This window comes from Sulfitobacter sp. F26204, from assembly GCF_026410305.1.
In the GTDB taxonomy this organism is placed as follows: Bacteria; Pseudomonadota; Alphaproteobacteria; order Rhodobacterales; family Rhodobacteraceae; genus Sulfitobacter.
In genome coordinates this window covers 1-57337 of the sequence record NZ_JAPMLQ010000010.1, presented here as the reverse complement: position 1 = coordinate 57337, position 57337 = coordinate 1, and the positions used below count along the sequence as shown (strand labels likewise).

Annotated in this window: 59 protein-coding genes and 2 pseudogenes (1 of these 61 cut by a window edge); 29 read left to right on the top strand and 32 right to left on the bottom strand. The window is 53.6% G+C overall.

What is annotated here, in order from left to right; translation table 11 throughout:
- The 10 genes in view from lnt to OS190_RS18265 are tightly spaced (at most 23 nt apart) and all read right to left on the bottom strand, a layout consistent with a single transcriptional unit that may run on beyond the window.
- Positions 1 to 1171: the 5' portion of an apolipoprotein N-acyltransferase gene (gene lnt / locus OS190_RS18310; protein WP_267160157.1), read on the bottom strand. Its footprint begins 368 nt before the window's first position; the window shows 1171 of its 1539 coding nt (coding positions 1-1171); it begins with the start codon at positions 1169 to 1171; the stop codon falls past the left edge of the window.
- Positions 1172 to 1174: 3 nt separating this feature from the next.
- Positions 1175 to 1651 carry a signal peptidase II gene (lspA, locus tag OS190_RS18305; protein ID WP_267160156.1) on the bottom strand — a complete coding sequence of 159 codons (477 nt, stop codon included), beginning with the start codon at positions 1649 to 1651 and terminating at the stop codon, positions 1175 to 1177.
- Positions 1652 to 1654: 3 nt separating this feature from the next.
- Positions 1655 to 2446, bottom strand: a complete 792-nt coding sequence (locus OS190_RS18300) for a ZIP family metal transporter (RefSeq protein ID WP_267160155.1) — start codon at positions 2444 to 2446, stop codon at positions 1655 to 1657.
- A 2-nt stretch (positions 2447 to 2448) separates the two neighbouring features.
- Positions 2449 to 2901, bottom strand: a complete 453-nt coding sequence (locus tag OS190_RS18295) for a DUF411 domain-containing protein (protein ID WP_267160154.1) — start codon at positions 2899 to 2901, stop codon at positions 2449 to 2451.
- Between the two features lie 20 nt (positions 2902 to 2921).
- A complete protein-coding gene (locus OS190_RS18290) occupies positions 2922 to 4268 on the bottom strand; it encodes a M23 family metallopeptidase (protein WP_267160153.1) in 1347 nt (448 codons plus the stop codon).
- Positions 4265 to 4888 carry an SCO family protein gene (locus OS190_RS18285; protein WP_267160152.1) on the bottom strand — a complete coding sequence of 208 codons (624 nt, stop codon included), beginning with the start codon at positions 4886 to 4888 and terminating at the stop codon, positions 4265 to 4267. Before OS190_RS18285 ends, OS190_RS18290 begins: the two co-directional genes overlap by 4 nt.
- Before the next feature lie 7 nt (positions 4889 to 4895).
- Positions 4896 to 5375 carry a copper chaperone PCu(A)C gene (locus OS190_RS18280; protein ID WP_267160151.1) on the bottom strand — a complete coding sequence of 160 codons (480 nt, stop codon included), beginning with the start codon at positions 5373 to 5375 and terminating at the stop codon, positions 4896 to 4898.
- A gap of 23 nt (positions 5376 to 5398) precedes the next feature.
- Entirely contained in the window at positions 5399 to 6061 is a 663-nt protein-coding gene (locus OS190_RS18275) for a DsbA family protein (RefSeq protein WP_267160150.1), read from the bottom strand.
- A complete protein-coding gene (locus OS190_RS18270; RefSeq protein WP_267160149.1) occupies positions 6058 to 6501 on the bottom strand; it encodes a disulfide bond formation protein B in 444 nt (147 codons plus the stop codon). The genes OS190_RS18275 and OS190_RS18270 overlap by 4 nt, the downstream gene beginning before the upstream one ends.
- Positions 6498 to 7106 carry an SCO family protein gene (locus OS190_RS18265; RefSeq protein WP_267160148.1) on the bottom strand — a complete coding sequence of 203 codons (609 nt, stop codon included), beginning with the start codon at positions 7104 to 7106 and terminating at the stop codon, positions 6498 to 6500. Before OS190_RS18265 ends, OS190_RS18270 begins: the two co-directional genes overlap by 4 nt.
- A 177-nt stretch (positions 7107 to 7283) precedes the next feature.
- Here OS190_RS18265 and OS190_RS18260 point away from each other — a divergent pair, with 177 nt between their 5' ends.
- The 11 genes from OS190_RS18260 (at position 7284) to OS190_RS18210 (ending at position 18835) form a co-directional block, all read left to right on the top strand.
- On the top strand, positions 7284 to 7712 hold the full coding sequence (locus OS190_RS18260) for a MerR family transcriptional regulator (RefSeq protein WP_267160147.1): 429 nt from the start codon (positions 7284 to 7286) through the stop codon (positions 7710 to 7712).
- A gap of 83 nt (positions 7713 to 7795) precedes the next feature.
- Positions 7796 to 8581: a transglutaminase-like domain-containing protein gene (locus OS190_RS18255; protein WP_267160146.1), complete on the top strand. Its 786-nt coding sequence runs from the start codon at positions 7796 to 7798 to the stop codon at positions 8579 to 8581.
- A 208-nt stretch (positions 8582 to 8789) separates the two neighbouring features.
- A complete protein-coding gene (locus tag OS190_RS18250) occupies positions 8790 to 9695 on the top strand; it encodes a cation diffusion facilitator family transporter (RefSeq protein ID WP_267160145.1) in 906 nt (301 codons plus the stop codon).
- On the top strand, positions 9682 to 10245 hold the full coding sequence (locus tag OS190_RS18245; protein WP_267160144.1) for a methyltransferase family protein: 564 nt from the start codon (positions 9682 to 9684) through the stop codon (positions 10243 to 10245). The genes OS190_RS18250 and OS190_RS18245 overlap by 14 nt, the downstream gene beginning before the upstream one ends.
- A gap of 122 nt (positions 10246 to 10367) precedes the next feature.
- Positions 10368 to 11582 (top strand): IS256 family transposase, encoded by a 1215-nt coding sequence (locus tag OS190_RS18240; protein ID WP_267160203.1) that lies wholly within the window; start codon positions 10368 to 10370, stop codon positions 11580 to 11582.
- A gap of 190 nt (positions 11583 to 11772) precedes the next feature.
- On the top strand, positions 11773 to 12438 hold the full coding sequence (locus tag OS190_RS18235) for a L,D-transpeptidase (protein ID WP_267160143.1): 666 nt from the start codon (positions 11773 to 11775) through the stop codon (positions 12436 to 12438).
- A gap of 516 nt (positions 12439 to 12954) precedes the next feature.
- The gene (locus OS190_RS18230) at positions 12955 to 15444 is read left to right on the top strand and encodes a penicillin acylase family protein (protein WP_267160142.1); all 2490 of its coding nucleotides are present in this window, start codon (positions 12955 to 12957) and stop codon (positions 15442 to 15444) included.
- 69 nt (positions 15445 to 15513) lie between these two features.
- Positions 15514 to 15954: a MerR family transcriptional regulator gene (locus OS190_RS18225; protein ID WP_267160141.1), complete on the top strand. Its 441-nt coding sequence runs from the start codon at positions 15514 to 15516 to the stop codon at positions 15952 to 15954.
- Positions 15955 to 16059: 105 nt separating this feature from the next.
- Complete coding sequence (locus OS190_RS18220; protein ID WP_267160140.1) at positions 16060 to 16902, top strand: cation diffusion facilitator family transporter; 843 nt, start codon at positions 16060 to 16062, stop codon at positions 16900 to 16902.
- Positions 16903 to 16907: 5 nt separating this feature from the next.
- Positions 16908 to 17480, top strand: coding sequence for a TRAP transporter small permease subunit (locus OS190_RS18215; protein ID WP_267160139.1), 573 nt, complete (start codon positions 16908 to 16910; stop codon positions 17478 to 17480).
- Positions 17480 to 18835 carry a TRAP transporter large permease subunit gene (locus OS190_RS18210; protein ID WP_267160202.1) on the top strand — a complete coding sequence of 452 codons (1356 nt, stop codon included), beginning with the start codon at positions 17480 to 17482 and terminating at the stop codon, positions 18833 to 18835. Before OS190_RS18215 ends, OS190_RS18210 begins: the two co-directional genes overlap by 1 nt.
- 118 nt (positions 18836 to 18953) lie before the next feature.
- Here OS190_RS18210 and OS190_RS18205 read toward each other — a convergent pair whose 3' ends face one another.
- Positions 18954 to 19238 (bottom strand): hypothetical protein, encoded by a 285-nt coding sequence (locus OS190_RS18205; protein WP_267160138.1) that lies wholly within the window; start codon positions 19236 to 19238, stop codon positions 18954 to 18956.
- Between the two features lie 365 nt (positions 19239 to 19603).
- Here OS190_RS18205 and OS190_RS18200 point away from each other — a divergent pair, with 365 nt between their 5' ends.
- The 12 genes and pseudogenes from OS190_RS18200 to OS190_RS18145 all read left to right on the top strand — a co-directional run bounded on the left by OS190_RS18200 (position 19604) and on the right by OS190_RS18145 (position 31530).
- Positions 19604 to 20194, top strand: a complete 591-nt coding sequence (locus tag OS190_RS18200) for a L,D-transpeptidase (protein ID WP_267160137.1) — start codon at positions 19604 to 19606, stop codon at positions 20192 to 20194.
- A 76-nt stretch (positions 20195 to 20270) separates the two neighbouring features.
- Positions 20271 to 20846 (top strand): L,D-transpeptidase, encoded by a 576-nt coding sequence (locus OS190_RS18195; protein WP_267160136.1) that lies wholly within the window; start codon positions 20271 to 20273, stop codon positions 20844 to 20846.
- 112 nt (positions 20847 to 20958) lie between these two features.
- On the top strand, positions 20959 to 21693 hold the full coding sequence (locus OS190_RS18190) for a DsbA family protein (RefSeq protein ID WP_267160135.1): 735 nt from the start codon (positions 20959 to 20961) through the stop codon (positions 21691 to 21693).
- A gap of 96 nt (positions 21694 to 21789) precedes the next feature.
- A pseudogene (locus OS190_RS18185) lies at positions 21790 to 24292 on the top strand (heavy metal translocating P-type ATPase).
- A gap of 10 nt (positions 24293 to 24302) precedes the next feature.
- Entirely contained in the window at positions 24303 to 24698 is a 396-nt protein-coding gene (gene cueR / locus OS190_RS18180; RefSeq protein ID WP_267160134.1) for a Cu(I)-responsive transcriptional regulator, read from the top strand.
- Complete coding sequence (locus OS190_RS18175) at positions 24643 to 25263, top strand: hypothetical protein (protein WP_267160133.1); 621 nt, start codon at positions 24643 to 24645, stop codon at positions 25261 to 25263. The genes cueR and OS190_RS18175 overlap by 56 nt, the downstream gene beginning before the upstream one ends.
- Positions 25264 to 25560: 297 nt before the next feature.
- The gene (locus OS190_RS18170; protein ID WP_267160132.1) at positions 25561 to 27024 is read left to right on the top strand and encodes a TolC family protein; all 1464 of its coding nucleotides are present in this window, start codon (positions 25561 to 25563) and stop codon (positions 27022 to 27024) included.
- Positions 27025 to 27036: 12 nt separating this feature from the next.
- Positions 27037 to 28395 carry a multicopper oxidase family protein gene (locus OS190_RS18165; RefSeq protein ID WP_267160131.1) on the top strand — a complete coding sequence of 453 codons (1359 nt, stop codon included), beginning with the start codon at positions 27037 to 27039 and terminating at the stop codon, positions 28393 to 28395.
- Positions 28396 to 28442: 47 nt separating this feature from the next.
- Positions 28443 to 29156 (top strand): copper-binding protein, encoded by a 714-nt coding sequence (locus tag OS190_RS18160; protein WP_267160130.1) that lies wholly within the window; start codon positions 28443 to 28445, stop codon positions 29154 to 29156.
- A gap of 87 nt (positions 29157 to 29243) precedes the next feature.
- Positions 29244 to 29807: a cupredoxin domain-containing protein gene (locus tag OS190_RS18155; RefSeq protein WP_267160129.1), complete on the top strand. Its 564-nt coding sequence runs from the start codon at positions 29244 to 29246 to the stop codon at positions 29805 to 29807.
- Positions 29808 to 29945: 138 nt separating this feature from the next.
- Positions 29946 to 31055, top strand: coding sequence for an ABC transporter ATP-binding protein (locus tag OS190_RS18150; protein ID WP_267160128.1), 1110 nt, complete (start codon positions 29946 to 29948; stop codon positions 31053 to 31055).
- Between the two features lie 34 nt (positions 31056 to 31089).
- The gene (locus OS190_RS18145) at positions 31090 to 31530 is read left to right on the top strand and encodes a c-type cytochrome (protein WP_267160127.1); all 441 of its coding nucleotides are present in this window, start codon (positions 31090 to 31092) and stop codon (positions 31528 to 31530) included.
- Positions 31531 to 31604: 74 nt separating this feature from the next.
- Here the strand turns inward: OS190_RS18145 and OS190_RS18140 are convergent, their stop codons facing one another.
- On the bottom strand, positions 31605 to 31805 hold the full coding sequence (locus tag OS190_RS18140) for a heavy-metal-associated domain-containing protein (protein ID WP_267160126.1): 201 nt from the start codon (positions 31803 to 31805) through the stop codon (positions 31605 to 31607).
- A gap of 154 nt (positions 31806 to 31959) precedes the next feature.
- On the opposite strand from OS190_RS18140, the gene OS190_RS18135 reads away from it, so the two are divergent.
- Together OS190_RS18135 and OS190_RS18130 are read left to right on the top strand one after the other, a co-directional pair.
- Positions 31960 to 33240, top strand: coding sequence for a sialidase family protein (locus OS190_RS18135; RefSeq protein ID WP_267160125.1), 1281 nt, complete (start codon positions 31960 to 31962; stop codon positions 33238 to 33240).
- A complete protein-coding gene (locus OS190_RS18130) occupies positions 33237 to 33776 on the top strand; it encodes a TlpA family protein disulfide reductase (protein ID WP_267160124.1) in 540 nt (179 codons plus the stop codon). The genes OS190_RS18135 and OS190_RS18130 overlap by 4 nt, the downstream gene beginning before the upstream one ends.
- A gap of 114 nt (positions 33777 to 33890) precedes the next feature.
- On the opposite strand, the pseudogene OS190_RS18125 reads toward OS190_RS18130, so the two are convergent.
- From OS190_RS18125 to OS190_RS18105, 5 genes and pseudogenes are all read right to left on the bottom strand, one after another.
- Positions 33891 to 34004 (bottom strand): annotated as a pseudogene (locus tag OS190_RS18125) (ubiquinol-cytochrome c reductase iron-sulfur subunit); the annotation flags it as partial.
- Positions 34005 to 34049: 45 nt separating this feature from the next.
- On the bottom strand, positions 34050 to 34709 hold the full coding sequence (locus OS190_RS18120) for an ankyrin repeat domain-containing protein (RefSeq protein WP_267160123.1): 660 nt from the start codon (positions 34707 to 34709) through the stop codon (positions 34050 to 34052).
- 57 nt (positions 34710 to 34766) lie between these two features.
- Positions 34767 to 35249 (bottom strand): GlcG/HbpS family heme-binding protein, encoded by a 483-nt coding sequence (locus OS190_RS18115; RefSeq protein ID WP_267160122.1) that lies wholly within the window; start codon positions 35247 to 35249, stop codon positions 34767 to 34769.
- Positions 35250 to 35341: 92 nt separating this feature from the next.
- Entirely contained in the window at positions 35342 to 35950 is a 609-nt protein-coding gene (locus OS190_RS18110; protein ID WP_267160121.1) for a response regulator transcription factor, read from the bottom strand.
- Positions 35947 to 37422, bottom strand: coding sequence for a sensor histidine kinase (locus OS190_RS18105; RefSeq protein WP_267160120.1), 1476 nt, complete (start codon positions 37420 to 37422; stop codon positions 35947 to 35949). The genes OS190_RS18110 and OS190_RS18105 overlap by 4 nt, the downstream gene beginning before the upstream one ends.
- Before the next feature lie 260 nt (positions 37423 to 37682).
- Here OS190_RS18105 and OS190_RS18100 point away from each other — a divergent pair, with 260 nt between their 5' ends.
- Entirely contained in the window at positions 37683 to 38570 is an 888-nt protein-coding gene (locus OS190_RS18100) for a cation diffusion facilitator family transporter (protein WP_267160201.1), read from the top strand.
- 10 nt (positions 38571 to 38580) lie between these two features.
- On the opposite strand, the gene OS190_RS18095 is transcribed toward OS190_RS18100, so the two are convergent.
- Both OS190_RS18095 and OS190_RS18090 read right to left on the bottom strand, forming a co-directional pair.
- Positions 38581 to 39765 (bottom strand): ZIP family metal transporter, encoded by a 1185-nt coding sequence (locus OS190_RS18095; protein ID WP_267160119.1) that lies wholly within the window; start codon positions 39763 to 39765, stop codon positions 38581 to 38583.
- Between the two features lie 2 nt (positions 39766 to 39767).
- Positions 39768 to 40700, bottom strand: a complete 933-nt coding sequence (locus tag OS190_RS18090; RefSeq protein WP_267160118.1) for a multicopper oxidase domain-containing protein — start codon at positions 40698 to 40700, stop codon at positions 39768 to 39770.
- Between the two features lie 321 nt (positions 40701 to 41021).
- On the opposite strand from OS190_RS18090, the gene OS190_RS18085 reads away from it, so the two are divergent.
- The gene (locus OS190_RS18085; protein ID WP_267160117.1) at positions 41022 to 41459 is read left to right on the top strand and encodes a Fur family transcriptional regulator; all 438 of its coding nucleotides are present in this window, start codon (positions 41022 to 41024) and stop codon (positions 41457 to 41459) included.
- 334 nt (positions 41460 to 41793) lie between these two features.
- Here OS190_RS18085 and OS190_RS18080 read toward each other — a convergent pair whose 3' ends face one another.
- The 9 genes from OS190_RS18080 to OS190_RS18040 form a co-directional block, all read right to left on the bottom strand.
- Entirely contained in the window at positions 41794 to 42645 is an 852-nt protein-coding gene (locus tag OS190_RS18080) for a sterol desaturase family protein (RefSeq protein WP_267160116.1), read from the bottom strand.
- 158 nt (positions 42646 to 42803) lie between these two features.
- Positions 42804 to 44072, bottom strand: coding sequence for an MFS transporter (locus tag OS190_RS18075; protein ID WP_267160115.1), 1269 nt, complete (start codon positions 44070 to 44072; stop codon positions 42804 to 42806).
- Positions 44059 to 45087, bottom strand: a complete 1029-nt coding sequence (locus OS190_RS18070) for a lysylphosphatidylglycerol synthase transmembrane domain-containing protein (RefSeq protein ID WP_267160114.1) — start codon at positions 45085 to 45087, stop codon at positions 44059 to 44061. Before OS190_RS18070 ends, OS190_RS18075 begins: the two co-directional genes overlap by 14 nt.
- Before the next feature lie 35 nt (positions 45088 to 45122).
- Positions 45123 to 45485, bottom strand: coding sequence for a hypothetical protein (locus OS190_RS18065; RefSeq protein WP_267160113.1), 363 nt, complete (start codon positions 45483 to 45485; stop codon positions 45123 to 45125).
- A gap of 4 nt (positions 45486 to 45489) precedes the next feature.
- Entirely contained in the window at positions 45490 to 46923 is a 1434-nt protein-coding gene (gene merA / locus OS190_RS18060; RefSeq protein ID WP_267160112.1) for a mercury(II) reductase, read from the bottom strand.
- Positions 46924 to 46941: 18 nt separating this feature from the next.
- Positions 46942 to 47145, bottom strand: coding sequence for a mercury resistance system transport protein MerF (gene merF / locus OS190_RS18055; RefSeq protein ID WP_502212290.1), 204 nt, complete (start codon positions 47143 to 47145; stop codon positions 46942 to 46944).
- Positions 47126 to 47389 carry a mercuric ion transporter MerT gene (gene merT / locus OS190_RS18050; protein WP_267160111.1) on the bottom strand — a complete coding sequence of 88 codons (264 nt, stop codon included), beginning with the start codon at positions 47387 to 47389 and terminating at the stop codon, positions 47126 to 47128. Before merT ends, merF begins: the two co-directional genes overlap by 20 nt.
- Before the next feature lie 7 nt (positions 47390 to 47396).
- A complete protein-coding gene (locus OS190_RS18045; RefSeq protein ID WP_267160110.1) occupies positions 47397 to 47690 on the bottom strand; it encodes a cation transporter in 294 nt (97 codons plus the stop codon).
- An 11-nt stretch (positions 47691 to 47701) separates the two neighbouring features.
- On the bottom strand, positions 47702 to 48106 hold the full coding sequence (locus tag OS190_RS18040) for a mercuric transporter MerT family protein (RefSeq protein WP_267160109.1): 405 nt from the start codon (positions 48104 to 48106) through the stop codon (positions 47702 to 47704).
- A 74-nt stretch (positions 48107 to 48180) separates the two neighbouring features.
- Between OS190_RS18040 and OS190_RS18035 the strand changes: the two genes are divergently transcribed.
- Both OS190_RS18035 and OS190_RS18030 read left to right on the top strand, forming a co-directional pair.
- Complete coding sequence (locus OS190_RS18035) at positions 48181 to 48627, top strand: MerR family transcriptional regulator (protein ID WP_267160108.1); 447 nt, start codon at positions 48181 to 48183, stop codon at positions 48625 to 48627.
- Between the two features lie 171 nt (positions 48628 to 48798).
- Positions 48799 to 49806, top strand: a complete 1008-nt coding sequence (locus OS190_RS18030; RefSeq protein WP_267160107.1) for an IS30 family transposase — start codon at positions 48799 to 48801, stop codon at positions 49804 to 49806.
- Between the two features lie 73 nt (positions 49807 to 49879).
- On the opposite strand, the gene OS190_RS18025 is transcribed toward OS190_RS18030, so the two are convergent.
- The 4 genes from OS190_RS18025 to OS190_RS18010 form a co-directional block, all read right to left on the bottom strand.
- Positions 49880 to 50473: a DUF6880 family protein gene (locus tag OS190_RS18025; protein ID WP_323370739.1), complete on the bottom strand. Its 594-nt coding sequence runs from the start codon at positions 50471 to 50473 to the stop codon at positions 49880 to 49882.
- Positions 50419 to 51075, bottom strand: a complete 657-nt coding sequence (locus OS190_RS18020; RefSeq protein WP_267160105.1) for a DUF6880 family protein — start codon at positions 51073 to 51075, stop codon at positions 50419 to 50421. The genes OS190_RS18025 and OS190_RS18020 overlap by 55 nt, the downstream gene beginning before the upstream one ends.
- A gap of 371 nt (positions 51076 to 51446) precedes the next feature.
- Positions 51447 to 55259, bottom strand: a complete 3813-nt coding sequence (locus tag OS190_RS18015; protein ID WP_267160104.1) for a Hint domain-containing protein — start codon at positions 55257 to 55259, stop codon at positions 51447 to 51449.
- A 543-nt stretch (positions 55260 to 55802) separates the two neighbouring features.
- Positions 55803 to 57337, bottom strand: a 1535-nt coding sequence (locus OS190_RS18010) for an Ig-like domain-containing protein (RefSeq protein WP_267160103.1), incomplete at its 5' end; no start/stop codon positions are given.

The following is a 57337-nucleotide window of genomic DNA, read 5'->3' as shown; positions in this document are numbered from 1 at the left end:
TTGCTTCATAACAGATTGATAGACCGACGCCGGGCAGTTGCGGCATGCGAAACGTCTCCGGCCCGGACCCTGGTGTGAAGTCACCCAATCCAGCAGTTAGCCGCCTTAGCGGCAGGAGGTCTCGAAGGGGCACGTATTCGCCGAACGGGACGAGGTGATGTTTTGCGTAGCGGTTTATGATTTGAGCTGTTGAATCGATTGCGAGAACCGCATTTTTGTATTGCTGTTCACCGTCAACGGTTTCGCGCGTTTGCGCCCCCGTTAGCAGGACGGCCTTATCAGTTAAAAGCTTCGCGATCTCTCCCAACATCCACTGATCTTCATGGAGGTATCCAGGAAAGGCACTCTCGGGCCAAAGCAGGATATCAAACTGGCCCGGCTGAGCAGACAAATCCAGATATCGGGCGATATTGCGGTCGCGAAACCCTGGATTCCACTTTTCCCGCTGTGGGATGTTACCCTGAACAATTCTGACATTGACTGCGGTTTTCTGATCTTCACCGGTCAGACGGGCTTCACCATTTATCCATATACCCGCGACCAAAATGACAAACATCGTGGCTGCAAGCCCACTCTGTCGACGATTTCGCGTGAAAATCACGGTGGGCAGGGTAGAGAGCAACACTGTGAGCAACCCTAGACCATAGCTGCCGAATAGTGCCGCCATCTGACGCGGGACATCGTAATCGACCCATGCGTAAGCAATCAGGTTCCAGGGAAAGCCAGTAAGAATGGTGCCGCGCAGCCATTCGGACCCAGACCAGCAGGCAGCAAAGACAAGCGCGCCTGATACCCCTGTCGTCTTGGTCGCGGCGAAAACCGCCATCGCCGCCGCTGGAAAGAGCGCAAGCGCCCCTGCCAGCCCGATCACGGCAGGGGCGGCCATCCAACCGAAACGTTCAGCATCAACAAAAAAGCTTTCCGCAATCCATGACAGTCCGAACAGGAAAAAGCCGAAGCCGAAAGCCCATCCGGTAAGAAACGCTCTTGTTCGACCCTTGTTGGCGGTGAGGTAAAGCAGCCCACCAAAACCGATGGGCAATACAAACGGAGTTGAGAACGGCGGTAGTGCAAAAACAACACTGACTCCGAGAACGACAGCAACGATAAACGGGACTATGTCCGTCCTAAACCTTGGACCAAGACTGGAAATGCTAATTGAGGGTCTCACTCTCTACTCAGGCGCTTTTTTTATGGCGGCATGTTCCCGACCAGCAGTGATCAGCAGAAGACCAACGCCACAAACCACAAACACGTCTGCCAAATTGAATGCAGGCCAGTGTGTCGTCCCAATATAGAAATCCAGAAAATCAGTTACGCCGCCGAAGCGGATGCGATCCAGAATATTTCCAAGAGCACCGCCTATGACCATACCATAGGCAACAGCTTCACTTATTGCAGTCGACCGTACCAGCGAAATGGCCAGAAACAGAACAACAGCGGTCGCAACGATAGCTAGCGCCCACCATGGCGTGCCCTGTAGAAGACCAAAGGTAACGCCGGTGTTACGGTGAAAAACCAAGTTGAAACCGGGCGCGACATTGACGCCAGCGGCTAACGTTTCTGCATTTACAAGCACGAATGCTTTTGACGCTTGGTCGGCAGCAAATGCAATGACGGCTGCACAAATTCCCAGAGAACGGATTGCCATGTTTCAGCCTAACCAAACGTCGAGGAACAGCATGACAACCAGACCGATTGCTAACCCGGTCGTTGCTTGTTTCTGATGTCCACTGCGGTGGGTTTCGGGGATGATCTCGTGACTGATGACGTAGAGCATAGCGCCCGCCGCGAAGGCGAGACCCCAAGGCAAAAGGGGTTGAGCAACCACGATAACTGCAGCACCAAGAAAGCCGGTGACAGGCTCAACCAAGCCAGTGAGAGCTGCGATGCTAAAGGCCCGTTTTGCAGAGTATCGCTCACCGAGCAATGCAACCGCGACCGCCAGTCCTTCTGGCGCGTTCTGCAGTCCGATACCCAATGCAACTGGAAATCCCCCCGCAAACCCGTCCGCGCCGAACGCGACCCCAACGGCCAGACCCTCTGGGGCGTTGTGAATGGTGATTGCTATGATAAATAACCAAACTCGGCGCAGAGATGCGGCCTCAGGACCTTCGCGCCCTGAACTGAAGTGCTCATGCGGGATCACTTCGTTCATAATGGCAACTGCCCCCATCCCAAGCAGGATCGCAACGCAGACGATCAATGCCGGGATCGCCCCATCCCCGTATCGAATTTCAGCAACATCGAGCGCTGGAATGATCAACGAGAAGAACGAAGCCGCCAGCATCACCCCTGCGGCAAAGCCAAGATAGATGTCGCGCCATTTTCGCGAGGGAGTGCTGCCAAAGAGAACCGGAACGGCACCGACGGATGTCATAAGACCAGCTGCAAGGCTTCCATAAAAGCCCAAGGCGATAGGAGATAGGGTCGTGAGCGCCTCCATGTTCAACTTGCCGGGTAGGAAGAGAATATCTCGGTGGTACCGTCCTTTTTCACCAGAAAGACATCGTAGGCGTCGGAAGTTGCTCCAAAGTCCATGCCGGGAGAGCCGATTGGCATACCGGGCACAGCAAGACCGATCGCATCCGGGCGGTCCTCAAGAAGCCGCCTAATGTCGGCAGGTGGCACATGCCCTTCTATCGTGTAGCCCTCGACTGTTGCGGTGTGGCATGAAAACATTGCAACAGGGATACCCCGATCCATTTTTAAACGGATCAGTGCTCCCCCAATATTTTCGCCCTCCGGTAAGAAACCAGCGTCTGAAAGTCTGTCCATCCATGCCACACAGCATCCGCATCCGCGCGTCTTGGCGACTTGAATGGCCGTCTGGGCTGCGGCGGCCGTTGACACGGTCGCCAGCAGCACAGCGCCAAAGATCAGTTCAATTTTGGGGAGCATGGGCTATCCTACTCGATTGTTCATATTTTGTCGCTGAGCGTCGCTGTAAATAGCGCGCGTGTTTTCTCAAGGAGCGCTGACGCACCCGCGGTATCAGAATTTTCGACCGAGGCTATCAGTTCCTTTCCAAGCGGGTCGATCGGACGCCCGTCTACATGCACTTCGTAGTGCAAGTTAGGAGCTGTCGCCGTACCTGTCTTGCCGACCTGACCAATCACTTCTCCGGCAAGAACGCGGTTTCCGGTTTTCAGTCCATTGGGTACGGCGCTCAAATGGGCATACCGGGTCATCGTGTTGGAGCCGTGAGATATTTCTACCACTTGGCCATAGCCGTTCTGCCACCCAATAAAGGAAACCCGGCCCGGTGCGGTCGCGCTGATTGGCGTCCCTTTAACGGCTGCGTAATCGACACCAGTGTGCATTCGAACGTTGCCGTAAATTGGATGTTTGCGTCGGCCAAAAACCGAAGATAGGCGCGCGCCCTTTACAGGTGGTGCTATTCTTCGCAGGACATCCCCATTCAGATAGACAGTCGCCTTGCCGCTATCCTCGTCAGACCAAACGACTTCAAATATATCCTTCGCTAAATCAAGAGCCGCGTAGGTTAGCTTCGGTTGCCCAACTTTCGACCCGTCAGCAAGGACCGATTGTGCCCATTGGATGTTGAGTTTCTCGCCACCTTTAAGATCTCGCCGAAAATCGATTGCATCACTTAAAATTTCGGCCAGATCGACCGCAAAGCGAGCAGGAATGCCGGCTGCATCCAAGGAAGTATAAATGGATCCGCTGACGACAAGCTGACCTGCTTGCTCGACAGACGTAAGGACGGGGGGTCTAGTACGACCAGCGACCTTACCATCGAGTGTGACTTCGATTTGGACACCTTCATCGACTGTTAAAGCGACGAATGACGGGGACCCGTTAGGCTGAAAATTGACGCGCAGCTGATGGCCGGGTCTTAATCTGCGCAAGTCGTATTCTGCAGCAATGGCAAGAGCTACTTCGGCCCGCAGCGGTGCGTCCATATCGGCGCGGGTTAAGATTGAATCAAGCGTATCGCCATCTGTTACCGTCGCTTCCCAAGCTGGGATAGCAAGAGCTTGTGTGACTGCCGTCAGCTCATCAGGCCGAGTGAAATCGGACGAATGAAGCAATGGGGCTAGAGTAGCATTCCTGTTAACCACCTCTGTTGCAAAGGTAACGGATAAATCCAAAGAAGAGGGTTCTGCTGGTGGTTGCGAAAGCTCTGCAGCCCGAACCAACACTTCTGGAGCTGGCGCGTTCGGTGTCATCATGGTTCTGGCGGTCAGCGACGCCATAGCAGCTGCGCTGACAGCTGTTCCCAGCACGAAATATTTCAATCTCAAGTTTCTGCCCTCTCGTCTTGGCTTTGCATTGCGCGCCTTATCTTAGGCACGGCGAATTCGCGCGGTTCGTGATAATCGATCGTGGTGACGAAGCGACCTGTCGCGTCGAACAGGAAAACCCCTGCTGTGTGGTTCATCGTATAGTCGCCGTCTTCGCGCATCACCTTTTCATAGACTGCGCGAAACCCTGCCGCAGCAGAGGCGACTTGGACATCTGAACCTGTCCAACCTTGAATCTGTGGATGAAAGTAGGAGACATATTCAGCCATCACTTCGACGGTATCTCGGTCTGGATCCACGGAAATGAGGATGGTGTTAAGGGCCTCTGCGTCCGGCCCAATCTCGTCGAGCCACGCGGAAATGTCCGAAAGCGTCGTTGGACAGACGTCCGGACAATAGGTGAAGCCAAAGAAGACAAGGCTTGGCTGGCCAATGAGCGTTTTCGGGCCGACAGCTTCCCCGTTCTGATTGGTCAACTCAAAGTCCATTTCAGTCAGCGGTTGGGAACGTTTTCCCGGCACCGACGCCGCACCCGGCCCATCAACCCGCCACCATCCGATGAAAAGAACGGCTAATATCGCCAAGCCGCAGGCAATCAAGATTTTACCAATCTGTTTCATGTTGGCGTCAGCCTTCGGGGCCGCGTGCGCCGGTACGCAGGACAGGCACCACAACTTCCATCTCCAACCCATCCGAAAAGAGTAGGGTCATCGGGAAAGTCTCGCCTTCCACGAGTGGCGACTGCAATTTCATCAACATGATATGATAGCTACCCGGTTCGAGTGCCAGTGTTCCTCCAGCTGGGATTTCGATGTCACCTGCAGGCACCATGCGGCTGATCCCATCGTCGTTCGTCTGGGTTTCATGGATGGAAGCCATCGCCGAGATATCGGCCCGCAATCCTACCAAGTAAACTGGTACATCTCCTTCGTTCCGAAGCGCCAGATACGCGCCACCGGGGCGTGAAGTCCCAATGCTGGCACGCGCCCATGGCTGTTCAACAACGATCTTGATATCGCCTGCGTTTTCTTGCGCTGCAGAAACTGTGGAAAGTCCCATCAGTAGAGCGAAGGACAGGCAGCGCAGGGTATTTGTAATATGTCTCACTGTCAGGGCTATCCAATCTGATGTTAGTTGTTTGCAGTAGCTTGGACTTCTGCCTGTACAAGCGCGATCAGCTGATCTGGACCGAAGTCGGTCAATCGCTTTCCGTTGACGAAAAAGGTCGGCGTGCCCTCGATACCAACGGCCTTAACATCGGCCCGATCCTGATTGAGGATACCGACGATACTTGGGGATTTGATCTGGGTCGCGGCGGCATTTACGTCCAAACCTGCTGTCGCCGCGATTTGGATAATCTGTTCTGCGGCTGGCGCACCATGAGATGCCCAAGCCGGTTGATTTTCCAGCAGCGCTTCAAGCACGGGCATGAATACGTCTTGTAACCGCGCCGCTTCCAACACCTTGATTGCAAGCTCCGAGCCCTCTCCATGGAACGGCGTGTATCGCATGACCACACGAACATCATCGGGATTATCCGCCAGTATCTGTTTCACAATCGGGTGAAACGCGCGGCACGCCTCGCAGGCTGGATCAAAGAATTCCACAATTGTTACTGGCGCGTCTTTGCGCCCCAAAACAGGCGAGTAGGCGCGAACAAGTTGGTCTTGCTGCTCAACAGGAGCGGCTGTTGCAGTCGGGGTCACGTTGGGACGAGAGACAAACCAGGCACCGATGGCGAAAAGCGCCAGTACAGCGGTCAGGGTTACGAGAACAAGGGTTTTGCGTGTCATGAGGTAATCCGTCGAAGTTGGAGGAGCAGGGCAGATATTACCCCGAAGGTCAAAAAGGAGAGAGCGGGAATTGGCAGGCCAAGGATCAACATTGCGTCATCCGTGCAAGATGGTCCGGAGGCGGTGCAGGGCGTAATCGGCTCGGGCAAGACCCCAGCATATAGCAGCCAATGATAGAGCGCGATAGCACCGCCTATAACGGCGAGCGGCACCGCATATCGCCAGATGGACAGATCGGAACGCCATGCCGCAATACCGAGGATGACGGCGAGTGGGAACATGAAGGCGCGCTGCAACCAACAAAGATGACACGGGGTCTGGCCCAATACCTCCCCGATGAACAGAACGGAAAGTGAAGCGGCCAAGGCGAGAAACCAAGCCGCGAACAGGAACGTTACCGACCGACTGTCTGGCGTTGATGGATCGGAAGCCGTTGTCACGATCCAATCCTTTTTTGAAGGTCAGAGGCGATCTGAGAAGGATCCAAATCGTACTCGTATATTCGGACAAATTCGCCTTGCGGATCGAACAAAAGAAAAGATGAAGTATGGCCCATGGTGTATCCATCGGGTGCAGATTCGTCCTCATTGCGCTGATAATAGATTTTGAAAGCTTTGGCAGTTTGTTGGGTCTGTTCCTGCGGGCCGCTTAGCCCGAGGATGCTGGGGCCAAATTGTGGGATATAGTTGGCTAGAACACTGGGCGTGTCCCGTTCCGGGTCAACTGTGATGAAAAGGGGCTGTACCGCTTCACCTTCTGCGCCCAGATCGTCCATTACCTGTGCGATTGTTGCCAGGCCCATGGGGCAGACGTCCGGACAGTTAGTGAACCCAAAGAAGACGAGCATCCATCGCCCACGGAATTCTTCGTCGGTCTGCATCATGCCATTGTGATCGGTCAATTCAAAATCAGCTAAAACAGTCTCCGCTGCAGGCAAGCGAGTGGCTGCAACCGGTAGCTGGCCACGCTCTGATATCCAAAAACCACCAACGATGGCGATCGCCACCGCAACTATGGACCAGAGAATTATCCGCACTTTTGTCATTGCCAGCTTCGCCCTTAAAACAAGTCACCTCTTGGGTGGGATACAAGCTACAGCTGATAGAGGTTCAAGCAAAAAGATGCTTGGTAGGATATTATGTCACGACTTTGTGAAACCTTTGGCTTTTCAAGGGAGTTAGAACTTTGATAAGCTACAGTGACTTTAGATAAAGGAATGCACATGCTGGCAATTGGTACACTCTCGCGGAAGACTGGGACCAAGGTTCAAACAATCCGCTACTACGAACAGATTGGATTGATGAACGAGGCCGGTCGGACGTCAGGTGGGCAGCGGCGATATTATGAAAAAGATCTCGATCGCCTCGCCTTTATTCGACACTCGCGTCAACTTGGTTTTTCGCTCGACTCAATCCGCGAACTTCTGGACCTGTCGGACAATCCGGCTCAATCCTGTGCAGAGGCGGATTCTATCGCGCGGCGACAACTTCGCCAGGTCGAGCAGCGGATCAAACGCCTTCAGGCCCTCAAGAAGGAGTTGAAACGGATGGTTGCCGAGTGTGATGGCGAAAGCGTCGCCGAATGCAAGGTTCTTGAAGTGCTGCGAGATCACTCTGAATGTCTAACTAATCATGATGAAATCGGAGCGTGATAAGAATGGAAGAAAGTTCTTGAACCTCTAGGCACTGTAGCTCCTATCTTTCGAATATCGCAAACAATGCGTCGGATAGAGCTATGAAGAATGAAGACAACAAGACCCAGCTGGGCGTTTCGCCATTACTCGATTTCGATGGAGACGCCATCGCAAATCTGATCCGCGAGCGCGGCTGGTTGTCTTTGGACGAATTCCACCGGATTGGTGCTGCCTACGACTACGTGCGCAACGAAATCGTTTTTGGCTACAATGCTGCAGACGACATGCCAGCCTCAGCGGTACTGCGTGACGGATATGGTCAATGCAACACTAAGGCCACGCTATTGATGGCGCTATTGCGTGCGGTCGACATCCCTTGTCGATTGCACGGCTTCACAATCCACAAATCCTTGCAGCGTGGGATCGTACCAGAACTCATCTATCCGCTTGCGCCTGAGAGCATCCTTCATAGCTGGGTGGAAATCCTGCATCGAGAGCGCTGGATCAACCTAGAAGGCTTTATTTTGGACGACGCGGTCTTGTCTGCTCTTCAGGACAGATTTGTCCGCGATAATGACAGTCTGTGTGGATATGGGGTCGGAACAGACCGCCTTTCTTCACCATCCATCGAATGGAGCGGAACAGATACCTACATCCAAAAAACCGGCATTAACGCCGATCTTGGTCTGTTCGACACGCCAGACGACTTTTATGCGCAGCATCAACAATCCTTTGGAGGGTTGCGTCGGCTGTTCTATCGATATCTGATCCGTCGCTGGATGAATGCCCGCGTGCGACGAATACGCAGAGGGGTTGTTCCAGTGATCCCGATGGCTGAAACTAATTCTGTACAGTTTGTTCGTGAAGGCGGGGTTGGATCGCCGTGACCGCTGGTTGGGTCTATTTGCGGGTAATAGCTGCAGTTCCAGTGTTTCGTGTCATCATCGCTGTGCCGCTAACAGTTGTTTCCGCAATTTTACTCGTGACCGAGGGGTTTCTGGCCACGACCCGCAGCCTTTTTTTGTTAGGTGCCTAAGTTTGTCGTCGCTGCAAGGGGTAATGGGATGACCCTGAATATTGAGAGAAGGGCGCTGTATGCCTCATGATCACGGAATAGACCCGCAGTCGGGAGACCGTCGCGTTGGAGTCGCCATTTGGGCGAACGGTCTGCTGACCGTTGCTCAGATCGTTGGCGGAATTCTGTCGGGAAGCCTCGCGTTGATCGCCGATGCCATACATAACTTCTCGGATATGGCCTCACTCGTGATCGCCTTTGGCGCGCGCAAAATCGCCCGCCGCCCAGCAGATGCAAAGATGACCTTTGGCTACGGCCGGATCGAAATCGTTGCAGCGCTGATCAACTACACGTCGCTGATTATCATTGGGATGTATCTTGTCTACGAGGGTGCAATGCGCTTCGCGGATCCACCGCAGATCGAGGGCTGGACAGTCGTAATTCTTGGTTGCGTCGCTTTAGCGGTCGACACGCTCACCGCGATGCTCACGTATTCCATGCAAAAGGGGAGCGTGAACATCCGTGCGTTGTTCTTGCACAACCTCAGTGATGCTTTGGCATCCGTCGCAGTTATCGTCGGCGGCGTTCTGATCCTGTTCTACGATATCCGTTGGGTTGATCCGGCAATTACCATAGGTATCGCTGCATATATACTTTGGCTCGCCTTTACCGAAATCGGCGGACCTATCCGGACACTTATGCTCGGCAGTCCACCGGATATGGACATCGACGCTGTGATTGCGGCCATTGAGGACATCGACGGCGTCGAAGAACTGCATCACGCGCATTTCTGGCAAATGCAGGAACATCAAGCGGCGCTCGACACTCATGTGGTGATCGAGGACGCACGCTGCGGCGATCTGGAGACTCTGAAGAAGAAAATCAAAGCCCGCCTGGAAGAGGAGTTCGGCATTTCTCATTCGACACTGGAATTCGAGCGATCATGCGACAAGCACGAAGAGGCCACACGGTATGGCCATGAATGAGTTCACAGTGCTTGCAGCAATACTTGGGTGCCTTGCCAACAGTTTATTGATTCTTGGTTTGGCATGGTCAATTTACCGACCAAAACAGCGTGTTTGGCCGCCCGAACAGTCGACAGCGATGCATCGGATCGCGGTTTGGACTCTCACTTGTATCGGCTTCGGCTCAGCAATTTTCATAGGCTTTGTCGAATGGGGCATTTTGGATGTCCCTGCATTCTTGCGGTGGGGATTAGGGCTGGTCCTGCTCATTTTTGGTAATGTCGTGGTGTGGGCTGGCGTACTTCATCTTGGCTTCGCGGCGACGAGCGGAGCAAAAGGATCTCTGCGAACCACCGGCCTTTATAGATATTCCCGAAACCCTCAATATCTGGCAGATATCGCGATCCTTGTTGGGATTGGAATCCTATCTGCTTCGATTATGTCTTGGCCGGTGATCTTCACAGGCATTGTGGCGCTTGCTCTGGCACCCTTTTCGGAAGAGCCTTGGTTGTTGGAAAAATACGGTGACGCCTATGCAGAATATCTGATGGCGACCAGAAGGTTCTTCTAATGAAAAATGCAAGTGTGGCAGGTGGGACATCGGACCCTGTGGGCGGATCTCCAAGAGAGTGTCCGATCTTCTGTGTATGAGTAAATTGGCCCATGCTTCCAAACTGAAGGAGCATGACGACAATGACGATTTCCAAGGGAGTTTTAGACGAGCTGCTTAGTGGCGTTGAGAACGCTGACGATTTGCTGGGCGATCAGGGCCTGATGAGGGAACTGAAGGTCAAGTTGATGGAGCGGATGCTGGGTGCTGAGCTGACCGAACATCTTGGCTATGAGCCAGAGGCACAGCCTGCCGCCGAACAGGGCAATCGCCGGAATGGCACCTCACGCAAGACGCTGAAGTGCAATGATGGGGCCATGCCAATTGATGTGCCCCGTGACCGTGACGGCAGTTTCGAGCCCGAGCTGATCAAGAAAGGTCAGACCCGGATCGACGGGATGGATGACAAGATTATCGGTTTGTATGCGGCGGGCCTGTCGACGCGCGATATTCGTTCTCATCTGGAAGAAGTCTACGGCCTGAAGGTGTCCGCCGATCTTATCAGCCGCGTCACCGACGCCGTCCTGGAGGAAGTGTCGGACTGGCAGAACCGTGCTCTGGAGCCGATGTACCCCATTGTTTTCCTCGATGCTCTACGCGTCAAAATCCGCGACGCGGAAAGCCGTCAGGTCAAGAACAAAGCTGTATACGTGGCCCTGGGCGTCAATGCCGAGGGTGAACGCGAGGTTCTGGGCCTGTGGATCGCAGCAAATGAAGGGGCCAAGTTCTGGCTTTCGGTGATGAACAACCTGCGCAATCGCGGGGTCGAAGACATCCTGATTGCCGTTGTTGACGGCCTCAAGGGCTTCCCTGATGCTATCAACGCGGCCTTCCCTGAGACCGCCGTCCAAACCTGCATCGTGCATCTGGTGCGCCATTCTTTGAACTTCTGTGGATGGAAGGATCGCAAGGTCGTGGCAAAGGATCTCAAGCGGATTTATCAGGCGACTGATGACAAGGAAGCTGAGAAGGCCCTCGCGGATTTTGAGACCGAATGGGGCCAAAAATACCCTTCAATCGCCCCAAGCTGGCGACGGGCGTGGCAGGAGGTAATCCCGTTTTTTGCCTTCCCGCCAGCAGTGCGCAAAATCATCTACACCACAAATGCGATAGAAAGCCTGAACCGCGTAATCCGCAAAACCACCAAAACGCGCGGCAGCTTCCCAACCGATGACGCCGCAACCAAGCTAATCTATCTGGCGATCCGCAGCTTCGAGAAGTCAGGCAGAGCGGTCAGGGAGTGGGTTGCCGCGCGCAACCAGTTCGCTATCCTATACCCAGAACGGTTCAACAAATGAACCGTCAAACGCGCATGGGCTAACCCTCATACACAGAGTTTCGGATACTCCCATCTCCAAGGAACTTTAAACAGGATACGGGAGGTTGCGACCATAGCCTTCGCACGAACATGTGATTGGTTCTGCTTGGAATTACACCCGGTCACTGACATATGTTTTCCCATTACTCTAACTAGGAGGTTACATTGTTATGTTAACCAGACGCCACTTTGTCCTTTCAACCGCTGCCTTGTTTTCGGCACCAATCCCTCAAGCAGCGCTGGCCGCGCCAACATCTGACAGATCGAAATGGGCGGCTTGGGATGCTCAGGTAACGCCTGCAAACTATGATCCTTCTACGTCCAATCCGTGGGGCTTTCACCCGCGTTTTCTTCCTCAGCTCGTGCAGGCAAACGATGGCCTTACGCCGGGTGACATCCATGTCGATGCCGTCGCACGCTATATCTATCATATCCGCAACGACGGAACAGCGATGAGATATGGCGTTGCGATTGCTAAGGGCAATCTATACGAGCCAGGCACATATTTGATCCGGCGAAAAACCCAGTGGCCAACGTGGACGCCTACACCTGCGATGATCGAGCGGGAACCGTCGGTTTACGGTCCTGTCGCCGACGGGGTGGATGCAGGGCCTACCAATCCGCTGGGTTCCCGGGCGCTTTACCTTTTTGTTGGCAATCGCGATACGTATTTGCGAATCCACGGCACACCCAGTCCACAATCAATTGGAGGACGCGCAAGTTCAGGATGTGTGCGTATGGTCATGGCTCACATCAATGGGCTTTATGATCAGGTATCCACTGGATCGACAGCGTTCTTGTATCCGCCTGAAGACAGGGTCTCAGCACAGAGCTGAGCAAACGGCGGTCTACTGTCCACACCAAAAAGGACTAAATTGCGTATCGTCGACTGGATCAGCCAGTTGTGGGTGTCCTTTGCTGCCTTGTGCAAATTGGGTACCCGTTAGCGGATCACAGCGGCAATGATGTCGTCTCAACAAGGCCGACATGGCGATAGAAGCAGCAGTCGTCCATAATCTCTCTCAAAACAACATTTATGTCTTTAAAGGAGGCCGCTTTCTTATCCAAAGAAGCTCGATCACAAACAGTTCATCATCCTGCAGTTGAACCTAAAGCAGCCATAGGTCTTATGACTGGTTTCGACCGAGCGTAGTTGCGGCTAGGAGGCGATCAAGTGCAACTTCCTCTTGTATTTGATGGCTCATCAAGCGGAGATTCCATGCTTGCAATGGGCCTCGCATGGGCGATGTGTGTGTTTGCATTTATTAGCGTCATAGCCTTAATTATTTGGTGCTTTCTTATGATCAAGGATCGGCGCAAGAAATGAACAAGAGCACTGGGTTCTTATCTCTATGATCCGCGTATTCAGAGCGCTGATGTTTGGGTTTCTTGGCCTATTGCTCCTGTTGATACTAACAATAGCGTTGATCTACTGGCTAGCCGTCCGATCTCTTCCTGACTATTCCGCCAGTTTTGATGTCGAGGGGCTGTTGGAGCCCCTTGAAATCGTGCGAACCTCTACGGCTGTGCCTCATGTCTTTGGATCGACAGATCGCGATGTTTTCTTTGGTTTGGGATTTGCCCATGCACAAGACAGACTTTGGCAGATGTTGATTCAGCGCCGCACAGCTCAGGGCAGGTTATCGGAAGTATTTGGCCAGCGAACTCTACGCTACGATGACCTTATGCGCAGGCTCAACCTAGCTGACCTTGCCGCTGAATCCTTATCTTATCAAGAAGAGAGTACGATCACAGCGCTTGAATCATATTCCGCTGGGGTAAACGCTTGGATCAAAGAGATAAATAGACGCGCACTTGGAAGGGGTGCCCCTGAGCTTTTCCTCTATCCCAGTGATGTTTCCCCTTGGAGACCTGCCGACAGCCTGGCGATACTTAAACTGGTAGCTTTTCAGCAATCCGAACAGTTCCAAACAGATATTCTCAGGGCGAGGCTATCTCTAGCCCTTCCACAGCAAAGCGTTTTCGACATTATGCCTGACGCGTCTGGGCCGGGTGTGATCGGATTTTCCGAGTATTCAAGCCTCTTCCCAAATCTCTCTCCAAACAACTCGGATATTGCCATTGGACTGGTCAAAGACCCCATTTCGCCGATCGCAAGGCGAGGCTTTTCAGGGGCATCGAACGCGTGGGCCGCAGCTCCCTCGCGAACCGCTGGCGGTCAATCCTTGATTGCAAACGACCCCCACACACCCTTTTCAGCGCCATCAAGATGGTATCTGGCCAGGTTGGAATTGAGCTCCGGAGCCGTTATGGGAGCAACGATTCCGGGTATTCCTTTAATCCTTTCAGGGCGCAGTAACGCGTTGGGCTGGGGGGTCACAGCTTCGTTCGCGGATGATCAAGATGTACTGATCGAAAAGTTGAACCCGGATAACGCAGAAGAGGTGCTGACACCGACAGGGTACGAACCGTTGTCCGTTAGAAAGTCTATCGTGAACATCAAAGGCGCGTCGCCTGTAACACTTCAATTAAGATGGAGCAAAAATGGGCCTATTCTCCCCCAGGATCAGTTCGATCTTTCGACGATCACACCGGAGGGTCACATCGCATCGCTGAGTTGGACTGGTTTGTCGGCACGCGATACGTCGATGACCTCAGGACTGCGTTTGATGCGCGCAAAATCTATTGAAGCAGGAATCGCTGCGGGTGAGGCTTTTGTCGCACCCTCCTACAACCTCTTACTCGCAGACGCTGGCCGAATTGCGATGAAAACTATCGGAGCCCTCCCCAATCGCGCGGCTAACAGTATCGGGAGGGGAAGATTGCCAGCAGCCGGATGGTTGCCTCAAAACCAGTGGGATGGGTACCGGGGCTATCAGGCCAACCCCGGATCGATGAATCCCGCAAGCGGCATTATTGGAAACACAAACAACAAGGTCACTGATCGCGATTTCCCGGATCAGATGTCTTATTCTTGGGGCGATACGCAACGCATTGCTCGCCTGAAAACCCTTCTCGAGGCGCGAAAAGTGCATACACGGCAAAGTTTTATGGAAATCCAACTTGATACGGTGAGTCCAACTGCACGAGCTTTGCTTCCGCTCATTGCATCCAACCTTTGGTATAGCGAGGAAGCATCGCCTCCCGGGACTTTGTCCAGCAAGCGAAAAGTTGCACTGGACCTACTTGCCAACTGGAACGGCAATATGAACGAGCATCTGCCAGAACCACTTATCTACTCGGCCTGGATGCGAGCGCTTCAAGACCGCCTTATCAAGGATGAATTGGGAGCTTTGTCTATCGAATTCACGCAAATCGAACCACTGTTTATTGAAAGAGTGTTTCGCGATATTGATGGTGCAGCTAGGTGGTGTGATGTGGTTCAGTCGGACCCCCAAGAAACCTGTGACCAAATGGCCAGCAAGGCCCTCGATGACGCGCTGCAGTGGATCGAAGACAACTATGGGCGTGATCTGGCCAATCTGAGATGGGGTGATGCACACCAGGCCGCACAAGACAACTTAACGTTCGGATCTTCGCCTCTTTTTGGCTTTTTGACAAATATCCGGCAGAGTACGTCTGGAGGTGATTTCACGCTTGCACGCGGATTGAGCAAAGGGTTTGGATCTGATCCATTCTTAAATATTCATGGGCCCAGCTACCGGGGGATATATGACTTTTCAGACCCGAACAGTTCAGTTTTTATCCTTTCGACTGGCCAATCCGGTCATCCGTTAAGCAAGTTTTACAGTGATCAAAGTGAGCTATGGCGCCGCGGAGAATACATTCAAATGTCACTGGACGCCGACATTGCACGCGCCGCAGCAGCTGGTGTGACTGAGCTTTCTCCAGTACGTTACTCTGAGATAGGGTTGAAATGATGTTACGAGGATTGCTAACCTTCGGCTAATCCCTTCTGTCCTTGCAGCAAAAAAACTAGGGTGCTTTCTATGCTAAGAATTGGCTCTCTTGCGCGCAGTGCAGGAAGTAAAGTCCAAACCATTAGGTATTACGAACAGGTGGGTTTGCTCAAACCAACAAGGCGAACGAAGGGTGGTCAAAGGCGATACGATGTCGACGACATTGATCGACTTGAATTTATTCTTCATAGCCGCCAGTTCGGGTTTTCCTTGGCAGCAATCCGCGAACTGCTTGAGCTATCCAGCGGCATGCGGGGTTCCTGCGAGTCAGCAACCATTGTCGCTCAGCGGCAATTGGATGCATTGGAGCGGAACTTGTCGCTATTGCTCAATCAAAAAAGGGCGTTGGAACAGATGATAGTGAAGTGCCATTGCGACGACGTGGTATCCTGTAAAGTTCTCGCGGGTCTCCGTGAATACTCCGGTTGCCCAACATCTGACGAGGCCTTCGGCGGGCAAAATAACCCTTGAACCTACAATCGGTGTAGGAATTATCTTCGGTCTATGGAAAGTGTTCAGGATCGATGGCCAAATGGGTCAGGCGATAGGGTCAGGCATTCTGCTTGGCGTTTTCGCATGGTTTTTGTAGCAAGGCTCGTGATGAGTCTTCTGCTTGGGATTGGTGGTATCGCTGCGGGGAGCATCACGCTCCTTGCTGATGCCCTGAACAATCTTTCCATGGTGCTTCCTAGGATTGCCTCTTCTGTTGCAAGGAAAGTTAGTCAGCCACAGGAAGACAAACGGCTTGCGGAAAATTATTTGCGCGTTGAGACGACCGCCACCTTGATTGGCTATATAGCTGTGACCTTAATCGGTGCGTATCTGTTCTACGAAGGAACCGAGCGGTTTTTTCGTACCGTTAAGCCAAACGGCTTCCTCATTGTAATCCTCGGAGGGTTGTCGGCCACAGCAAATTTGGCGATCGCGCTGTTCGCAAACAAGAAAAAGAACCCCAAAAGATGGCCCTCTTCAAGTAGCCTTATGAATCTCGCAGTCCCCGTCGCGGTCTTTGGAACTGGTATTTCTGTGACGCTGTATCAATCAAATATTCTGGACCCCATGATAGGGGTCATTATCGTCATTTGCCTCACCTATATGTCGATCAAGAGCCAAATCCGCACATTTCAGACCTTTACGGACGGCCGCCCGGACACCCTTGTTCCAGGCGATGTAATCAAACGCATCCTTGCTGTCGAAGGCGTGGCAGATACGCATCATGTCCATTTCTGGCAGATGGGCAGACACCAAACGGCGATTGATGCACATGTCGTTGTGAACAGCGGTGATTGGTCCTGCGCGGAAGCAATCAGGGACCGCATTGAAGCAGTTTTGCTTCTTCAATGTGGTGTCACCCATATCACCCTCGAAATGGAAGTGCCCGACCGAGAAGAGGACGAGATGAATATTTATGGGAATTAGCCAACTTGAAACACGATGAAAATCAGGCGGCGGGCCTAGAAATGACACCAGATGGGCCCGGCATGCGAGCGGTCAATGGCTTGGAGCGTTTGATCAATAGCATGTCGGTCATTGCTGCGTGGGCGACCGTCGTTCCGATTGCGCTGTTTAGCATACTTCAGATTCTTGACAGAAAACTAAAAATTGGCGTCTCTTCTATCCTGCCGGATATGTCGACATCGCTCCTGTTCGTTATGATTTTCATGCTGTTTGGCTTCACATATCTGCAAGACGGTCATGTTAGGGTCGATGTTTTTCGTCGGCATTGGTCCAGCCAGACACAGGCGAAAATCGAGTTGGTTGGCTGTGTTTTAATCCTAATACCTCTCAGTGGGGTGCTCAGCTTCTATGGCTGGGATGGTCTGATGCGCACCACTCAATATGCAGATGTTGATGTGTGGATGTCGCGACTTGCGGGCGTGTTCGGACCGATACTTCTTGGTTTGTCTGGCGTTGTTGTTATCGCCCGCAACATCGCCTTTCTGCGGGGAACGCGCGATTTCGCCGCACCCGTGGAACAAAATGGGCCTTTAACGTGATGGTTGAAATTGTCACAGTCGGAATGCTGCTGATCATGGCTGGTGGGGTCTTTTCTGGTTTTCCTGTCGCACTGGTTTTGACCGGAACCGGGATACTTGGGTTTTTTGCAGCTGCCATGATGGGCCTTACCGATTTCCAGCACTTGGGCCTCTATTATTTGCGGGTTCGGGGTACGCTGACCAATGAGGGCGTTCAGTTCACGAGCGTGCCATTGCTGATACTTTTGGGAATGGTGCTCAACGGCAGCGGCATCGCATCAACCATTTTTCACACACTGGGTCATATGTTGCGCGGTCTTCGGGGAAGATACGCAATCGCTACATTGCTGGTTGGCTTGATACTTGCACCAGCTGCGGGGGTCATTGGGGCGTCCGTCATCACAGTTGCGCTGGTTGCCTATCACCCGATGCTGAATGCTGGATATTCTCCTCGCGCTGCGGGGGGTGCAGTTGCCGCATCTGGAGCACTCGGCGTCATATTTCCACCTGCAATCATGTTGTTTTTCGTCGCGACTCTTTTCCGGCTCAGGATCAGCGTGATGTACATGTCCATGGTTATTCCTGTGCTGCTGCTGGTGATCCTGTTCTCGATCTATTTCATAGCTACCATCAGAGCCAAGGATGACGGAGGCCCAATCCCCGAAGGAACGGAAAAACCCCAATACCTGTCGATGATCGCAGCACTTGCCGTTATTGCCTCCATCCCTTGGAGCATTGTCTCAGGTGTAGCGACCCTCTCCGAAGCGGCGGGAATTGGCGTGTTTGGATCATTGTTGCTGGTAGCTGTCCGAGGGCAGCTCAGCCTGGCGATGCTCCACAATGCCATCATGCGAACAGGAACTTTGACTGCGATGGTGTTCTTTATTGTTGTCGGGGCGACAGTGTTTTCATTGAGTTTTCACTTAGTGGGAGGTCCAGACGTTTTGTTCAGTTGGATCACTGGTTTCAATCTCAATCGATGGCAAACGCTTGGCCTCCTTCTAGGTTTGGTTCTGGTACTTGGGTTTGTATTTGATTGGATGGAAATCCTTCTGGTTTTCCTACCGATTTTCTTGCCTATATTTCAACAGCTCGATTTTTCTGATCACGTCGGCTCGGCCTATGCGGCGACCGTGTGGCTGGGTGCATTGATCGCGCTAACATTGCAAACATCATTCCTCACGCCACCTTTCGGGTACGCATTGTTCTTTGCCAAAATGACCGCCCCGCCTAGTGTCGTTCTTGCTGATATTTACCGTGGTGCAATCCCACTTGTCATATTGGAAGTCGTCCTTCTTGTGCTCGTCGTGCTGTTTCCCACATTGGTCATTTGGTTGCCAAAAGTGTCGTTGAACTTATCTCAGCTTTCGCTGTGATGCTTTCGCACAATACACCCAAACACCGAACCCGCGCAGCACTATTCAGCCGGTCAGCCTACTGTCTGTCCAAGCGAACAAAGTCCCACGTCAACGCATTCATTCGTTGTAAATTGAGTTAACCCGTAGCACCTGGCTCTCTGGTACAAATTGGGTTGCCCCTTTTCGATCTTAGAGGCAAGTACGTCGTCTCAACAGGACCAACATAGCGATAAACGAAGCATCCGTCTGTCGGCTCGATCCTGACGGCGTTCAAATCTTGGAACGGCGCTGCTATTTCCAGAACACCTTCGGGCAGTTCTTTGATGAAGCCTTCAGTTGAGGTGCCTGTTTGGCCGCTAAAATCAGCGCACCCTCCGAGCGCCAGTATCGCAAAACCAAGACCACTCATGCTAAATTTCATTCTTACCGTTCCTATCAATGTCGTATTGTTTCTTGAAAATGGGGTTGGGGAGCCGCACTCCCTGCGCTCCTTATTGAACAACCAATTTAGGATCAGAGCAACCTATACAAGCCATCTTTTAAGGGTCGCCTTTTCTACCGTTGCCTCGCAAAACAAAAAGCTGACTTTCCTGCCCAATTTTCATGAGAACAGGAGCATACGTTAAATGTGATTGGCTGGACTGTGCCCTACGCGACGTAGATTTTACTATCATGATGGAACTTCGTTCGTCCTTCACCTCACGTTTTTGTGACATTTATTCGTTTGAAGCTCCAGTGGGTGAAGGTTGTAAACCAACGAAAACAGGCAAGAGCGAAGGATTCATCATGAAGCTAATCAAAGACTCATCTATTTCACGTCGTGGGGCACTGCTCGGTGCGGCCGCAAGTGGGGTGTTCCTAGGAACAGGCGTTGCGACCGCGCAAACCACAGCACCACTTGCTTCACCACCAGTGCGCCGCAATATTTCATCTTTCAGCACCTCAAACTGGAGGGATCACTTCGATAATCTAAATAACGGAGCAATCCTGTGCGACATCGATTCCCGAGCGGTGCAATATTGGTCAGAGGATGAAAGCGTCTATAAGCTCTATCCATCCAGCGTTCCAGAATCTGAAGAACTGACAAAACGGGGATACACCAGCGTTATCAAGAAAGTGGAAGGGCCGAGCTGGCGTCCCACCCCTTCGATGAAAATCCGCAATCCTGATTGGCCGGATTATTTTCCACCGGGTCCAGACAACCCCTTGGGCACGCATGCGCTCTATCTTTCATGGCAATATTATCGCGTCCACGGAACAGGGGACACGCGGAAAATTGGCCGCCAATCGTCGAATGGATGCATCGGTCTTTACAATGAACATATCAAAGAATTGTTCGCTTTGGCTGAAGTAGGAACACAAGTGAAACTGTTTTGATTCCGCATGACTTGTTAAAGTCTGATCTCGTGTATCAGCGCTCATTCTACGTTCACTACCCGAAAGCCATAGCCTCATGAAACGAAGAAAATTCCTCCTTGCAGCCGGGGCTGTCGGTGCTTTGGCCAGTCAACCGGTTTCAGCTCATGTAGTGCTTCCAAAATATGATTTACCGCCGGAGTTTTTGCCTCAATTAGTGAGCATTCCAGGGGGCTCTGCTCCCTATGAAATCCATGTTGTACCAAGCCAGTTTGCCCTGTTCTGGACCCAACCGGATAACACTGCAATTCGGTACACCGTCGGGATCGGTCGCCCGGGTCTTTATGAGGCAGGCGAATTCTATGTTGGGGCAAAGAAGGAATGGCCCAGCTGGACACCGACCCCGGGCATGTTGCGTCGTGAGCCTCAGAAATATGGGCCGTTACGGAATGGAATGCCTGGCGGTCTGAGCAACCCTCTAGGTGCGCGGGCCCTCTACCTCTTTCAACCGGGTCGCGGCGATACCTTTTTGCGTGTGCATGGCACAAATGACCCAAGCACTATCGGCCGTGCAGTCTCAAACGGGTGCGCCAGATTGGTGAACGATCAGATTGTCCAATTTTATGATAAAGTCCCGCTGGACACGCGTGTGATCCTGTATCCCGCAACATAGAATACTGCCTTGGCGAGATCAGCGTGTTTTTGATAGCTTTTCAGCAGAAGATTTTCTGGGGAAGATAACTCAATCACCCCCGGATACCCCTCAATCCTAGGAAGGATTCAAGATGTTATTAGCGCGACGCGGCCTGTCGAAAATTGTTCTTGCAACAGTATTAGCAGCATTTCCTGTTACTACTGTGGCCGCACAAGAACTCAATGAAGCAGATATCAAGCGTCTCGCACTTGAAGCGATCTTGGAAAAACCCGAAATTCTGATCGAAGCGCTTTCAATCCTTCAGGAACGTGAAAATGTAGCGCTCGCCGAAGCACAGACTGACGCCCTGTCTGAGTTGCGCGATGATTTCGAACAGAATGCCCCGATCTTCGGGAACTTGGATGGCAGCGTCACACTTGTCGAGTTCTTTGACTTTAACTGCGGGTATTGTCGCCGCGCTGCACCAGAGGTCAAAGCGGTACTGGAGGCAAGCAAGGATGTCCGCATTATTTATCGTGAATTCCCGATCCTAGGGCCCGGTTCCGAAGTTGCGGCGCGCGCGTCACTTGCCGCGAGAAACCAAGGTAAATATCAGCAGTTTCACAAGGCAATGATGGCATTGAACGGGCAAGCCGTTGAAGCAAGCGTTATGAAAATTGCAGGCGATGTAGGTCTTGATCTCGAAGTTTTGAAAACAGACATGCAATCAGAACTCGTGAACGAACACATTGCTGCCTCTCTGCGTTTGGCAGAAGCCTTGGGTATAACTGGAACGCCGACGTTCGTATTGGGTGACGAAATAATCCCCGGTGTTATCGAGCGCGGCGCCCTTCTTGAAAAGATAGCAGTCCTCGTCCCCGAGTGAATTGGGCGAATATTGCAAAACCAAACCTTATAAGCCTTGACCTTCCACCTGCTGGAACCTCTATCTCTAAAGTTATCCGGAGCAAGAGGTCTCACTATGGAAAGCGAAAAGTCACTCACGTTCGGCATAAAAGAGATGAGTTGTGCGTCCTGTGTCGGCCGTGTGGAAAAAGCATTGAGCGCGGTAACGGGCGTCTCTCAGGCGCATGTAAATCTGGCGTCTGAAACTGCCACAATAACCGCCGATGGCACGTTTGATGCTCAAAACGTGATCACCGCGCTGGACGCGGCGGGCTATCCTGCAGAACTGAAGGCCTATCGTTTCAGCATCGAAAACATGTCTTGCGCGTCGTGCGTGGGGCGGGTCGAGCGTTCGCTATCTGCGATTCCTGGCGTCGTTTCTGTTACGGTTAATCTCGCAAAGGAAGAAGCGGCAGTGCGTGTTTTGGGCGCTGCTGTATCGTCTGCGGACATTGCCGAAACTGCGAGCGCCGCGGGCTATCCAGCGACATTGGTCACCGATCCCGGAGCGACAGACGCGACAAACGATCGCAAAGTGGAAGAAGCGGCCCATCTGCGCCGGATGACACTGGTTGCTGCAGTATTCACCTTGCCGGTCTTTATCCTCGAAATGGGGAGCCACTTGATCCCGGCTCTTCACAGCTGGATCATGAATTCACTAGGGATGGGCGTCAACTGGGGCATACAATTTGTTCTGACCACCGTTGTTCTGGCTTGGCCGGGGCGACAATTCTATCTCAAGGGTTTTCCGGCGCTCTTTAAAGGCGCGCCTGACATGAATTCGCTTGTAGCCCTAGGATCTTCTGCAGCTTGGGGGTTTTCCACAGTCGCGCTTTTTGCCCCGTCGCTTTTGCCGGATGGCACGCGTGTCGTCTATTTTGAGGCGGCCGCAGTGATTGTGACGCTTATCCTGCTGGGTCGTTTTCTCGAGGCACGCGCGAAAGGGCGCACAGGTCAGGCGATCCGCAAACTGGTGGGTCTGCGGGCCAAGACAGCGCAGGTGGAGCGGGACGGGCAATTGGTCGAATTGCCTGTGGACGATATCGTTGTAGGTGACCTTATCCAAGCGCGTCCAGGTGAAAAGATTGCCGTCGATGGTATCGTGGTCAAAGGCGCGTCTTTCGTCGACGAAAGCATGATCACCGGAGAACCAATCCCGGTAGAAAAATTGGCGGACGCCGAGGTTGTAGGCGGCACGGTCAACGGCTCCGGTGCGCTCATGTTTCGTGCGACAAAGGTGGGCGGCGATACCATGCTGGCCCAAATCATTCGCATGGTCGAAGAGGCACAGGGGGCTAAACTTCCCATCCAGGACCTTGTGAATCGAATCACACTTTGGTTTGTGCCTGCTGTGATGGGTGTAGCGGCGCTGACATTTCTGACATGGTTATTGGTCGGGCCCGACCCCGCGCTCAGTTTTGCATTAGTGGCGGCAGTGGCGGTTCTGATCATTGCCTGTCCCTGCGCAATGGGTTTGGCCACGCCGACGTCGATCATGGTCGGCACTGGCCGCGCCGCCGAATTGGGTGTGCTGTTTCGGCGCGGTGACGCGCTTCAAACGTTAAACGATATAACGACCGTTGCTTTAGACAAGACCGGAACATTGACCGAGGGTCATCCGGAGTTAACGGATCTGACAATCACCAAAGGGTTCGAGGAGGCCGATGTGCTGCGCCTTGTCGCCTCTGTCGGAGCATCCGATTGCTGCGGCCATTGTCCGACATGCAAAGCAGAACGGTCTGGCACTCGCATCAATTGACGATTTTAGCTCAATCACCGGATTTGGCGTCAGTGCGGTTATTGAGGGCCGCAAAATTTTTGTCGGTGCCGATCGGCTGATGTCCCGTGAAGGGATCAATTTGGACGCTGTTAAAAGTGTTGGCGAAACCCTTGGGAAGGAGGGTAAAACACCCCTTTTCGCGGCTATTGACGGGCAGCTTGCTGCGGTCGTTGCTGTGTCCGACCCGATCAAGGCCAGCACAGCCGAGGCAATCGGCGCGCTGCATGATCTGGGACTTAAGGTTGCGATGATCACGGGCGACAACGAAGCCACAGCGCAGGCAATTGCAGCAAAACTGGGCATCGACGAGGTGGTAGCGGAAGTGTTGCCAGAGGGCAAAGTGGCCGCCATTCAAAAGCTCCAGGCCGGGGGGCGCAAAGTTGCTTTTGTCGGTGACGGTATCAACGATGCTCCCGCGCTTGCCCGCGCAGATGTTGGCATTGCGATCGGCACGGGTACTGACGTTGCGATAGAGGCGGCAGATGTCGTGTTGATGTCTGGCGATCTGAGAGGCGTAGTAAATGCATTGCATGTCAGCCAACGGACGATGCGAAACATTCGCCAAAACCTGTTTTGGGCCTTTGGATATAACGCATTGCTGATCCCGGTTGCGGCTGGCGTTTTCTATCCGCTAGCTGGCTTGATGCTGTCACCCGCACTTGCGGCGGGAGCAATGGCGTTGTCCAGTGTGTTCGTGCTTTCCAATGCGCTGCGCTTACGTTGGGTCGCGCCAACACTTGCAGAGGCACCCGCGGATGTCCGGCCAAATCGTAGCTTTGTCCCAACGGCAGCAGAATAGGAACATCATCATGAATATCGGAGACGTATCCAAGCTTGCAGGGTTGCCGCCAAAAACCATCCGCTACTATGAGGACATCGGGCTAGTGACCCCGTTGCGTGGTCCGAATGGCTATCGCAGTTTCCGAGACAGTGACATGCACAAGCTTGCATTTCTAGGTCGCTCGCGCGCCTTGGGGTTCACTATCGAAGACTGTCGCACTCTCCTGGCACTATGGGACGATCAGGATCGGGCAAGCGCGGATGTCCGGGCAATTGCAAAAGAACATCTGGCACAAATTGAAAGCAAGATTGCGGACCTGCAGGACATCCGAAAGACTCTCACTCACCTTGTACAGGAATGCGCGGGCGATGACCGCCCTGATTGCCCTATTTTGCAAACCCTGGAAAACATTTCCAAGCAATAGGGAAGCCTTCCAGCGCTGGAAGCTGGTTAAGCCATGTCGTTCTTGTTCTGACAGCGGTGCCAGTGAAGTCAGCGGTTCTACGCCACTCTCACAAAAAAGTTGGAAACCTTCCAGCGCTGGATGGATTGACAGAAGGTTCTCAGTAACACAAATGTGCAGCATGAAAGCTAAAAACATCATGTCCGCATGGCTTAAGGTACTAACGTGCCTTTCATTTGCGGTTGCCTTGGTGTTTTCTGCTCCGTCAGCATCTCACGCTGCATCTGGTATGCACGGTGGCGAACATGCTGAGACTCGAAGTTCTGATCATAAAGTTGACAGTCAGGCTCACGGTGCAATGCCTGCAATGACACAGCATGACATGCCTGTCGCTGCAACCGAAACGGCTGATGAGACACAGGCATCAAGCGAGTGTTGCAATGGTATCTGTATCTCTGTTGCGATCACGGACAGCGATGTATTTTCGGTCGACCAAGCGACAAATGAAGAATATCTGATGCTTCATGCTCAAACAAACTCGATTGCTTCATCGGGTTTTCTACGGCCTCCCCAGTTCTTGATCTGATCTACGGCTCTTAGCGGAGCCTTCGTTTTACGCACGGCTGTGCGTAAGTCCGAAGTTCATCAGTCAGGTACTATTCATGAAAATTCAAATAATCTTGGGGGCTTCGGCCCTTGCACTTGGCGCATGTGCTTACGAGCCTACGCCTTTGCCAATCGTCACAGCCCAACAGGCAGCTACAAACACAGCAGTCGCTTCTCCGATTAGATATCAAGATCCCTTGGCCGGATACACACACCGCAGCCCAACTGGCCCGCGTGACTGGCGATCAGTCAACGAAGAACAGACGGAGGGCAACTGATGCGTGTTTCAAAACTCCCGCTTATCCTTGGTTTTCCGTTGGTTCTTGGTGCCTGCGCTACGGCCATACCAGGTGCCTACACAGAATCTAAGGCAGGCTTTTTCAACGTATCGAGCCAAACGTCTGCTGCAATTGGCAAGCGGACAGCGTTTGCCCAGACACAAGCCGAGAATGTCGCACTGAAGAAACAGGTCCATGGGATGGTGCATCGCAAGACGATCTCTGCGGACACTGCTGTGCAAGTCGCCTTGCTCAACAACAAAGGATTACAGGCATCTTACGCAAATGTAGGCCTGTCAGCCGCCGAGGCCTGGCAACAAGCCACCCCTGAGAACCCAGTTGTATCCATTGGTATTCTAGGCATTGGTGCAGCAGAATTGGGTGTTTACCGCGCGATTGAGGGTATGATCGCAACAAATATCTTGGAGGCCAAAACGCGCAAACAGCGTGTGGCGCTGGCAGACGTCAACTTCCGCGCAGCGCAATTATCAGCAGTCAACGACTCGCTCACTCTCGCCAATCAAACACGACAGGCTTGGATCAACGCAGTCGCCGCATTTGAAGCTGCAAGCTATCTGAAGCGTGCGAAAGCCACCTCTGATGCTGGCTCTGAACTAGCGCGCAAACTTGGTGAGACAGGTGCTCTCAACAATGCGGGGCAAGCGCGGGAGCACGCTTTTAATGCCGAGCTTGCCGGGCAATTGGCACAGGCGCGGCTGAACGCGACCCGCGCCAAAGAAGACCTGACCAAGCTCATGGGACTTTGGGGCACTGAAGTAGACTACTACGTGCCAGATGCGTTGCCCGCTTTGCCACGGTCTGTTGGTCGCGTTTCGAACGTCGAAGGCAAAGCGCTGCGCAACCGCGTGGATTTGCGTGTCGCTAAACTGGGCCTTGAAGCGCAGGCAGCAGCATTTGGCCTTACTGACCAGACCCGACTTGTGACAGATCTCGAAATCATCGCTGGATTTGAGACAGAGCGCGAAGCCGAAGATGGTGAAACGGAAACCGAGACAACGCCACAGGTGGAGTTGGAGTTTGCGATTCCGATCTATGACACGGGTAAGGCACGGATGCGCAAAGCCGAGCTGATGTATCTTCAGGCAGCAAATGTGCTCGCTGAGCGTGCCGTAAACGTCCGCTCTGAAGCGCGCGGGGCGGAAAATTCATATCACGCGTCCTACAAGATCGCCCGGCATTACCGTGACATTCTGGTGCCTCTGCGCGTGACCGTCGAAGAAGAAGGTCTGCTCTCCTACAACGGCATGATCACCAACACTTTTGAACTGCTGACAGACGTACGCGAAAAGCTGAGCGCATCGCTGGAGGCTGCAAATGCGAAACGCGAATTCTTCATGGCACAAGCTGACCTGACTGCCGCGATCTATGGCGGCGGTTCTGGCAGCGCTGGTGCTGGCGGAGAGGGTGCAACACTTGCCGCCGGTGGCGGCGCAGGACACTGAAAGGAAGACGATATGTTAAACAGACGTCAATTACTCGGGGCCGGTGCCGCAGGTGCAACGCTGGTCTCCTCCCAAGCATGGGGCAAGACTCTGAACATGGGGCTGCCTGAAGCCGCGCAAATGGACAGTGCGTCAACAGCGATAACAGCGCGCCCCAATTCAGGGCCGGACTATAATCCGGTTGTTACACTAAATGGATGGACTCTACCGCATCGCATGAACAACGGCGTGAAGGAATTTCACCTTGTTGCGGAACCGGTCGAGCGCGAACTAGCAGACGGTATGATCGCCCATCTTTGGGGTTATAATGGTCAATCGACAGGGCCAACCATCGAGGCGGTGGAAGGTGACCGCGTTCGGATATACGTTACAAACAGGCTGCCTGAGGGGACTACGGTCCATTGGCATGGGCTTATTCTTCCTTCTGGCATGGACGGTGTTTCAGGGCTGAGCCATCCGAGTATCCCACCGGGAAAGACATTTATTTATGAGTTTGACTTAATCAAGTCAGGTACGTTCATGTACCACCCCCATGGTGACGAAATGACCCAGATGGCGATGGGCATGATGGGCATGTTTGTGGTGCATCCCAAAGATCCGACTTTTATGCCGGTGGATCGTGACTTCCTGATCATGTTGAACGCATTCGACATTGATCCAGGCACCTACGTTCCACGCATCATGACGATGACGGACTTCAATCTGTGGACATGGAATAGCCGAATATTTCCAGACATTGATCCGCTTGTCGTGAACAAAGGTGACAAGGTGCGCGTTCGCGTCGGTAACCTGACGATGACGAACCATCCAATCCACATGCATGGCTACGACTTCAAGGTCACCTGTACCGATGGTGGCTGGGTGCCGCCTGAAGCGCAGTGGCCCGAGGTTAGCATCGACATTCCGGTAGGCGCGATGCGCGCTTACGAGTTTGTGGCAGAACATCTGGGGGATTGGGCTATCCACTGTCACAAGTCACATCACACGATGAACGCAATGGGGCATGATGTGCCCACGTTCATCGGCGTGAACAAAAAACCGCTCACCCAAAAAATCCGGCAATTCCAGCCCGAATACATGCCTATGGGCATGTCTGGAATGGGGGACATGGCCAAAATGTCCATGCCACTTCCAGACAACACCATTCCGATGATGACAGGATGGGGGCCGTATGGACCGATTGAAATGGGCGGCATGTTTTCGGTTGTGAAGGTGCGGGATGGCATCGACGCGGACGATTACGAAGATCCCGGGTGGTACGAAAATCCTCCCGGTGAGATGGCTTACGAATGGACAGGCGAACTTCCCGAATTTGCCTCCAACAACAGCCCAAAAACACTACTGACACCTAAACCAACGCAGAAGGGCTAACTGGCCCTCTGTCTTAACTTTACCAAACTTAAAAACAGGACGAAAAAATGAAAAAACTACTTCTGAGTACCGCTATCACTTTTGCATTCGCAACAGGCGCTTTTGCAGATGCCGGTCATGCCAAGAAAGAAACATCCGAAGCACCGGAAATGATGATCGGTATGCCGGGCGATTCAGCAAAGGTTGATCGTACAATCGATGTCATTCTGCTCGAAAACGATGACGGCGAAATGCTGATCCAGAGCGAAGAGATGAATATCAAGCAAGGTGAGACCATTCTGTTCAAGATCAAGAACGAAGGCGAGCTAGAGCATGAGTTTGTCCTTGATACTGTGGAGCGCAATGCCGAGCATAAGATCGAGATGGCAAAAATGGACATGGAGCATGACGATCCCAATCGCATTCGCCTTGATTCTGGCGCATCTGGTGAAGTGGTTTGGACTTTTGCCAATGCCGGTACGTTTGAAGCGGCTTGCCTGATCCCTGGGCACTACGAGTCCGGCATGCACCGCGAAGTTGCTGTCGGCGAGCAGATGGCGCAGGCCGACGTGGAATACACGTCTGGCAAAATCAAGAAAGTCGACGCCAAGGCCGGAAAGGTGACCATCATTCATGGCCCACTGGTCAACCTCGACATGCCTGCGATGACGATGGTGTTTCGTGCTGACGAAGCAATGATTGCCAGTTTGTCTGAAGGTCAGAATATCGAGTTTGTCGCTGATCGAGTCAAAGGGAAACTGACCGTTACTCAACTAAGATAGCGCGGAGTGGAGGGGCATTGATAGGTTCAGTGCCCCTTAACCTCCCGAATTTATCCAAGCGGCGGTCAACAGGGTGAGCGCAGCAAAATGTTAAAATTCCAGTGGATCACGCAAATTATGAAGCTGCTGACTTTGATATGCATTTCTTTTGTTTCTGTCGCTCTCCCTACGTGGGCTGGGAATGCTGAGGCCGCACCGAAGGGTCAGCCACACGAGCGGCCTTACGAAACGCCCGGACATGAACTTATGGGAAAACCAAATGACGGAGTTCCAGTCGATAGAACAATTAAAGTGAATATCAAAGAAACACAGAGCGGATATATGCTCTTCGAACCTGATGCGATCCAGATAGCGAGCGGCTCGGTCGTGCGGTTTATCATAATCAATTCTGGAGCGCTTGATCACGAGTTCATGTTGGGCTCCTTCGACGAAATCGCAAAACACCAACAATGGATGCGGAAATTTCCAGACATGGAACATGATTATGCAAATTCTGTATCAATCAGGAGCGGTGAAGTAGAAGAGCTTGTTTGGCAGTTTTCCGATGCCACCAACATGGAATTCGCTTGCCTGATCCCCGGCCATCGCGAAGCTGGGATGTGGGGTGTGATCATGGTTCACGATCACTTGGCTCCTACGCGAGAGAATTGAAGGTTTAGAGTGACTCTCCTAGACAGATATCATGATCTGCTCCACGATTTCACTGCATTCGTTGGCTATCAGTATGACGAAACAGCCCCCGACTGGATCCACCCTTTCATCCATGTAATCTTTGTGGTGGTACCTGCGATGCTTGTCAGCGTTGTTTTGTATTTGATCATAACCGGTATCCTTCGTCGATTGAGCCAGAAAAACGTCTGTGTTCCACAGCCACAAACAGTTCGTGGACTGGATACAAGTCTTTTCAAGACGGTGTTGCAGTACACTCGAAAGCAACAGGTATTAATGATTTTGCTCAGTCTGGTTGCGATGCCGATCCTTTATGTCACATTGGAGCTGCCTAAACAGATTGTGAATAATGCCTTGAATGCAGAGCGTTTCCCGCTTGAGTTTTTCGGGTATGGCTTTGATCAAGTCACGCTGCTGATGGTCTTGTCCGGCCTTTATCTGATGGCGATCAGCCTGAATGGGCTGAACAAATATGTACTGAACGTTTTTAAGGGTTATGTGGCTGAACGATTTTTGCGTCGTTTCCGGCTGCTGATCTATCGGCAATGGCGCAATGATGTGGAAGCGCAAAAACAAAGTGAAATCATCCCGATCCTTGCACAAGAGGTCGAACCCGTTGGAGGGTTTGCCGCGGATGTGATCACATTGCCAATCTTGCAGGGTGGTACGTTGCTGACCATCCTCCTGTTTATGTTCATGCAAGATCCGGTGTTGGGTGCTGCAGCGCTGACCGTACTGCCCATTCAATTGATCTTGCTCCCTAGACTTCAACGCCGCGTCAACATACTTTCGCGCAAGAGGATCAAAGAAGTCAGACTGCTGGGCAAGCAACTCAGCGATCAGCTAAGCGCCGAGCAATCCAGTCATTCGGGATTTGAGCAAGCCGGCAAGAATTTTCGGGAATTAGAGGTCGTCAGGCGGCAAATCTTTCGTTTGAAATTTTTCATTAAAGCCCTGAACAACTTCCTGACAGCGATCACACCGTTTCTGTTTTATTCTCTTGGTGGCTACTTCGTGATTGAGGGTCGGATCAGCCTTGGAGCGCTTGTTGCTGTGTTGGCCGCACACAAAGACTTCTCGGCGCCTTTGAAAGAACTCTTTCGCTACTATCAAACCTTGGAAGACACCCGGATCCGGTATCACGAGATTACTTTGTTCTTCTCGAAAAACCCACGACCCATAAAAGTGGTAAAGGTTCGAGAACCGTCACTGACAATGGTACACGCATGAAACATAATGACCCGTTTTCTAAGGAGGCACAAAAATGAGGCGGGGAGCAATATTCTTTGCACTGGTCGCGCTGGCTGCAGCGGTATGGTATTTGACGTTATCAGCAAGCCCCAACGTAGAAACCCAAAAACGCGGAACCGCGACTCTGGCGGACGGTGCGATTGTCACTGTCCAGGTGCCCGCTTCGTTCTCAAACCAAGAAGAGATTGGGCAGCGCGCCTATGATGCCGTTTGTGCTACCTGCCACGGTAAGAATGCGCAGGGCAGGGATGGTATTGCCCCGCCTTTGGTTCATAGAATCTACGAACCTGGCCACCACGGTGATATGGCTTTTGTGCTGGCCGCGAAAAACGGTGTTCGCGCTCATCATTGGAAATTTGGCAACATGCCTGCCGTTGAAGGTGTGTCACAGGCAGACGTTCTGAATATCGTGGCCTTTGTGCGCGCTCTGCAAAGAGAAAATGGGATCAATTGAAGTCATGCAACCGCATCTTTTTACTGAACGCGAGATATTCTTGGGCCAACTGGTTTCAGCAGCAAAACCCGCGATCAGGACAGGAAGTGTGCATCATAGCCTGCTGACTTCATGGCTTCGATCAACATCTCTGTGTTGGCGTCACTTCGAACTGACACTTCTCGAGTCGTCAAATCGACCTCGACGACAGCGTCCGCATCCACTGATGCAACGGCTTTCTCGATCGAAGATTTACAATGACCACAAGTCATTTGTGGCACGGAAAATCTGGTCATTTCTTGCTCCTCTCATTCCAAGCTTCTTTAGCAGATTCCCACGCTGGAAGATCAACAGATGATTTTAAGAACCGTAAGGGTGCAAATAGACGCACATCGTTTGCAGGGAACTATATCAAATGCAACGATTCCAACACGTCAATGAGGTATGCAAATGCAGTTTAGAGCGATGTTCAAAAATGGCCCAATCGTCAGCCTACTAATAGGTGCAGTGGTTCTGGCCTTCTCTGCCCAAGGCGCTTTTGCCGCAGAAGGGCTCTTTACGTCCGTCAAGGAGCTGCGCGCGCCGGTTGCTCAAGGGGGGCGCGAGCCGTCTCTCTCTACAATGTATGACGGTCGCGTGTTGATGAGTTGGACCGAACCCAAAGGAAGCGGCTTTGCTGTGAAGGTTGCTATTTCAGATGGCTCTGGGTGGTCGGCACCGCAGACAATTGTTGAGGCAGACGATCTGTTCGTGAATTGGGCGGATTTTCCATCTGCCATTGCTTTGGAAGATGGCTCGCTTGTTGCGCATTGGCTTCGCGCCAATGGTGATGATGACTATTTCTACGATATCAATATCGCCTTTTCACAGGACGAAGGTGTGACGTGGTCAACACCAATCATTCCTCACGACGATCGTTCACAACGCCAGCACGGTTTCGCGACACTGCTGCCAAACGATGGTGGCGGTTTTTCGGTGATCTGGTTGGATGGGCAGAGCTATGACACCTACGCGTCACAAGATGTTGCAGATAACGCCATGCAATTGCGCATGCGCAAATTTTCGGCCGATAGCTCCATGGGAGAGGATCTATTGCTCGACGCGCGTACCTGTACATGTTGTCAGACGTCCGCTGCGGTAACCGGCGATAACGAACTTCTTGTCGTCTACAGGGACCGGTCGCTCGAAGAGATACGGGACATATCAATCGTGCGTGAGACATCGCAGGGATGGTCCACCCCGCAGCCAGTCAGCATAGACGGATGGAACATCGAGGGCTGCCCCGTGAACGGCCCCGCGATTGATACGGTAGATAGCAACTCCGCTGTGGCGTGGTTCACTGCGGCAAATGATATTCCCAAGGTCAAAGTCGCGTTTTCAAGCGATGATGGCATAACCTTTGCGAAAGCGCTGGAAATCGACATTAGTGCACCGTCCGGTAGGGTCGACGTCATACAATTGAAAGATGGCTCTGCGCTGGTGACTTGGGTCAAACAAACAGCGCAGGGTGAAGCAATTCTGATCTGTGCCGTCAAACCGCAAGAAGGTTGCGTACGCCCCGAAGTCGTGGCGATCAGCCCAAGCGGGAGAACAGTCGGTTTCCCCAGAATGACACTTGGCAAGGGGGGCGTGTTCATTGCCTGGACAGAACCCACAAACCCATCCGCGACCCAACCCAGAGGCGGGACGACAATACGCACTGTGTTGGCACGAACGGAGGAGTTGAAATGAAACAATTCATAAAGCGGTTTCTTCCCTTCGTGATGTTGGTTGCAATCTTGCCGGGAACAACATTCGCGGAGGGAAAAAGGTTCGTTTTCGGCATTCATCCGACACCTAAAGAAATCCCAGAAATCGCGTTTGAAGATTTGGAAGGGCAGCAGTTTACGCTTGAGGACTTCGAAGGAAAATACCTTCTCCTGAACGTCTGGGCAACGTGGTGTCCGCCATGTCGCAAGGAACTCCCCGACTTGCAGGGTTTGCAGCAAAAACTCGGGGGACAACAATTCCAGGTCGTTGCCCTTTCTACTGATGCCGGAAAACGCGCCAGCGTGCTCCGCCTTTATCAAGAACTTGGCCTCAATGAGGACAGCATATTCATAGACGAAACCGGATCAGCCATGCGCAAGCTTGGGATTTTTGCAATGCCGACAACTCTACTGATAGATCCTCAGGGACGCGAAATAGGGCGAAAACCTGGGCCGGCTGACTGGGACAGCTCTTCAGCGCTTACATTCTTTTCTCAGCAGATTTCTAGCGACGATTGATTGTATAATGGCCTAACGAAACTCCTAGTTTTTAGAATGCATACAACTGCTTCTAGCCTGTGTCTCATCCCGCTGATCAAAGTGGATGTGACGGCCATATGTTTTAGAGGCCCATCACCCAATACGCACACCCGTAACTGTCACGAAAATATAGGGCGGCAGATCGAGGTTGCGCGGGGCAGGGCCTTTGCGAATCCGTCCAGCAGTATCGTATTGAGAGCCATGACACCCAAACCTGCGGGTTGGAACACGCCGGAAACTCATAACTCTCGTTCATTCAAGAATGTCGATGATTTTGGTGTATCCACGTGACATTGCATGTTGTAGTGGGGTTACTCCGTCGCGATCTGCGATGGATTTATCTGCGCCTGCCTCTACGAGTATCTGAACTGTCTTGACGTGATCCGATCCACCGTCTCCCAAGACCACGGCCTCCATCAAGGCCGTCCATCCAAGATTATTGACATGATCGAGCGGCGCACCGCCTGCGACAAGCCGGGCCACCACATCATGATGCCCAAGGTGGGCCGCGGCGATAAGGGCCGTGCCGTCATAGATGCTGGTGATCAGGTCCGCCTTGTTGCCAAGCGCCAATGCGAGTGACACCAGTTCAGGATCATCAGCGACGGCTGCGATTGTAAGCACATCATAGACTCGGTTTTCGAGTGCGTTCATATCGGCACCGCCCTCTGCCAATGCCACCAACGCGTCGTCATTTGAGGCGAATGCGGCAACATGGGCTGGGGTCCGGACCTTTTGGTCACGGGCGTTTATGTCGGCCCCTTGCGTGATCAGACGTTTGATCTCAGCAACCCGGCCTTCATGTGCCGCTAGATGCAAGCCTGTATATGACGCAATGTCAGAGGCAGACGGCGGAGTTTGCGCAAAGGCCGCGCTGGACAAAGCCAATGAGACAACAAGAAAGCGGAGCATGGTAATCACCTTTCAAGAGCAGCGGCCCGCCCATCCAAGGAGCGGGCCGGTTGGGATTTATTCTGCGCCGATGGCATCAAGGCCAGCGCGTGCGCAGTTGGCGTCGATGTCTCCTGATGGCGCGCCACCAACACCGATACCACCCACCAATGCACCGCCGATCTTGATCGGCAGACCACCTGCCTGGATGACCAGGCGGCTGTCCATGTCTCGCAGGCCGTCATTTTGCGGATTGCCTCCGATGAACCCGGCCAAACCAGCGGTATCGCGACCAAGGCTTGCAGAGGTGAACGCCTTGCCGGTGCTCGAGCCGACCGTATGTGGACCGGCATTATCTGCGCGCAACAAAACCTTGGTGTTGCCGCTGCGCGCCACGATGGCAACGCTGACATTGTGACCTTCGGCTGAGCAGGCTTCGACTGCGGTTTGTGCAGCTTGTGTTGCCAAATCAAGCGGCAGGTAAGGTGCAGTTGGCAATTCCTGAGCAAAAGCGGCGACGGGTGCCAGTAGGACGGTTGCAAAAGCGATTGAGCGGATCATTGGGATGTTTCCTTATGTTTGCGTTATGCATCCTGTCTAAACCAACCACCAGTTTCTCGATATTCGTAGCCCCCGCAATGTTTTCCGTAGTTCTACTGATCGCCGCATGCTTCTAGCCAATACCGCGTCAGCTCTGCCGTGGAAGAAGTGCCTGCCTTTCCCGCAATCGCAGCCCTGTGGCTCTCAACCGTGCGCGGCGACAGGTCAAGTGCATCGGCGATCTGCTTGGTGGTCAGCCCCTTGGAGATCATCGCAAGAACCTCCTGTTCGCGCCCTGTCAAATGGCCGATCAGCGCCACAGCTTCGGCCCGTTCTGCTGATGCCTGTTCGCGCGCTTCAAGCTCCGCATGACCTTTTTGGATGGCGTCAATCAGGTCTTGCTCATCCACAGGTTTGCTTAGGAAATCTATTGCACCGTTGCGAAAGGCACGCCTGCATGCTTCGATATCGCCATGCCCGCTGATTATGACAGTTGGCCAGTTGATCCCTTGTTCGGTCAGTTTTTCCTGCAATTTCAACCCCGAGATTGCCGGCATTCTAATATCAAGAATAAGACAGCCCGGCATAAGATCTGTAGCTTGTTTCAGAAAAGTCTCCGGAGAGGCAAAGCTGCGCACATCTAGACCGACCGTTTCCAGCAAAAGCGACAGCGCTTTTCGAACAGCCTCGTCGTCATCAACCACATAAACAAAGTTGCTCATGACTCCACCTGCTTCTTTGAGAGCGGCAGGGACAATCTAAACGTCGTTTCACTGGCCTCCGACATGAAAGCAATATCGCCGCCCATCTCTTCGGCGAGCCGTTGGCATAGTGCCAACCCAAGCCCGGTTCCGTTGAGCCTGCCGGTCACAAACGGTTCAAAAATCCGAGGCTGCAAATCCGCAGGCACGCCCGGTCCATCATCGACAACTTCCAATACTGCGGTTCCATGTAGGACGTAAGTTCTAACGGTCACTTGCGCCGCGTCCGAGGCGTCAAGCGCATTGCGCACCAGATTGAAGATGACCTGTTCCAGTTCAACCGGATCTGCATCAATAAAGGCTGGCGCATCAGAAAGCGCCAAAGTCACCTTAGCCCCCGCTGCCTCCGCCTCTGAAGCCAAAAGCCGCTCCACACTGCGCACGGCACCATTCAGCGAGCATGCCGTGGAGGGCGTGCGGTTCGGTTTGCTCCAACTCCTCAAACGGTTCAGTATGTCGGATGCGCGCTGTGCTTGCGAGACGGTATCGTCCAAAACACCCCTCAATCGGTCTACATCACCCCGTCGCGCCAAATGACGCCCCGCTTGGGCTTGGCTGAGGATGGCGGTCAGAGGTTGTGCTAGTTCGTGCGCCATCCCGCTGGCCATCTCGCCCAATGCATTGACCCGCGACGCATGGGCCAGACGGGTTTCCTGTACGCTGAGCCTTGCGCGGTTTTCAGCATCATTGGTTCGAGCGCGTTGAGCAAGACCCAGCACTGCAATCACGAATAACCCCGAGGCGACAGCAAGGACGGACAGAGCTTTCCCAAGCGGCAAGAGATCTGCCAAATGGATCTCCAATGATGTCTTTAGGATCAAAGGCTGCGACGCACTGCCAAGCGGTTTTGAAAACAGGGCCCCACCCGCAGTAGCCCCACCCGTCAGTACAGCACCATCTGGCGTCATAAGGCTGTATGCCACGGAAGGCATTTGCCAAAACGGATCATCAGTCGCAATCAGCGCCTGCGAGTCGATGGCCAACGCCAATCCATGCAGTGCTGCATCCGTATTGGGGCTGCGCTTGACCAATAGATAGTGATTTGGTGTCGAGGGCATTTGCGCAATCTGCAAAGCCCCAGTTGATTTTTGGGCCATCTGGCGCACAAGGACCGCATCCTCTTCCGAGAGGCCGGGCAGCGTTTCAATAGCAGCCTCTGACGGGTCAAAGGGGATTACATTGACCGACGTTATACGCGGATAGAACTGCATGATTGTGTCCGCCACATCCAAAAGCAAATCTTGTCGCGTAGTTCCACCTGCAACAAAAATTGCCGAAAGTGACGTCAAATGTGCATCGTGTTGATCCGCGCGCTGAGAGGCCAGGCGGTGCAAGATTGCGCTTTTGGTGTTGAATTCGCCAACGAGCCTTTGCCGCTCGAATCCTGCCAATACCGCAAGTGCCAGAGCAACCAGAACAGCCCCAACGGTCACCAGCCGCCCAAACGACGGCCGTATTTGGTTAGAAAGCAAGCTGGTCCCAGTCATCCTGCTTCATCGCAGCTACGGCCTAAAACGCCAATCCGTATTTCTACGGTCAGGAGTGATCGACTCTCATTCGGAGCTTTAAGGACCGTTGACTCATAGTAATCCATGGATAGCAGACCTTTTCCTATACGCCGAATTAACCTATGGATTATCAGGGAATGTACTTGTGCCTTATTTTTCACACTCCGTTTTCAGGAACTTTCCCATTGCATAAGACCTTGAAATTGGCATTTGGCAGCATTTTAGTCGCGTGTGTGGTCTTGGGATTAAAGACCCTTGCATATCTTGCAACAGGAAGCGTAGCGCTGTTTTCCGACGCCATTGAAAGCATTGTTAACATTGTCACTGGCTGTGTGGCGGTTGTCGTCTTAAAGATCAGCGCCGTTCCTGCAGACAAAAACCACCCATTTGGGCACACCAAGGTGGAATACTTTGCGGCTGTGGGAGAGGGGGTCCTGATTGTAGTGGCCGCGCTTCTTATTCTGCGCCAGGCCTATGCAGGAGCCATTGATCCAACCCCGTTGAACCTGTCAGTAGCGGGTCTCGCCCTGAATGCGGTCGCATCCGTTTTAAACGGATTGTGGTCCTGGGTACTGATCCATAAGGGGCGGGAATGGCGCTCGCCTGCTCTGGTTGCTGACGGTCGCCACTTGTTTGGCGATGTAATCACATCTGTGGGGGTACTGGCCGGTGTCGGACTGGTCTTGGTGACCGGATGGCAGATACTTGATGCGCTTCTAGCAGCCAGTGTTGCCATTTTTATACTTTGGTCAGGTTGGAAACTCATTCGAGACTCGGTTGGTGGCCTCATGGACGAAGCAGTGTCACCGGCAACGTTAGAGCTTATTCAGAATATAATTGCTGCACAGGCGGAAGGTGCCATTGAAGCGCACGATGTGCGCACGCGCTATGCCGGTCGGCGCACATTTATTGAATTTCACTTGATTGTACCCGGCGATATGAAAGTGGCACATGCCCATGAAATCTGTGATCGGATTGAATTTGCGTTGGAACGCGAGATTGCAGGCAGCACTGTTCACATCCATGTCGAACCCGAGCACAAAGCCAAACCCGATGATGCTATCGTGTTTTGAACGTTTCAGCTCAGATTTTCACAAACGCTGCCGTGATGTACATGAATGCAACGCCAGCCGTCAGCCCACTTAGCACAGATGGCCGCAGGAATGTCTCTAGACCCAGATTATTGCTGCGCATCACGTATGCGCCAACTTGAACCACAACCTGGAGGATCGCACCTGCACCGATGGCCAGAGCAAACGCGCCCCACTGCGGCGAGAATGCAAGGCTCCCCAGCCACATGCCGATAACCGCTGGACCGCCTGCGAGCAGGGCGAGGCCCGCAAATGCCCATAATGGCGGGCGTTTTTTGAGGATCGGTGCTGCGATGCCGATGCCTTCAGTGATATTGTGCAGCGTGAAGCCCAGCACCAAAAAGGTGCCAAGACCCGCTGATCCCGCTGCAAATGCCGCACCGATCGCCAACCCTTCGCCGAGATTATGCAATCCGATTCCTAAGGCGATGAACGTGGACAGCGCCAGTCCCGTCGGCGGTCCGCCACGTTGCCCCACGGCCATGAGCAGCAAAAACGTGGCTGCTGCAACCAGGATCACCATGACCGGGCCCTGAAATAGGGCTGCTGAATTCCCTGCGAGTTCCAGTGCCTCCTCAGCCGAGTCGACCAGCAGGAAAGACAGCAAGCCTATGGTCAATGCCATCAGGAAATTCATGCCGCCCTGACCGACACCGCGCAATACCGGATAGAACATCAGACCAAAGACAATCGGCACGATACCCACAAAGATGCCGATCAAAGCCTGGAATCTCAGCTGACCCGCCGTGACCTTCGGTGTCGGAACGGCCACCTCGATTTCATGTGTGAATGTCGCACCGGTTGTTGTGACGAGGGTCACAGCATGGGCTTCGCCCAGCACCCACGGATAGGGGACATCCAGCCACACCGTGGCACCGCGCGATATGTCTCCCGGCGGTGTTTGGGTAAATGACCAATACGCGGCATCAACCTGTACCTGTGCGATACGCATCGGGTCAGAGCCGCCCGCCCGCATCAGCATTCTCAGGCCCTGATCGTTCAGGATGGTCCGCTCGAATGTCACGCCTTCAACGGGCGGGGCACCGTTTCTGAAACTCTGGAAGGGGTCCGCAAAAACGATCCAGCCGATGGCAGCAATCAACAGTGCCAGTGGCATAAGCAGCCAGATGAGGTTCTGCGGACGCCGGGGTTCCGAGAGTGATGGCTGATCTTCCATGTTCACGCCTCCACGACATCGAAATTCGCCATCCAGCCCAGTTCGGTAAACTCGGCCTGATGTGCGTGAAACATATAAAGCCCCGGTTCATGTTCGGCGAAGCTGAACTCTAATATCCCTCGTTCTCCTTGGCATTGAGTGATGAGGTCAACTGTGCGCAGAGTCGGCGTCAACGTCGTACCTTGATTGTAGTAGTCGAAAAAATTGCCATGAAGGTGGAACGAGTTGATCGGATCAAATTCGACGGCATTGATCAAGTAGACACGCACCGGCCGGTTCTTTTCGATCCTGATCGGGGTATTCATATAGGCGAAGGCGACTGTGTTGGCAGCGTAGAACTCATTCTCATCGTCGAAGTTCGTATCGAAGGCGTTCATCACCATGACCAGTTCCTGCCAATTCGCATTTTCGGCAGTACCCAGCAGGCGCGAACGGGCAACGTCTGCTAGATCAGGGTGCTTTTCCGGGTCAGGATCAACGACAAAGGCACCGTACATCCCCTTAGCCATATGGCGTTTCAGTGGCAATGCGTGACAGTGATACAGATGGCAGCCAAACGGTTTGGCGTCGAATTCGTAGATAAATTCCTCACCCGGGCCAATCATGCCCGGCGTTCCGTTTACGCCATCCATCCGCGCGGAATGAATGCCGTGAAAGTGCATTGAATGCGGGTGCGATCCGAAATTCCGGAACACGACGCGGATCCGATCACCTTCCTTTGCACGCAGGGCAGGGCCCGGGACCCGGCCATTGAATGTCCAGGCAGGGAAAAAGACGCCTGGTGCTATTTCAATTTCCTTGTCTTCCGCATCTACATGGAACGTTCTTAGGGTACGCCCGTCGGGCAAGGTTTCGGTCGTACCGACATCCCAATCCGTCAGCATTACCACCGGGTCAAAACCGTTTGCCAAGTTGTCCACATCGCCAACGGTCATCATACTTCCATGTGTAGCCATGGTTGACGCGGATACAGATGGTCCCTTAGCCTCCTGTGCCGCCGCTCTGTTTCCACCAGCGACGGAGCCCCCTGCGGCCGCAAGACCCGCCAAGAGAACGCCGCGCCGACTTACGGTCTCGTCCCGAGGATTTGCGGGGTCCATGTGTGTCTCCAAGGATTGCGGCCAAATGCATTGTTTTTGACGGATTGCGGTTTTTGGCGGGCACGCATCGTTCTTGCGAATCGTTCGCAGTATGTACTACTCTAAACGCAACTGCGAATTAGTTGCAACTGGAATCCTTCCCTGCGGAGAGAGAGTATGACATCGGACGGGAAACAGGATCAGAACACAGCCGCAACACGTGCAAGCGACATTATTGCCAGCAACGGGTTGCGCATCACCAATCAGAGGGTGGCTTTAGTTAAGGTATTGCTTGAGTCAGATGATCACCCAGATGCCGTTGAACTACACCGCCGCTTAAGGGCGTCAGATGCGTCAATATCCCTAGCCACAGTTTATCGAAACCTTGCATCTCTGGAAAGTGTCGGCGTCGCTGAGCGGCATTACTTTGAAGGGCATGGTGCCAGATATGAAAGCACAATTTCAGAGCACCATGACCACATTATTGATTTGGATTCTGACGAAGTTATTGAATTTCAATCGGAAGAAATTGAACAATTACAACAAGAAGTTGCGAAAAAACTTGGCTACGAGGTCGTTCACCATCGACTTGAACTCTATTGTCGGAAGCTGTGAACGCGAACGGTCATTGTATATTTGCTTTTGTTTGCGCTCTTGGTGACGCGACTGCTTGGTTGCAGTAGATTCTTCAGCGGCCAAAGCCCACGTTTTTGTCACGGCCAGACTGTCTTCTCTCGGGTTTTGTCATACTGTCCCTGCCAATGGCTAAAGCGACCGTTCTGGGAAATTCGCCACTGACGCACATGACCAATTGCTCGTCTGAGCTGTGCATAGTGCGAAGCTGTCGTCTGAAAATGGTCATATTTGGACGTTTGCAGCGTCGATAAAAATTAACTGGAACTTGTTACCATTCAAATGCTGCGATCGCAGAAAATTCCGGAGCGCCGGGTCATTTAACATCTTCCGGTTGTTGGTCGTTTCTGTTGATGGGGTAACCTGAAGCGGGACCGCGAAAGGGCTGAAACAACAAGCGATCAATCCACAGATCTCGCCTGGACCGAAACTGCTCGATGCCGATGGTCATGCCAACATGTCCTGCGCTTGGTTGTGCAAGATAGGTTCCCAGCATCCGGTCCCACCACGGCAAGTTGAACCCAAAGTTGCTGTTGGTCTCTGACGGTATAATCGAATGGTGAACCCGGTGCATATCCGGTGTCACGATGACCAGACGGAGTGCTGCATCCAGCCGAGATGGGAGGTGCGCGTTCGAATGATTGAACAAGGACGTTCCGTTTAACAGAACCTCGAATACCAATACAGCAATGGCGGGCGGCCCGAGTGCCAAAACAAGTAACAGCTTGATCGCCATGGAAATCAATATCTCGAATGGATGGAACCGAACACCAGTCGTCACATCAAATTCCAAGTCGGCATGATGCACCCGGTGCAGACGCCAAAGGGCCGGAACCGCATGGAAAAGGACGTGTTGCAGGTAGATTGCCAGATCGAGTGCTAGAATTGCAAGGATTATGGCGATCCATCCGGGGATGGCAAACTGGTTTAGAAATCCCCAATCGTTTTCTGAGGCGATCACCGCGAGGCTGACCGCGACAACCGGAAACGCAAGCCTGACCAGCAGAGCGTCCAGCACAACGAGTCCCAGATTGTTCGACCATCGCACCAGCCGCGGTATCTCTACCCGTCGCCGTGGTGCAGCAAGCTCCCAAGCCGCCATCACAAACAGGATGCCGACAAAGATTGCCATCCTCACCGCGGGTTCTTGATCGATAACATATTCCAAGGCTATAAATCCCTCTGTCTCGATACAGCTACCACAAATGAATGAGCGATGTCATGCCAGCCCTTTCGTGGCGATATCCTTCAAAACAATAACTTGCTCAATCCAAGCAACGGCAAATCGCCGCCCATTCCACAGGTTCGAGAAACGCCGCAGGGTTATCATTTGCTCAGCCCTTCGACCTGCCCAATTCGGCGAAGAAGGGCAATCTGCCAAACTGCGGCCAAAATCGCAGCCACGAATACCGACTCTATTGAAATCACCGACACCAGTGCAGCGCCTAGCAGCGGCAGCAGCGCTGCGGGCGACGCCATAGCATTGAAGTAGGCGGAATAGACTGGGCGTCGATCATCGGGTGAAATCTCCATCAGGTAACCCAGATAGCCGATGGTCACGCCGTTCATCATCGCCCCAACGGCAAAAAACAAAACGGCAAAGGCAAACGGCCCGGCGTTTGCCGCAAGGAATACGAGAACCAGCAGCGGTGGTACGGTGCGGACAATTACAACTGTCTGAAGCAGGCTCAGTTTACCTTTCTTGTCACCGATCCAAGCCCAAAAAGGGTTCGATATCAGTGCCCCAATGGTCTGTGCGCCCAACAGCACACCGACATCCGCTGCCGCAACGCCATTTTGGCTCGCTGCGACAAAATAGAAAGGCAGCGCCATCAGGGTGGCACCCCCCAGCCATTGAAAGCCCACGAACAGGCGAAAGCGGGCATCGCTTTTCAATATCTCGACACCACCTCTGAGGAAATCTCTGATGTTGCCAGCAGGCTTTTGCGCCTGTGGGCTGATGGGCGGCTCTCCGGCAGAGACGAACAACGACGAGGACAGGATCATCAGCATGGACGCGACACCAAAGATCAAAGCGTACGCCATCAGAATGGGAATGACATCAAGCGACCACCGGACGAATACGGCGATGATCAGTGCGATGAGCCCGCCGCCGAAGAACCGCCACGCGAGCATGGAACTGCGCGAGGTCGATGGGATGGAGCGCCCGACGATATCGTTGTAGGGCACGGCCACAACGCCACTAATGAAGGCATAGGCGGTCCAGAGGACGAAAAACCCGACAACCAACGGAACCGGCGGCCAGTCAAGCAGTGGCCAGTCCGAGCCCCACCACAGCAGAACGGCGATGAGCGCCAGACAGGTTGCGCGACCGTATGCACCAAAGACATAGAAGGGCATGCGCCGATCGGCTCGCTGTGCCAGATAGCCAACGACCAATTGCGGCAACAGCCAGCCCAGCCGAAGGATGGTGGTGACGGCACCCACGGCAAAGACGCTGCCCGTCAGATAGAAAACCAGGCTGGCCACCACCGTGGCGGAATCGACCGCTGCAGTCCCCCCTTGGAAAGACGCCCCCGCGGCAGCAATCAGTTGGAAGCGTAATCGTTTGTTTCGAGGATCAGAGCCCCGCATTGAGTGTCTCCGCTTCAAGGTGGGCACGGCGGATGTCGATGCCGCTTTGCCACAGGACGATTAATCCGATGCCTACGACAAGTAGGATCGTCATGATGTAATTGAACAGGATCATCAGCAGCGCCGTTTCTGGCGGAACGCCCAACATCTGCAAGGCAAATCCAGCGCCAAAAATGAAACTGCCCGGTATTCGCACGAAACGACCCAGCACCATGATGAACCCGGAAAACACCATCAGAAAGATATAGTCCCAAGGGGCCAAAACGACGCCAACCGCAAGGCCCGCCCAGACAAAATGGGTCGCCGCAATCAGTTTGGCCGCAATTGCCCCCACAAACACCGCCACGCGCCGCATCGCGTTGCGCGGCCAGATAACACCATCACAAATCGCCGTGCGCAATCCCGGGCCATTTGCGCGCATTCGCGCGGCGACCCAATCAAACAGACGGCAAATCACCGGCCCGTCGCTGGCAAAAAGTGTGCGGAACCTGAACATCGCCCAAAGCAGCCCGCCAAACAACACTATGTTGAGCGCGCCGGCAACACTGAGGCCCAGTTCCAGATTGCCCTCGACTTGCGGCACTTGTCCCACCAGCGCCAGCACACCTGCAAAGAGCGCGAAAACCACGCCGTCGATGAACCGCGAGATAATCGTGGTTGTCAGGACTGTTGCCATCTTCAACTGCTCAAGCCGTGCGATAATCCACGCGCGCACCAACGGGCTAATCCCAAGTGGCACCAGCACATTGGCCCCATATCCGGCCAGCAAAGCGCCAGTTAGCCGGAAGGTGTCCACGGGTTTGACATCGTGCAAAACTTGACGCCATTTCCAGCCGTTAAAAAATTGCTCCAACAGGATGGTCACAGCGAGGATCACGACCCAGATTAGATTGGCAGACCGCAGCCCATCCAGGAATTTGCCGAAGTCCAAGCTTCCGTACAGCATGAAGATCAGGACAAGCGCCACTGCCGCGCCAATCAGAGGCGCACCCCAACGCAGCAGCAATCCATTCATACCTTCTCCTGTTCGAAGTCTGCGCCAAATCAACCTCAGCGGTAGCGACCCATCAGCTTCTCACTCAGATACCAGATTAAGCCACTCCCAGATCCGATTGTAAGACCGAGCCAGCGCCAACCGTCCGGTCCAAGCGGCACCAGCCCGGTAACGTTGCCCAGCACTGGCACGATCATCGCCAACAGAAACGGCCCGGTATAGCGGCAATGTACGCGACCGCAGCGGCGGTTATTCCAAATGCACGCACCGCCCATCCACGCCAGTGCAACAACCCAGACCGCTGTCTTCGGCCCGGTCGGAAGCCAGATCGCCAATACCATCAAGCCGATGGGCAGCCACCAAGCAAGGATGGCGTTGCGATACGTACCCAGAAGATCATTTCTTGTTGCATTTGTCATTTTATCACCCCGCACAACATGACAATTTGGCGACATCCTTCTCGAATGTCTGCGCAGCTAATTTCAGCCCTTCGACAGTTGTGAGGTAAGGAAAGATCATCGCACCCAAATCGTCGTAGGTCAAACCCATCTTGAGAGCCATCGCTGCAGTCTGAATGCTGTCCGCGCCTTCTGGGGCAATGATATGCGCGCCCAAGAGTTTTTTGCTGTCCTTGTCCGCAACCAGCTTGATCAAACCGCGTGTATCACGTGCAGCCAAAGCGCGTGGAACATGCTCCAAACCCAAAACAGATGTGACAACCTCATGACCCGCAGACTGGGCCTGTGCTTCGGTAAGGCCAACGCTGGCAACTTGCGGATCAGAGAAGACCACGGCAGGCATGATGCTGTTGTCATAGCTAAGCGTGTTTCCATTCATCGCATTTTTGGCAGCGAGCTTCGCGCCGTATGCCGCCATATAAACAAACTGGTCGGTTCCGGTCACATCACCCGTGGCATAAACCCCGTCCCGTGTGCTGCGCATCTGCGGGTCAATTACAATTCCACCGCGCGCATTCGTGTCGATCCCGGCGACATCGAGCGCCAATGAGCTTGTGTTCGGAACACGGCCCGTTGCGAGCATTAGCTTTTCAGCTTCGATCCTGACGGCCACGCCATTATGTGTGGCGTGCAGGGTGACGCCATCGCCCGATTTTTCAAATCGGTCATAAGACAGCCCATCAAGAACCTTAATACCCTCTTCGGAAAAGGCTTTCGCCAGGGCTTCGCTGACCTCTGGTTCTGCCTCCGGCAGCAAGCCACGACGCGTGACGATGGTGACTTCTACGCCTGCACGGGCAAATATCTGAGCAATCTCAACGCCGATATAGCCGCCACCCATCACCATCAGAGATTTTGGGAGATGCATCTGTTCAAGTGCAGACGTGCTGTCCAGCCAGTCAACGCCGTCCAGTCCGGGGATATCGGGGATGTGCGGGACCGACCCCGTTGCAATGATGACTTTTGGTGCACGAATAATGCGGTCTCCAACCTTCAAAGAACCATCGTTTGCAAAACTCGCCTGACCTTCAATGTAGGTGACGCCTTCATAGTTCGGCAGAACATCAACGTATTTTGCCGAGCGAAGATCATCCACCAAGGCTTGCTTTTGGGCCACCAACGCCGCCCAATCGGTTACTTTTGCCGTAGCTTCCACGCCATCAAACCGATCAGACCCTTTGGCTGCGTGCAGTGTTTCGACCGCGCGGATCATCGCTTTGGAGGGGACGCACCCGACGTTAACGCAAGTGCCGCCGATGGTTCCGTAGCCTATGAGAACAACCCGCGCACCGTCTTCGGCTGCGGTGATTGCAGCGGAAAATCCAGCAGAGCCAGCACCGATCACAGCGAGGTCAAACGTATCGGCATCCATCGCGTTTAGGTTCAGTAAATCAAGCATGATGTTGGTCTTTCGGATTCAGGTTTTCCGCGCACGGCGGATGACAGCGTAAATCGTGATCAGTATGAACACAGCGAGGGCAGGGAATAAAACGTAGTCCAGATAGCCGACCAGGGCTGACAGGCCGACAATGCCAAAAAGCACAACCAGAATTGGCGTAAAGCAACACAACGCGATTATCACCGTGCCGATAATGCCCATTTTAAGAAGTCTGTCGTTCACGTTGGTCGTCCTTTTCAAATTCTCGTTTGTGTTTGCGCATCCGCATGAAATTGCGCGCTGCTAAGAACACGATGCCGCCAAGCGTGGCCACCAGGGCAGCAGTTAGCAAATTGGCACCCGTCAGAAATCCAGCCGTTCCGAAAAGAACGGTTCCGATCAGGGCTGCCTTTCCCGAGCAGCAAATCAAGACAACCGGTGCGGCGGCGATGAAGGCCAGTAGGCCTCCTGATGAGCTATCTTTCATATGCGGCTCAGGAATTGCCGTCGTCGGACATAAGCTCAGCTTCATAGCCCGCAGATGTAGAGGCGAACGCAATATCTTCTGCACTGGCGATGGCGTCATCAAAGATAACTAGCGCCGTTCGGGTTTCGGCATCAGCGGTCACGGTTACAACCCCGTTGACCCCGCTCATCGCCGATTCAACGATAAAGGGGCAACTTGCACAGGTCATGCCGGGAACAGAGAATGTCACTGTCTGCTCAGCCGCAAAAACAGGGGCGGCCATAAAACCGATCAGGGCCAAAACGGAAGTGTGGAGTTTCATTGTATGTCCTTTCACAGACCAAGAAGAATGGGGGCAACGACCGGCGCGATCCAGTTCCAGAACAACGCGATCACGATGAGAATTGTTGATCTCCAAAGCGCGGATTTGACCAACCGATTGGGAAGTGGCTGCGCACACGTGTCGCCTTCTGCGCAGGCCTTGGGTTTGCGATAAACCATCCAATAGCCGTAGCCGAGAAATCCCAACGTGATCACGATGAAGATTGGCTTGTAGGGTTCTAGCGCCGTCAGATTACCGATCCATGCGCCGGATACGCCAAGGCTAAACAGGATCAACGGAACAATGCAGCACGTTGAGGCGGCAAGAGCGCCAACGATACCACCGGCCGCAATCATGCGCGCCTTTCGGCTGTCAGGATCGCTCTGATTCAGGTCAACGTCTATTGTGTCGTTCATGCAGGCACTCGCAATTCAGGTTTCTTGATGTAAGATGCGGTCTGTAGCCACTACAGAAGCAAGAGGTTTTTTCGATGTCCGACTTCACAAACGCGCGAGGCTATCCGATTGGTGAAATGTCCAAGCGCACTGGCGTGAATATTGAAACGATCCGCTACTACGAGCGGATCAACATCATGCCAAAGCCGGATCGCACGGCAGGCGGCAACCGCCAGTACAATCATGATCAGCTCAAACGGCTGTCTTTCATCAAGACGTCCCGAGAACTTGGGTTCAGCATAGATGAAATCCGAGCATTGCTGGAAATGGTTGACCGAGAAGATTTCACCTGTGGCGAAGTGCATGGACTGACCATTGGGCACTTGGCGTCTGTACGTGAAAAGATCAAAGGGTTGCGAAAGTTGGAAAAGGCTCTTGTTGGAATGGCGGCGGAGTGCAGCCAAGGCAATGTGCCAGACTGCCCAATCCTAGAGACTCTGTTTCAGACGCGCACCCGTTCCAAGCCTGCACTACCGACATGATCGGATAAGTAGATATTGTCAAATATTTAACATAAGTATGATTATGAGCAAAAGAACTGTAGCCGGGTGCGCGCTACATTGAAGTGCGACTCCTATTAGAAAACAATGAGGGCACATTCCATTTTGGATTGCATCACTGGATAATTTTCTGATGCAGATCAGGAGGATGTGATGAGACGACCCTACCGCAAATTGAACCTAGATGAACGCAGAATCTTGGCGACTATGCTTCAGGCGAAAGCCACGAAGACTGAGATTGCCAAAACGCTTGGCCGAAGCCGTTCGACGATCCACCGCGAGATCAAGCGTAACTGGTGGCATGATGAGGAAGTTCCTCAAGCCGATGGTTATTGGCGTGTGACCGCGCAGACGCTTGCGGATCGCCGCAATCTCAAGCGTCGCAAGTTGGAATGCCATGAAGACTTGCGCACTGAAGTGGTTGGCAAACTAAAAGCTGGTTGGTCACCTGAACAAATCGCCGGTCGCCTGAAGATTGAACCACGTGCGCCGCACCGGATTTGCCACGAGACGATCTATCAGTACGTCTATTCAAAGAGCGGCCAGTCTCAAGAGCTTGGGCGGTATCTGCCTGCGCGTCAGAAGAAGCGCAAACCCCGCTATGCCCGCAAGGCACGTGGTGAGGTTTTCCCTTTAGAAAGAAGCATCCACAACCGCCCAGAGGAGATCAACGACCGCAGCCAGTTTGGCAACTGGGAAGGTGATTTGATGATCTTTGAGCGCGCTCAAGGCAACGCCAATGTCGCCACACTGATTGAGCGCAAAACACGCTATGTCGTTCTGTTGCGTAACAACGATCGCAAGTCAAAACCGCTGATGAACCGTTTGATCAACGAGATGTCTCCCCTGCCCGCAGATGCGCGCCGTAGCATCACCTTTGATCGCGGATTTGAATTCACATCCTGGCGCGAGCTGAAGGCCGGGATGGGCACCAAATCATGGTTCTGCGATCCGCAAGCACCATGGCAAAAAGGCTCGGTTGAGAACATGAACAAACGGGTCCGCAGATACCTGCCGCGAGACACAGCTCTGCTGTCGCTCCCAAATCGATATATGAAGTCGATTTGCGAGCGCCTCAACGCCACACCGCGCAAATGTCTGGGCTATCTGACGCCTGCCGAAGCCTTCAGAGATGAACTGATGAAATTGGAGCGGACATGAGATACCCTGCCCTCATAAAACGATGCAATCGAAATGGAACTCACACGAACATAATATAGCGGTACTCGGGTCCTCACATCCCCGGCCCCCAAAACGATGTCTTTTTTCCGTGCGCTGCCCTTAAGCCCGCAACATACGCTTCATGCGTTTCAAATGGAGCGATGTCATCAATCCTTGCGGCAAGGTTTTTGCACTCGCGCAAGTGGCGTGCAGCGTGGGGGTAACGTTTGACCCGACCATTCTTGAGCGCAAAGTCAATCAGGCCGCGCTTGAGCAGTGTTGCGGCGAGCGGATACTTCTCCTCTAGCGCTTCAGAGGCTGGTCCCAAAAGCTCGTAATGGTTTCCGTCGATTTCGGCGGTGCGATTGGTGATCATGGCTGCCGCCTGTGCAAATGCGGGCCATGTAATCAAGAAATGTAGTGCCGTTGTGAAGCTCTCAAAGCTTTGTGCGTGCTCAAGGGCTTGGTCCTCCGCCGCGACGTCCTCAAAATCTGGCAGCCCAGCGAGCCATGCGCGCAGGTTGTCGGCGTTCAAACTACGCGCAAAACAGGTCCACATGAACGCCCGCACCGCATCCGTTTGCCTCATCGCTTGCATCACATTGATCCGGGTCACTTCCCACTCATAAGGGATCCATCCGGCATCCTCCTCGTCGGGCGCGTTAATCGTCGCCCACGCCTCTTCAAGCCGCCCCGACGCCAGAAGACGTTGGGCGATTTCTGCAGCACCTCCGTCCCCAGCATGGGTGCCAAACCTGAGATTAACGCGGGATAGTGCCCATAGTCATCATCAGGCAAAGCCGTGAGCAACTGGTCAGCTAGTGCAATCGGATACGGCTCAACCGCTTCAGCGAGATCAATCAGGTCTTCGCAGGCCGTGTGAAACACCGATTGCACCCGGCCTGTGCTGTCATCACACCGCTCATAAACACCATTGGCCAATGCTACGAACCGCCAGATTAGTTCAAATGCAACTGAAGGGTTTGACGGCCCAACTTGGCCGACTATAGCCTGCCGTTGCATATCAAGATCGGCCGCAAAGGCGTTCCGCCCCTGCCAGTCGACAAACGACCGTGACCGCGCAATTGCCGAGAGTCGCTTTCGGATTTCCCGTGCAACATCGCCCGTCCCTGCTTCGCCCGCCAGTTCGAGCCTGAGCCGTCGCTTCGCACCTGCATTGCCTTTGGTGATCTCAATCAGAAGATCAGCCAGACGCTCAGCGCCAAGTGCTGCAAGGTTATCCGCATTCAGTGTTGTCTTTCGTGCCATGCGGAAAATCTAGAGCACGCAGCAAACAGATTTCTAGCCCCCTGCCCATTAATTCCTCCTTGTCCGGCCACAAAGGCAAACTGTGGTGATGCGGACCTTCGCTGCGGGGCGCACGAACTAGCAAGATGCGGGACAAAACCGACCTTAGAAATTTCGACTGCGCTGACACAGCATCCCTTCGCGAGTGCGGCATCCTTGTCGTTGCATTGCCGCCACAGTCGTGAGTGCGGTCATTCAAAGCCCCTTTGAACCACAGAATTCAAACTGTGCTTTCACGACCAATAGCTGTTGGCCGTGATACACTACTCACGGCAAAGTCAACTTGAAAGGCATTGATGATTGATCGACCCACTGCGCACTATGCGGACAATTCAGGAGGCGCGGCGCATTCCATGATGGGCCTGACTTCTCGATTTAGCCTTTAAAGATCGCTCGATCTCGTACCGGTCTATTGCGAGGTCCACATCCCACATTTTGATTTCTTTTGCCGACGAGTTCTCAGTATCGAGCAACCAAGTTTCGACAGCTTTTCTGTTCTCTAGAAAGACGCGCGCGGTGTCCCCGTAAGTGGCAATGATGTCGCCATGATGCACCGCAGGACCGAGCCTCGGGAATATCAATCGCAATTGTTCGCGTGAAGCACTGCTCAACATCTCCATTGCCATTGGGCCTGGATAAAAACTTTCACTTGGAATGCCTTCAGCAAAGATGATCTGGTGTTTTTCGAACATCAGATGGACATAGGTGACTTGCCGTTTGCCCTTTGCCACACGAATGCCGGGCATGGTTTTGGCCAGATGTATGGCGCGTCCCAGATGATCCTGACCCAAAAGCATGCCATGTTGGCGCGACACAAGCAGGTTGCGGGTCGCGCCCAGCACGCCCTTTTTGATCAATACCGGATGCAGGCGGTCATTCTGCAACAGTTCTGCATGTGTAACATGCCGCTGGCCGATCCAAGCGATCCGCTGCGGGCCGTTGTCCATGGTGCTGACCAGATCGCCGACGCGCAAATCGTCAATCAGGACATCACCAAGAGGCGTACGGATGGCTGTGCCAGAGGTAAAGCAAACCACACCTGTGTTCTCCGCTGTGAAGCTGGATTCGTCAGCGGATGCGCCGCTGAACGTCATCGAACCTGCACCAAAGGACGTGTTATTGCTGTAGTCAGTGGCGTTGCCGCGACTGTCTGTCGTGTTGGACTGGTTCAGAACGCCGTCATCCGCCTGATCGGCATAGAGTTCGGATATGTGGTCGTAGTAGCTGCTGAGGTTGATGAAATCGTTGTTGGTGCTGTCGCCGTCATCCAGCGTGCCGGTATTGCCGGTGTTGAAGTCGGTGATCGTGTCGCTGCCGTCACCAGGTTGATAAGTGAACGTGTCGTCGCCCGCTCCGCCTTCGATACTGTCGTCGCCTGCGCCGCCATCAATCGTGTCGTTACCGCTGCCGCCCTCGATTGTGTCGTCGCCGCCCCGGGCATCAATGGTCAGGCCAGCCCCGTCCGCCCCGCCTTGCACGCTGTCGCTCTGATCCGTCAGGATCAAGTTCTCGATCTCGGTGAAGGCGATCGTGTCGGTGCCGTCGGTAATCGTGCCGGCTTCGTCACCGGTATAGGTGACGGTGACAGCGCCGCTGAGTGCGGAGAGGTCGATTGTGTCGAAATCCACATCTCCCGGATCGGTGGTGCCTTCACCGCCTGTGATGCTGTCATTGCCAAAGCCGTCCTCGATGATGAACGTATCGGCGTCGTCGCCGCCATCCATCGTATCATCGCCCGTGCCACCGCGCAGTGTGTCCTCACCACCTGTTGCGATGATACTGTCGTCGCCCGCGCCACCATCAAGGCTGTCATCCCCGTCAGAGTTCATCAGCGTGTCATTGCCCAGACCACCGATTAGGGTATCCTGGCCTTCGCCTGTGGTCAGGAAATCGTTGCCGTCGCCACCATCGATCAGGTCGTCGCCATCGCCACCTGCCAGCGTGTCGTCACCAGTGCCGCCGGTGATGATATCATTGCCGCCCGCGCCGCTGACCGACATGGCAGACGTCACGCCCGAAGCATCCACGGTATCGTTGAATTCCGTATAGGTCAGGTTTTCGATCTCGGTAAAGCCAACCGTATCCACACCGTCCGACAGCGTGCCATCGTCACCATCCGTCGTGGTGAACACCACATTGACGCCGCTCGTCAGGGCCGAGGCGTCAAGCGTGTCACCCGCCGCTTCGCCGGCTTCCCCCCCGATGATCGTGTCATTGCCAAAGCCGTCCGCCAATGCGACCTGATCATCGCCATCACTCAGGGTTAAACTGTCATCCCCCGTACCGCCAAAGACCGTCGCATTACCGATCGTATCAAAATAGGTTAAATTCCCTGAACCGCCCGTGATCAGGTTGTCCCCACCAGAGGGATCCCAGACAAAGACATCGGCGCTGGACCCGCTTGCATCAAGCGTATCATCGCCAACGCCGAGGCGGATCATCTCGATGTCAGAATAGGTGATCGTGCTTACGCCATCCGTCGCCGTCCCAGCGCCGGTTCCGGTGATGATGATGTCGATGTTGCCAGTGTAATAAAGAAAGCTGAGCTGATCGCCGCTAAAGCCAGTTCCGGCAGCAACGCCACCATCAACGACGTGGTTGCCGAACCCATCGTAAACGCGGATGTAATCCAGCCCAGCCCCTGCAAAGACGGTATCGGCACCACCCTGTATATCTATGCTGTCGGTATTTGCGCCGCCGTAGACAAGGTCATCGCCATCCCCACCAGCAAGATTGCTGCCGTCATCACCGGTATAGAGGGTATCGTTCCCTGCGCCGCCATCGACAATATTGTAACCTGCACCTCCCGAAATGACATTTGCATTGGCGTCACCCGTCAGATCGTCGGTAAAAGCAGTGCCAGTAAGATTTTCAATGTTTGTGTATATGTCACCGATGGCATCATTGCCTGTTCCGCCGGTGGCAAGATTGGCGATGACCCCGCTGCTCGAATTCTCATAAGTTGCCGTATCAATGCCATCGCCGCCGTCCATGCTATCGGCGCCGTCGCCACCCTCCAGTTGGTCATCACCCGTACCGCCCAGAAGCGTATCATCGCCACCCCCACCAAGAAGGGAATCCGCGCCAATACCGCCACTCAGCGAGTCATTACCGCCGCCACCACTGAGCGTATCGTCTCCGCCATTGCCCGACAGGGTATCACTGCCGGTGCCTGCGCTAATGGAATCCCCACCCAAACCACCGATGAAATTGATGGAATCTGTGGTCCAGCTCCAACTGTCGCCCCCGATATAATCAGAGCCGCGAATTTCCTCTATGTTGGAGAAATTAGCATTGGCACCTGTTATTGTAACACCGGACAAATCTAAAACGTCGTACCCGTCGCCCCCGTCCACAGTGTCGTTTCCGGCGTCTTCCAAGCGAAACGTGTCATTGCCATCCCCGCCAAGCAGGCTGTCGTTGCCACTGCCCCCGTCAATGGTATCGTTACCAGCACCACCATGAACGATGTCATTTCCTGCACCAGCATCAATGACGTCGCCCAAGCCGGCGGTGTCTGTGACGCCACCACCGCTGTTATATGCGGGATCAGAGGTGGTCAGCCTGACATTGTCGACGAGCAGCTGGCTGTTAACGCCGCTCTCTACGACAAGCGCGATGTAGACATTCCCTGTCGCCGCAGTTGCACCTGCGGGAATTGTCAGGTTAACGCCGGTATAAAGGGAAGTATTGGCAGGGACGGTGACACCCTGCGCACTCACATATGTCAGAGAGCCGTTGTCTGCCTGTATATAAATGCGCGCCTGCATGAAAATCGGATTGGTGGTTTCATCGCCCACATCCACCTGCAGGTTATAGCTGTGGGCGGAATTATATGCGACGCCTGTATTCTGAGCGAGCCCATGCCCCACTTCGGCAGAATTGATGAAGGCAACAATTCCGTCAGCCGACACTCCAGCAGGATTATAGGTACCGATATTGAGCGAAGCCGGATTGCCAAAGTGTTCCCAGCCGGATGGGATACCAGCTTGCCACCCCGACGAGATAGCATCGCCCTCAAAGTTCCCGTTGGCAACCAGTTGGTCGCCATAAATCACATCGTTGCCGCCGCCCGCATTCAACGTGTCGGAACCAACGCCGCCTTCAAGCGTTTCACCGTTTCCCGTGCCTGTCAGGTCAGCCATTTGAAATCACCTAAAACCCTTTCACAGCGGCACGCAAAGGCGTGTTTCCCGCTAACGGTGAGATCTTGGGCCGTTCTGGCACCTCAATCGTGATATTCTTGTTTCGCCCTATTCGAAGGGCAAAATTGAATCGGGCTGGCAGACTTGAGGTCGCTCGGATAACGACAGCAGCTTTCAAACAGCGGGCCCCTGCCTGCGGAATGCGTGCCCCTTGGGACGTTTTCCGTACCGGAACCAGCTTCGTTCTCCAACGCTACCAACCCGTTGAAATTTTCCTACGGAGGCAGATTTAACTGTCATGTGTTACCAACCGCCTAAGGCCTGCTTAAAAAAACCCAAGCGCATAGAAATCGGGCGGATTCGCAATACTCTTGGGGAACGCTGTGTGGATTTGGCAAATACCTGCGAACTGGCCTCAAATGGTACGCCCCAAGTTCAACCGATATCCCTGAATGCAAAAAAACCAGCGCCCAAAAGCGCTGGTTTCTATTTTATGGTTAGAGCGGCGGAAATTAAGGTGTCCGCCGCGCTGCTGGTCGGCGTTTAGATTATGACCAAGTCGTCTTCATCTTCTTCATCTTCGATCAGAGGTGCGCCATCTGCAATGCGTGCTTCCTCTTCCGGTGAGCGCATCAAAGCAAGGTAGTCCTCGTCGGCTTCCACGTTGAATTGGACGAATTCGAAGTCCTCGTAAGAGATATCGCCGATTTCACCGTCTTCATCACCACCAAAGATGATGAATTCACCCACTGGACCGACTGCCTCTTCACCGCTGGCCGGTGCTGTGCCACCCAAGATGTCTGACAGCAGATAGTTAGCGTCCGGACCGAAGTTGATCGCGTTAGTTGTGTCACCATCAGGATAGAAGTTACCAAAGGCGTCGTCAGACAGACCGTTGATCTCTTCGTTGACCCGGCTGGCATCGACCGCTTCGGTGAACACGATCTTGTCGTTCAACCCGTCGATCTCGTCCGCATCAAAGTTCTCGATGTTCTGGAACAAGCCGAACGAACCGGTGTCGCCATGGAAGACATCGCCATTGCCTTGGTTGTCCACATGTACGCGGATGTCACCCTCACCGTTACCGGTCAGCGTATCATCGCCTGCACCACCGTCCATCTGCTCGAACCCGCCATCGCTGCGGATGATCACATCGTCACCGTCGCCGGCGTTGATGTTGTCATTGCCTGCACCACCGTCGATGGTGTCGTTTCCTTCACCAGCGTTGATGACGTCATTGCCACCGTTGCCAAAGATCTCGTCATTCAGGCCATCGTCGCCGTCAATCTGATCTCCGTCTGCATCGGTGTAGCCGGGGTTCATCACTTCTCCTGTGTCCAGACCATCAACTGGTCCGGCGTCTCCGCCACCATCATCCGGTGTCACGGTCACGGTCACTTCGGCTGTGTCGCTCAGGCCGTCCGGGTCCTCAATGGTGTAGGTAATCGTGTCCTCACCGTTGAAGTCCATGTCCGGCGTGTACTCAAGCGTGCCGTCGGCGTTGATGACAACCGTCCCGTTTGGCGCAGTGGCAGCGGTCACGGTCAGCGGATCGCCGTCCACGTCGCTGTCATTGCCCAGCACATCGATGGTCACGGCTGTGTCCTCGGGTGTGCTGTCGCTGTCGTCCTCGGCCACAGGGGCGTCGTTCACAGGGGCAACGGTTACGGCCACGGTGCCGGTCGCGGGGTTCCCGTCGGGATCCTCGACCGTGTAGGTGATCGTGTCTTCGCCGTTGAAGTCCGGGTTCGGCGTGTAGTCCAGCGTGCCGTCGGGGTTGATCGTAACCGTCCCGTTCGGCGCAGTGGCCTCAGTTACCGTCAGCGGATCGCCGTTCGGATCAGTGTCGTTGCCCAGCACGTCGATGGTGACGGTGTCGTCCTCATCCACATCTGCTGTGTCCGGCGCGGTCACTGGTGCATCGTCCACCGGTGTCACGGTCACGGTCACTTCGGCTGTGTCGCTCAGGCCGTCCGGGTCCTCGATGGTGTAGGTAATCGTGTCCTCACCGTTGAAGTCCATGTCCGGCGTGTACTCAAGCGTGCCGTCGGCGTTGATGACAACCGTCCCGTTTGGCG

Excerpts from the sequence above, each read along its gene's own strand:
- lspA (WP_267160156.1), bottom strand. The coding sequence starts at position 1,651 with ATGGCAATCCGTTCTCTGGGAATTTGTGCAGCCGTCATTGCATTTGCT.
- OS190_RS18300 (WP_267160155.1), bottom strand. The coding sequence starts at position 2,446 with ATGGAGGCGCTCACGACCCTATCTCCTATCGCCTTGGGCTTTTATGGA.
- OS190_RS18295 (WP_267160154.1), bottom strand. The coding sequence starts at position 2,901 with ATGCTCCCCAAAATTGAACTGATCTTTGGCGCTGTGCTGCTGGCGACC.
- OS190_RS18285 (WP_267160152.1), bottom strand. The coding sequence starts at position 4,888 with ATGAAACAGATTGGTAAAATCTTGATTGCCTGCGGCTTGGCGATATTA.
- OS190_RS18275 (WP_267160150.1), bottom strand. The coding sequence starts at position 6,061 with ATGACACGCAAAACCCTTGTTCTCGTAACCCTGACCGCTGTACTGGCG.
- OS190_RS18265 (WP_267160148.1), bottom strand. The coding sequence starts at position 7,106 with ATGACAAAAGTGCGGATAATTCTCTGGTCCATAGTTGCGGTGGCGATC.
- OS190_RS18260 (WP_267160147.1), top strand. The coding sequence starts at position 7,284 with ATGCTGGCAATTGGTACACTCTCGCGGAAGACTGGGACCAAGGTTCAA.
- OS190_RS18255 (WP_267160146.1), top strand. The coding sequence starts at position 7,796 with ATGAAGAATGAAGACAACAAGACCCAGCTGGGCGTTTCGCCATTACTC.
- OS190_RS18250 (WP_267160145.1), top strand. The coding sequence starts at position 8,790 with ATGCCTCATGATCACGGAATAGACCCGCAGTCGGGAGACCGTCGCGTT.
- OS190_RS18245 (WP_267160144.1), top strand. The coding sequence starts at position 9,682 with ATGGCCATGAATGAGTTCACAGTGCTTGCAGCAATACTTGGGTGCCTT.
- OS190_RS18240 (WP_267160203.1), top strand. The coding sequence starts at position 10,368 with ATGACGATTTCCAAGGGAGTTTTAGACGAGCTGCTTAGTGGCGTTGAG.
- OS190_RS18235 (WP_267160143.1), top strand. The coding sequence starts at position 11,773 with ATGTTAACCAGACGCCACTTTGTCCTTTCAACCGCTGCCTTGTTTTCG.
- OS190_RS18230 (WP_267160142.1), top strand. The coding sequence starts at position 12,955 with ATGATCCGCGTATTCAGAGCGCTGATGTTTGGGTTTCTTGGCCTATTG.
- OS190_RS18225 (WP_267160141.1), top strand. The coding sequence starts at position 15,514 with ATGCTAAGAATTGGCTCTCTTGCGCGCAGTGCAGGAAGTAAAGTCCAA.
- OS190_RS18220 (WP_267160140.1), top strand. The coding sequence starts at position 16,060 with ATGGTTTTTGTAGCAAGGCTCGTGATGAGTCTTCTGCTTGGGATTGGT.
- OS190_RS18210 (WP_267160202.1), top strand. The coding sequence starts at position 17,480 with ATGGTTGAAATTGTCACAGTCGGAATGCTGCTGATCATGGCTGGTGGG.
- OS190_RS18205 (WP_267160138.1), bottom strand. The coding sequence starts at position 19,238 with ATGAAATTTAGCATGAGTGGTCTTGGTTTTGCGATACTGGCGCTCGGA.
- OS190_RS18200 (WP_267160137.1), top strand. The coding sequence starts at position 19,604 with ATGAAGCTAATCAAAGACTCATCTATTTCACGTCGTGGGGCACTGCTC.
- OS190_RS18195 (WP_267160136.1), top strand. The coding sequence starts at position 20,271 with ATGAAACGAAGAAAATTCCTCCTTGCAGCCGGGGCTGTCGGTGCTTTG.
- OS190_RS18190 (WP_267160135.1), top strand. The coding sequence starts at position 20,959 with ATGTTATTAGCGCGACGCGGCCTGTCGAAAATTGTTCTTGCAACAGTA.
- cueR (WP_267160134.1), top strand. The coding sequence starts at position 24,303 with ATGAATATCGGAGACGTATCCAAGCTTGCAGGGTTGCCGCCAAAAACC.
- OS190_RS18175 (WP_267160133.1), top strand. The coding sequence starts at position 24,643 with ATGACCGCCCTGATTGCCCTATTTTGCAAACCCTGGAAAACATTTCCA.
- OS190_RS18170 (WP_267160132.1), top strand. The coding sequence starts at position 25,561 with ATGCGTGTTTCAAAACTCCCGCTTATCCTTGGTTTTCCGTTGGTTCTT.
- OS190_RS18165 (WP_267160131.1), top strand. The coding sequence starts at position 27,037 with ATGTTAAACAGACGTCAATTACTCGGGGCCGGTGCCGCAGGTGCAACG.
- OS190_RS18160 (WP_267160130.1), top strand. The coding sequence starts at position 28,443 with ATGAAAAAACTACTTCTGAGTACCGCTATCACTTTTGCATTCGCAACA.
- OS190_RS18155 (WP_267160129.1), top strand. The coding sequence starts at position 29,244 with ATGTTAAAATTCCAGTGGATCACGCAAATTATGAAGCTGCTGACTTTG.
- OS190_RS18150 (WP_267160128.1), top strand. The coding sequence starts at position 29,946 with ATGCTTGTCAGCGTTGTTTTGTATTTGATCATAACCGGTATCCTTCGT.
- OS190_RS18145 (WP_267160127.1), top strand. The coding sequence starts at position 31,090 with ATGAGGCGGGGAGCAATATTCTTTGCACTGGTCGCGCTGGCTGCAGCG.
- OS190_RS18140 (WP_267160126.1), bottom strand. The coding sequence starts at position 31,805 with ATGACCAGATTTTCCGTGCCACAAATGACTTGTGGTCATTGTAAATCT.
- OS190_RS18135 (WP_267160125.1), top strand. The coding sequence starts at position 31,960 with ATGCAGTTTAGAGCGATGTTCAAAAATGGCCCAATCGTCAGCCTACTA.
- OS190_RS18130 (WP_267160124.1), top strand. The coding sequence starts at position 33,237 with ATGAAACAATTCATAAAGCGGTTTCTTCCCTTCGTGATGTTGGTTGCA.
- OS190_RS18120 (WP_267160123.1), bottom strand. The coding sequence starts at position 34,709 with ATGCTCCGCTTTCTTGTTGTCTCATTGGCTTTGTCCAGCGCGGCCTTT.
- OS190_RS18115 (WP_267160122.1), bottom strand. The coding sequence starts at position 35,249 with ATGATCCGCTCAATCGCTTTTGCAACCGTCCTACTGGCACCCGTCGCC.
- OS190_RS18110 (WP_267160121.1), bottom strand. The coding sequence starts at position 35,950 with ATGAGCAACTTTGTTTATGTGGTTGATGACGACGAGGCTGTTCGAAAA.
- OS190_RS18095 (WP_267160119.1), bottom strand. The coding sequence starts at position 39,765 with ATGGAAGATCAGCCATCACTCTCGGAACCCCGGCGTCCGCAGAACCTC.
- OS190_RS18090 (WP_267160118.1), bottom strand. The coding sequence starts at position 40,700 with ATGACCGTTGGCGATGTGGACAACTTGGCAAACGGTTTTGACCCGGTG.
- OS190_RS18085 (WP_267160117.1), top strand. The coding sequence starts at position 41,022 with ATGACATCGGACGGGAAACAGGATCAGAACACAGCCGCAACACGTGCA.
- OS190_RS18075 (WP_267160115.1), bottom strand. The coding sequence starts at position 44,072 with ATGCGGGGCTCTGATCCTCGAAACAAACGATTACGCTTCCAACTGATT.
- OS190_RS18070 (WP_267160114.1), bottom strand. The coding sequence starts at position 45,087 with ATGAATGGATTGCTGCTGCGTTGGGGTGCGCCTCTGATTGGCGCGGCA.
- OS190_RS18065 (WP_267160113.1), bottom strand. The coding sequence starts at position 45,485 with ATGACAAATGCAACAAGAAATGATCTTCTGGGTACGTATCGCAACGCC.
- merA (WP_267160112.1), bottom strand. The coding sequence starts at position 46,923 with ATGCTTGATTTACTGAACCTAAACGCGATGGATGCCGATACGTTTGAC.
- merT (WP_267160111.1), bottom strand. The coding sequence starts at position 47,389 with ATGAAAGATAGCTCATCAGGAGGCCTACTGGCCTTCATCGCCGCCGCA.
- OS190_RS18045 (WP_267160110.1), bottom strand. The coding sequence starts at position 47,690 with ATGAAACTCCACACTTCCGTTTTGGCCCTGATCGGTTTTATGGCCGCC.
- OS190_RS18040 (WP_267160109.1), bottom strand. The coding sequence starts at position 48,106 with ATGAACGACACAATAGACGTTGACCTGAATCAGAGCGATCCTGACAGC.
- OS190_RS18035 (WP_267160108.1), top strand. The coding sequence starts at position 48,181 with ATGTCCGACTTCACAAACGCGCGAGGCTATCCGATTGGTGAAATGTCC.
- OS190_RS18030 (WP_267160107.1), top strand. The coding sequence starts at position 48,799 with ATGAGACGACCCTACCGCAAATTGAACCTAGATGAACGCAGAATCTTG.
- OS190_RS18020 (WP_267160105.1), bottom strand. The coding sequence starts at position 51,075 with ATGGCACGAAAGACAACACTGAATGCGGATAACCTTGCAGCACTTGGC.
- OS190_RS18015 (WP_267160104.1), bottom strand. The coding sequence starts at position 55,259 with ATGGCTGACCTGACAGGCACGGGAAACGGTGAAACGCTTGAAGGCGGC.